Source organism: Amycolatopsis vastitatis (assembly GCF_002234595.1).
Lineage (GTDB): Bacteria > Actinomycetota > Actinomycetes > Mycobacteriales > Pseudonocardiaceae > Amycolatopsis > Amycolatopsis vastitatis.
This window is the reverse complement of sequence record NZ_NMUL01000077.1, coordinates 1-57,671: the sequence shown is the minus strand read 5'-3', so window position 1 is coordinate 57,671 and position 57,671 is coordinate 1. Positions and strand designations below refer to the sequence as shown.

Genomic DNA, 57,671 nt, shown 5'->3' with positions numbered 1-57,671 from the left:
GGGAACTGCCCGCAGAAGCAGGCCCCTGACTGTTCGGGATTCTGCCCCGACCGGCAGCCGATATGCATGCCCCCAGGATGCTGGAACAATGGGTCGGACCTGGCCCCGCAGTGCGTGGGGAACTGCCCGCAGCATGCGCGTGTCGACGTTGTCGACTGCGCCGGCGCCTGCTGCGAAGCACCGCGCCCCACCAGGGCGGTGAGCTCGCATCCGCGGCAAGTGGCGTGCAACCAGCAGTACGTGCCCGGCCGGCTACGCGCCGGCTGAGCCGAAGAGTCAGTCGTGCTCGCGTTCCTCGCTTTGGCCGTGGCACCGATTCCGGCCGGCATTGCTGCCGGTCAGTTGACCGGCGGCCGTCTTTCGGTGCTGGCGGAACAATTCCGTCACTTGTGGTTGCTGTGGTCGGCGGTGTCGATCCAGTTCCTGCAGACCGCGTCCCCGGACATCCGGCACGCCGTCGAGGCGGCGCTGCACGTCCCGATGGTCCTGGTTGTCTCGGCAGTCGGCGTGTGGTGGCTGGTGCTCAACTTGGTCCGGTGGGCGCGGGGTATGCGCCTGGCCGGTTTGCTCGTGCTCGCCGGCGGTCTCGCGAACGCCGTTGCCATGGGTGTGAACGGTCGCATGCCCTACTCAGCTGCGGCCGCGAAGATGATCGGGCTCGCGCCGGGTGCCGCGACACCGAAGAACCAACCGGCGACCGGGGACAGCCGCGTGATGTTCCTGGCCGACGTCATTCCGCTGTCCTGGCTGCACAAGATCGTCAGTATCGGTGACGTGGTCATCTTGACGGGCACGTTCCTGCTTGTTCTCACGGCGATGCGAGTGAAGGAGGTGAACCATGCGACGGATCCGGGCACGCTTGCTCCTGGCGGCGTACGCGACCTTGACCCTGGCAACGCTCCTGTACACGATCGGTGCACCCTGGGAAGCCAGCTGAATCGTGCGGAGTCTGTCGACTGTGGACAGAAGCAGGACCACGACGTTCACTGAAGGAGAACACTGCGATGCCGACCATCGCCCGCCCGCACATCATCCTGCCCGAGGACCGAGTCGCTCTCGAGGACGTGCTCATCGAGACCGAGGTCAGATACCCGGACCATCCACGCCTCGGCGCCGTACTCCGCGCCATGAGGGCGACCGATGTACGGACCCGTGGCCTCGCCATTCCACGCGGCACCCTCGACGACCCGCACCTCCTGCCCGGCGAGCGCGCCCGCCGGCATTTCGAGGCGGCCTGCGATCTTGCCGGCCAGGCGGCGCGTGACGCGCTCGACGAGGTGGGCATTTCCCCGGCCGAAGTCGACGGCCTGGTCTGCGCCAGCACGACCGGCTACATCATGCCGGGGCTCGACGTCGCGCTGATCAACCAGCTCGGCCTCGCACCCGGCGTCATCCGGGTGCCGGCGACCCAGCTCGGGTGCAGCGGTGGCTCCTGGGGGCTGGCACGCGCGGCCGATCTCTGTGCCAGGCCGGAGGTCGGCAACGTCCTCGTGGTCGCGGCCGACCTGTTCCCGGCCTATGTGCACCCGTCAGACCTCGCCATGGACGCGATGATCTCCCGCGCCCTCTTCGGCGACGCGGCGGGCGCCTGCGTCGTGCGTGACACGCGGTCCGAACCGGGTCCGAGCATCGAAGAGACCTGGGACTACACCGTTCCCGGCACCTCGGACATCGTCGGCTACCGTTTCCAGGACGACGGTTTCCACGGCCACAACTCGCCCCGCCTCTTCGATGCCGTCGGTGACGCCGTCCAGCAGCTCCTGCCCTGGCTCGGAAAACTTCCCGGCATCGGCGAGACCGGGGTCGACTTCGTCGTCGTCCACCCGGGCGGTCCCCGCATCATGGACCGGCTCGTCGAGGAGCTCGGCTGTGATCCGGCGCTGCTCGGCCCCTCCCGGCAAAGCCTGCGAGAAGTGGGCAATACCGGTGCCGTCTCGATACTGGACGTCCTCGCGAGGACGTATGCCACGCCACCGCCCCCGGGGGCACACGGCCTGGCCATCGGCATGGGTCCCGGAATAACCGTCACCGCCGCGCATCTCATCTGGAGGTAAGTGAACGGACGCCGACCCCGAGGGCACAGACCCCAAGGCCGTCGCACCACCGAGCCGGTCTCGTCCCCCACCCAATCCCCTCGAAAGACCCGAGATCTTAGACAAGGGCAATGGTCGCAAACTGGGAACGAGTTAATTCCCGAGCCCTCGTCGCCAACGGCCGTGTCGACAGCACGGTTCGACGCCCGCTGCCACAAAGGAGAGTTCGAGATGCGAAAATTGGTGAGGTTACTGCTGGTCGCCGCGACGATCGCACTTGCCGTCACCCCGTCGGCGACGCCCGCCTCGGGTGCGCCCGCGCCTGCTGCGGCAAAGCCGGCAGTTGGCAAAGATACAGGGCTGAAGATCGACTGGGCGTGGATTCACTTTCTGCCGACAGTGCAATCCGACCACCTGACCGCCTACGACACGGACCACCTTTCGACCGTGTGCTACGCGTGGGGAGATGGAAACGAGTACTGGGACGTGGTGTACGACCGCACAGGACTGCGTACGGGCTACACCCCGGAGAGCTACCTGACCGACAACTCGTTCCAGCCCTGCTCCACAGTGGGGCAGACCGCTCACGTCTTCCAGCCGGTTGCCTGGATGCACCTGCACACAGACCCGACCTGGGAATACCAGATCGTGAATCCCGGCGACACGATCGGCGTCATCTGCAGTGTGTATGACAACAACCTGAGGTGGGACCTGGTCGTCAACCACAGCCAACAACAAATGGTGGGTTTCGTGGATAGCAGCGCTGTTGCGGCGAACATCCCGGCGGACTGCTGATTTCAGGGATCAGGGTGACGGCCGAACGGGCCGGACATTTCGGTCGTCGCCGTCCACATGGATGATCAGAGTAAGTCGTCGAGATCACCATGCGGCCGGGGCCGGCGACAGGTCAACCGGCTTTCTCCAGGATGAGCGCGGCCACGAGTTCGCCCTCCTCTTCCCGAGGAAGTCGAGTGGCGACCGCAGGCGAGGGACCCGTTTCGGCGTGCCCGAGTCGAGCAGGTGCAGCAGCGGCGTTGGCCCCGGTGCCCGGGCCGGGAGGGTCGCACAGAATGTGCCCGCTCTATGCCGGTGCAGTGCACGTATTCGATCGTGCGCTATTCGCGTTGACGCTCGCGTGTTCGAACCGTTGTTCCTCGAATGGGTCGCCAACACCTCGGTCGTGCCGCCATCGCTAGGCCGACTGAGTGGTAGCCAGGCGCCACGGCAACGGGTGCAGTGAGACCAGCGATTTCCAGCCGTAGCGCACCCGTAGACTCGTGCGCTCTCGCGGTGGGAGGCGTGATGGCGTGGATTGTGTGCGTGCACGGCATCGGTCAGCAGGTTGCGGGGGAGCAGTCGCTGTTGCGTGACTGGGCCCCAGCTCTGCTGGACGGCCTCACTCGCGCCGGCCATGGCGGCGCGGCCACCGCGGACGATGTGGTGATGGGCTTCTACGGGGACCTGTTCCGGCCAGCCGGGGAGCGACTGGCTGTCGGCGACCCGATGTTCACCGTGGATGACGTCGAGCTTGCCTGCACCCGGCTGACGATCACCGCGCTCACCGAGGCCGGTGAGCAGCGGGTGCGAGTGTGGCGGTGCGCCGAGCCGCTGACCGCCCGCGCCACCGCGGACCGGGTGCGCTGGCAATGCGAGGGCTGGCTCACCGTCCGCGACGGCGATCGTCCCAGCGCCGGGATCGTGCGGTTGACCCTCGATCCCGAGGAGGTCGTCGGCGGGCAGGCGCTGCAGCTGCAGTTCGGCGCGATCGGCCAGGACGCCGACGCCGCCGAGCGCGCCGGCCGGGCGCTGGTGCGGATCCAGGGCCTGCTCGGCCCAGACGCGGTGTACACCCCGCTGCTGGACGGCGGCCGCGGACCGGCCGAGCGCGTCCGGCTCGTCCCCTGGGGCGAACCCCGACGCCCCGTTCTCGAAGACCGCCCGTGGCCGGGACGCCTGCCCGTCCCGTCACCCGCGCTCGTGCCGTCCGGCCCGGTCTCGGCGGCTGTCTTCGACGTGGTGGGCAACGTCGTGCACTGCAACGAACGCAGCGAGCTCAGCTCCCCGCCGGCCACGGTCGCGATCGGCGACGGGCCGCCGCGCCGGGTACTCGGGTGGCAAACCAGCACCACCGTTGTCCGCCGGGAGCGGTACGGGTCCGGGACGCGCAGCCGCGGATGCTGGGGGTGCACGCCGCGATCCAGACCACCCCGCCGCCCGAGTCCACGCAGTCTGAGCCGGGTGATGGCGAGCTACCGCTGTACGTGCCTCGGGACTTCGACGCCGACTTGCGCGCGAAGCTCACTCGGGCACAGCACCAGGGCGGGTTCGTGCTCCTGGTCGGCGACTCGTCGGTCGGGAAGACCCGCGCCCTGTTCGAGGCCGTGGAGGCGGTGATCCCGGACTGGTGGCTGCTGCACCCGCGCGACGCCGAGGCGCTGCGGGCGTTCGCCGCGCAGCCGACCGGGCGGACGGTGGTCTGGCTGGACGAGCTGCAGGACTACCTCGACCATCCCGCGGGTGTGTCGTCGGGACAGGTCCGCGAGCTGATCGCGGCCGGGGTGGTGCTGGTCGCGACGTGCTGGCCGGGCGAGCACAGCAAGCGCGTGGCGCTTCCCGAAGACGGTCGGCCGGACCCGTATGCCAACGACCGGCGCTTGCTTGACCTGGCCGACGTCCTGCACGTCCCCTCGGCGTTCAGCCCGTTCGAGCGGCGCCGCGCCGAGGACCTCGCCGGCACCGATCACCGGATCCGGGTCGCGCTCGACACCCCCGACGCCGGCTTCACACAGGTGATGGCCGCAGGCCCGGACCTGATCCGCCACTGGACAGAAGCACCTGCTTACGCTCAGGCGGTCATCATCGCCGCGCTAGACGCCCGTCGCGTCGGCACACATGCGCCCCTCACCCGCGACTATCTCGCCGACGCCGCTCCTAGCTACCTGAACGAGCGGCAGAAGGCCACCGCGCCCTCGGCCTGGCTCGACGACGCGCTCAACTACGCCACCCAGCTCCTGCACGGCGCTACTGCTGCCCTCACCCCGGTATCGGCCGGCATGGGCACCATCGACGCTTACCAGGTAGCCGACTACCTGCACCAGCACGCCCTGCAGGCCCGGCGTCGCGAGCCCCTTCCTGACGCCGCCTGGAACGTCCTCATCCGCCACCACCACCCCGACGATACCGGCCGTCTCGCTGACAGCGCCGAACGTCGCGGCCGCGACGACGAAGCCTTCACTCTCTTCCAACAACTCGCCGACCGCGGCGACGAGAACGCCGCCCGCCACCTGGCCCAGCTGCTCGTCGAGAACGGGCAGATCGCGCAGCTGCGTGACCGCTCCACCAGCGATAGGCATGCTGCCAACCAACTGGTTCGGCTGCTGGCCAAGCAGGAACAAGTGGACGAACTGCGCCAACGTGCCGACAATGGCCACGCGCACGCCGCCGTCCGACTAGCTGAGCTGCTGGCCGCACAAGAACAGGTCGACGACGCCATTCAGGTACTCCGCCCCCACGCCGGCAACGGTGTCGCCGCCATCGAACTAGCCGATCTGCTGAGCGAGCGAGAACAGATCGAAGACGCCATCGAGGTACTGCGCGCCCACGCCGACAACGGCGACGAGTATGTCGCCGAACGGCTGGTCGACCTGCTGGTCGCGAACGGGCAGGTCGAACGACTGCGGGTCCGCGCCGATGGCGGCGACGAGTACGCGGCCACTGAGTTGGCTGGTCTGCTGGTCGCGCAAGGACAGGTCGAGGACGCCATCCAAGTACTACGCCCCCACGCCGACAACGGCGACGGCTGGGCGGCCGTCGACTTGGCTGCTCTGCTGGTCAAGCAGGAGCAGGTCGAGGACGCCACCGAGGTACTCCGCCCTCACGCCGACAACGCCGACCCGCTCGCCGCCACGAGGCTGGCTGAGGTACTTGCAGCACACGGACAGGTCGGGCAGCTGCGCCAACGTGCGGACGACGGCGACGAGTACGCCGCCGGTGAATTGGCTCGGCTGATGGCGCTACAGGGACAGGTGGAGCAGCTACGCGAACGCGCCGACGGGGGCGACGAGTACGCGGCCACCGAGTTGGCTGCTCTGCTGGTCATGCGGGACCAGGCCGAGGACGCCATCCAGGTACTCCGCCCCCACGCCGACAACGGCGACAGGGTTGTTGCCGCCCGGTTGGCTGCCCTGCTGGTCAACCAGGGACGGGTCGAGGATGCCATCGAGGTACTGCTCGTCAGCGCGATGAAAGGCGATCAGCTCGCCGTCGCCCGGTTGGCCCAGCTGGCCGCGCGCGGGTCAGTCGAGCACGCCATCGCGATACTGCGCGACCTTGCCGACAACGGTCATAGGCAGGCTGCCCTCGAGCTGACTAACCAGCTGGTCGAGCATGGGAAGATCGACGAACTGGAACGGGAAGTGGCAGCAGGAACGGAAGGCGCGGTTGCCGCCCTACGCCGCGTGCGGCCTGTTGTGGCCACCCACGGCGGTTGACGGCTGAATCCTGAACGTCGCCCTGGCTGATCAGGCTGGCAAGGTCACCAGCGCCGTATTGCTGCCGCCGATCACCCTCCGCTGGCAATCCCCGCTACAAGACTCTGCTCTGCCTACCGCGCCCCACCGGCGCCTGCGTCGATGCTCCTGGCGATGATAGACGCGCCATCGGCGCCGAGCCGCCATCGAATCCGACCTTCTGGACAGAGCCGCTGACCACGGTCGTCGTCACCCTCCTAGTACTCCAGCTGTAGATCGTGATCTTGCGGGTGGGGACTCCGCTGATATGGGCGTGGCCACCGTTGACCATCTGGACGAGATCGGCCGCGCCATCGGTGGCGTCCGTCGTTCTTCGCCTACTCAAGTCCACCGAGGCGAAGGGCATCCTCGATCTCGCCGAGCTTCGCGGACGGCAGGACGCCCGCCTGCCCGATCAGGTCTTCCCTGGTCAGGGTGACCAGCCAAGTGCAAGGGATGAGGCCGGGACGTGGAAGTGCGACCCTGAGGACGCCTTCGAGGGGCAGTCCTTCGGGGGCGCCTACTGTCACCTCAACGGCCACGCCGCTGAGATCAGTGCCCGCGGGAGCGACGACCTGCATCGCCAGGAAACCGGCCGCCTCTTCTCCGGACAGCAGTACGACTGCCCTGCGCTCGTCGAAATCTGCCCACCAGACTTCGCCACGTCGCATATGTCCTCCTGACACGGGGCGGCGCGCCTGCATCGCCCCTTCGGTCGCCGCCTGCTCCAGCCACAGATCGTGAGGTTGGCTGGTCAGGGCTGGTGAGGAGACGGCTGCGGCCACCGCTGATCATCGGTGTGTGAAGACAGAAGATCATGCGGTGGCCGCAGGTAACAGCGTAGTCCCTGCTGGCTGGCGGGATGTGTTCGAGAGCCTGATGGGTCGGATCGCGGGCCGGTTCGCCCGGGTCGAACCCCGTTTTCGGGCAAGGCAGTTGGTACTGGGGCTGCTTGCAGACCTGCCGCGCAAGAACTGCTGGACGATCGCCGAGCACGTCGGGGACGCCGCTCCGGACGGGCTGCAGCACCTGCTGGGGCGAGCGAAGTGGGACGCCGATCTGGTCCGTGACGACCTGCGCGAGTTCGTGCTGGAGCACCTGGCCGACGACGAGGCCGTGCTGGTGGTCGACGAGACCGGTGATCTGAAGAAGGGCACGCACACCGTGGGCGTCCAGCGCCAGTACACCGGCACCGCGGGCAGGATCGAGAACTCCCAGGTCGCCGTCTACCTCACCTACACCTCCCGGCACGGTCACGCGGGCATCGACCGCGCCCTGTACCTTCCGAAGTCCTGGACCGGCGACCGGGACCGCTGCGAGCAGGCCGCCGTTCCGGACGAGGTCGGCTTCGCGACCAAGCCGCAGCTGGCCCAGCAGATGATCGAACGTGTCCTAAACCCGGAGCCCCCGCCGCCTGGGCCGCCGGCGACGAGGTCTACGGCGACAACCCGAAACTGCGCGCCGCGGTGGAGAAGCGCGGGCTCGGCTACGTGCTCGCGGTCTCGTGCACCCACCGTGTCCTCACCGCAGCCGGTCCCCAGCGCGCCGACCACCTGGCCAAACGCGTCCCGCGCCGGGCCTGGCAGAAGCTGTCCGCCGGACGCGGCGCGAAGGGACACCGCTGGTACGACTGGGCGCTGGTCGCCATCACCGCAGGTGATCCGACGGGCCATCAGCACCTGATGATCCGCCGCAACCGCACCACCGGTGAACTGGCCTACTACCGCTGCTACTCGCCCCGACCGGTGCCGCTCTCCACGCTGGTCAAGGTCGCGGGAAGCCGCTGGACCGTGGAGGAGACGTTCCAGAGCTCGAAGGGCCTGGCGGGGCTGGACGAGCACCAAGTGCGCCGCTGGGACTCCTGGCACCGGTGGGTCACGCTGGCCCTGCTCGCGCACGCCTTCCTCGCCGTCACCGCCGCCCTCGAACGCCGCGACCAGGTCCCGACAGACGACGGGACCAGCCCAGGCGGACTTATCCCGCTCACCTGCAACGAGATCCAGCGACTGTTCACCGCCCTGGTCGTCCGGCCCGTCCGCGACACCGCCCACCGACTGCGCTGGTCGACCTGGCGCCGACACCATCAAGCCCGCGCCCGCCACAGCCACTACCGCCGCCAGACCACCCTGCAGCCATGAAGATCACGATCTACGGCTGGAGTACTAGGAAGGACCAGGTAGTTTGATGCCACCAATAGGGCGATCGCGTCAAACTATCTGGCCCTTCATGTCGAGACTCGTCGGCGTGACTGCGTCCAGCCAACCGTCGATCGTTGATCAAATCATGGACCGTTCCTTCCCGCCGCCTGTTGGCAGGCTGACGAGTGACCGCCTAGTAAGACATGCCGGCCAGTGGCGGCCGGTCGACGGTAACGGGTTGCAAATGGGAGCCGTTGCGGAGCGAGTTGTTCACCAACTGCAGAGGCCGACAGCCGCGCAATGAGGACTGCTAGACAAGACGTCGCTGCAGCAGCCACGTAATACGCGAGATTCACAGGCACTCCAGAAGACACCCTCCTCGCTCTTTGTTCACCAGTGAGTGACTAAATAAAAAAGCCCCACCGCCACGGTAGCCATTAGGCAAAGTCGAAGGGTGCTACCCCAACTAGGCAAAGCGGCTTGCACGGTTTCTAGCGCATCTTCGAGAAATTTCGACATCAGACCTCCTTGACTGACAGTTACAGCAGGAGCGAGGATGCTGTGCACGAGAGTTGTCCGGCACCCATCCGCGCGGACAACCTGGACATCCGGGACAACTGCCAGTTGTCCCGCGGACAAAGGAGAGAAGCCCATGACAAGGCGGTCCGGGCGCCCCTGGGGATCACTGAAAGGTGATGATCCGAGCCTGCACGAGCTCGCCCGATACCTTAGAGGAATTGTTGACCAGTCCAGCCTGTCACTCAAAGATATCAGTCAGGTATGCGCAAGTAGCGATACGACGATTTCAAAGTATCTCAATGGCATGCATCTACCCCCTTGGGAATTAGTATATTCGATCATATCCGCCTGCACTCCAGCGCAAAGTAATGTCGAAACACTAAAGAAGCACGCCAGGAAACTCTGGAGTCAGGCATCATCATACAAGTCGCCGACTAAGATTTCGCGCGATCTTTCCATGGGTAACGCAGCAAACGATCAAGTTAGATTGATTAACGCACTTTCTGAAACCAATCATGCCCAGCGTCAACTTGTCACACTCAGCACAGATCTCAACGAGGCACGAAAGGCTCTTCTTGATAGCCTCCAGGCCCACCAAAGAACATCTCAAATGGTTTTCGTATTGCAGTTCGCCTTATTTCGACTTGCCGGACTTATTGGAGTTCTTACGCGCCAGCGCGACTACCACCTTAAAGCGTCGACGACCCAAAAGGCTCAACTGGACGAGTCTGCAATCCGAATTGTCGAAGCTAACAATAAGCGTCGACGCGCCGAAATACAGTTAACTCAGGCCAAGGAAGAGCAGAGACGTGCTGCGGCGATTGCCGCGGCAGCGGAAATCAGAGTTCGAAGACTCGAGGGTCGAATTAGCGAAACTCAAGCCGCTAGTCAGACTGTAGCAACCGACAATCAGATTCCAGACTTCAGTACGCCGACCGTGGACGACTTCCTGCTCGACTCAGAACTCGGACTCGACCGCATGCAGAAACTTCTGGACGAGGAAGACCGACAGTTGCGAAGCCTAGCAACAGCAACACTGGATCACAACTCGACCAAGATTCGAATATTGATAGTCGAAAGCCAGGAAACACTCGCAAACTCCGCCGCACGAGGCTTGCGTGACACTCTCGACTGCACAGTCGATATAGCAGAAGATCCAGCTAATGGAATTGCCCTTATAGCGAACACCGATTACAATATTGTGATTGTCTCCACGTTCTTCAGGAAGCACACCTTTACCTTCGAGCAAGAGCTGACAACTAGGCCTCTATCGCACGATAATCCCCATCTACACCTTAGCGGGCTCGCGCTTCTTGAAGCAGCCTGCTCATCTGAGAGCGACTTAGAATTTGTGATGTGGACATCCGGCGAGATAAATCGTCGCCTAATCCTTCAGTTCGCTCTAGAAGAATATGATGTCCAAGCCTTTTGTTCCAAGGACACGGTTGATCAGCTAGCTCAAGCCGTGAAAGCCGCCTTGGATGGCGAGCCATATGTCGATCAATACCTGACTGATCACATCTTCGACAGGCCAAAAGCCACACTCACCGACAACTTCCTCACTCACTCTTTGCAACGACAAATCTGGCGCGCGCTAGCAATGGGAATCCGCAGCCACAAGGGAATAGCGCGACATGTCGGTATGGCACCCAAAAGTGTTCGCAGACATATTGTGGATATGCATAGGAAGTTAGTGAAGTTCGATCCCAGGTTAACTACTTCCTCCCCAACGGCTGACCTGATTCAGTTTGCGACGGTACATCGAGAGTTCTTCCTCGACTCAACCGTGCGTAGCCTCTATCCATAATCGTGATCGACCACTCCCCGCCGCGCAGATGATCGATGAACGCCTCCCCCTCGGCCGGTGTCCACTACCACGGATACTGGCCGGTGAACTCCTCCATCCGCCGGATCATCCGCAGACGCGGCCGGATCGTCGAAGTCGGGCTGGAGAACGCTGCCGACTGCTTGCGACGCCAGCCCTCCAGTATCGCCGCGAACACTGTCAGCTCAGGATCCAGGTGGACTACGTTGTCGGCCAACACGAGGTGAACCGAGCCGTGCACGTCGGAAGCCGGCCGCGCGGCACCTTCAGCTCGTTCGATGTCGACTTGCTCCATGCCGTCTTCTCGAGGTAACTCGCTCTGTCCTCGTGACCCTCTCTAGGACGAGGATTCCGGCGCATGACGCACGCGACAGACCGGGCGGGTAACCAGGTTGCTTACGAGCGCTACGTCGCCGCGGTGGAGCACGAGCGGCATCGCCGCGCCCGGCGTATCGCAGCACGCGAGATCCGGGCCAGTTTTGCAGCTGTTCATCCCCTGTGATCAGCGCGGGTCATGCGGGCGAGAGAAAGGCGACCTGCCCTATGCGATCGACGAACCGGCCACGCTCCCGGCGCGGGCGGCCCACACTGGACTCTGACCCGCGATTTCACTAGCCAGCCGCGTAGGGTGCTCGGCATAGACGACGTGCAGAGCCTCGAACAGAAGCCGACCCCGGCGCCCGAGCAGGGCCTGGCCGAGGAACTCGCTGACCCCCAGCCTGCGCCAGGGTCGTACTGGGCGACCCACGAGATCGTTCGGCGCACCCCGGAGGAGATTCGCCGCGGCGAAGCGCCCGCCTACGTCCGGCGGATCAGCTGAACCTCTCGGAACGGGCGTGATCGTGTCCGATGAAGGTGAAAGCCTGCCGCTCCCGCTGAGGGCGCCCGGGCCGAGGAGTTGTTCGCACTCGCCCAGCGGAACCTGGCCGACGCCGACGCGGAGGACTCGGGCACGCCGGCCGAGCTGAGCGCCTTGGGGTGGGCGCAAGTCCATCTGCTGAAGGCGATCTACGACGAGCTGCGCCACGGGCCACGATCGCGCGAATACGATCGCGGACGCGCTGAACGAGCACGCGGACGCGATGGACAGCCTCGGCAGCGACATGCGCGGACTGGGCGACGCACTGGACCGCCGCCGCTGATCGCGGCGGCTACTCGCGCAGGCGCGGCGGGCCCGCTGTCGGACTCAAGTTCGTCGGCCAGGCGCGGCGCGAACAGCACGTCCGGGCGGATCACCCGGCCCTGCGCTTGCGTCGGCTACGTCACCTAGCGGCCCCGAGATGGTCGAACTATAGTTCGACGCATTCGGAGTAATGGCGCTGACTTCCCCGCGGCGTGCCACGCGGCGGGACGGTGAGCACAGTGAGTCACAAACGGTCAACGGTCAACCTCGGACCGTCTCTCCAATTCAACAGCTCGAGCGTGCCCTGGTCGGAAGTCGAGCGGATCGCCTCCGGGCGCGCGCCCGTCCTCGGCGACGGCAACGACTCTCCAGCCTGGTCACGCAAGCGCGAGGGCTACGCCGACGCCCCGGCCGACCTGCGGAACCGTCGCGGCCGCGACGACGGCGGCGACCGCCTCCGCGCGCCGTACGCGGAGCTGCACGTCCACTCCAACTTCAGCTTCCTCGACGGCGCGTCCCATCCCGAGACCCTCGTCGAGGAAGCCGCCCGCCTGGAGCTGGACGCCCTCGTCCTCACCGACCACGACGGCATGTACGGCGCTGTCCGGTTCAACGACGCCGCCCGTGAACTCGGCGTCCGGGTCGGCTTCGGCGCCGAACTGTCCCTCGACCTGCCCGCCCCGCAGGCCGGCGAGCCCGATCCGGCCGGGTCGCACCTGCTGGTGCTGGCCCGGCAGCAGGAGGGCTACCACCGGCTCTGCCGGGTCATCTCCCACGCCCAGATCGCTGGCGGCGAGAAAGGCCGACCCGTCTACGACCTGGAGGAGCTGGTCGACGAGCTGGCCGGGCACATCGTCGTGCTCACCGGCTGCCGCAAGGGCCCGGTCCGCCAGGCCCTGGCCGAGCAGGGGCCGGCGGCCGCACGGGCCGAGCTCGAGCGGCTGGTCGACTGGTTCGGGCACTCCCACGTCGCCGTCGAGCTGATCAACCACCGCCAGCCCCTCGACGACGCGGCCAACGACCTGCTCGACGAGCTGGCCCGTGCGTTGCGGTTGCCGACGGTCGTGTCGAACAACGTCCACTACGCACGCCCGGAAGACGCGCCCGTCGCCGACGCTGTCGCCGCGGTCCGCGCTCGCCGGTCGGCTGAGGAGCTGGAGGGGTGGCGACCCCCGTCGGGGCAGGCGTTCCTGCGGTCCGGGATGGAGCAGCGACGCCAGTTCGAGCGCCGCTACCCCGGCGCGGTCGGCCGGGCCGCGGTGCTCGGGGTGGAGGTGGCGTTCGACCTGCAGCTCGTGGCGCCGGATCTGCCGCCGTTCGACGTGCCGGCCGGGCATGACGAGATGTCGTTCCTGGCCGAGCTGACCTGGGCCGGTGCCGCCACCCGCTACGGCACCCGCGCCGAGTCGCCGCGGGCGTACGCGCAGCTGGAGCACGAGCTGGACGTGATCAAGCAGCTGAACTTTCCCGGCTACTTCCTCGTCGTGTGGGACATCGTCCGGTTCTGCAAGGAGAACAACATCCTTTGCCAAGGCCGCGGGTCGGCGGCAAACTCGGCGGTCTGCTACGCGCTGGGCATCTGCCACGCGGACCCGGTGCAGTGGAACCTGCTGTTCGAACGGTTCCTTGCGCCGGAGCGGGACGGACCTCCGGACATTGACATCGACATCGAGTCCGGCCGCCGCGAAGAGGCCATCCAGTACGTCTACGAGAAGCACGGCCGGTTCCACGCCGCGCAGGTCGCCAACGTCATCACCTACCGGGCACCGTCGGCGGTGCGGGACGCGGCCAAGGCGCTCGGACACTCCCCAGGCCAGCAGGACGCCTACGGCAAGCTCGTGGACCGCTGGGGCGGCGTCGCCGCGACGAAACAGCAGACATCCGGCGAGATCCCCGCCGACGTGCTCGAGCTGGCCGGCCGAATCGAGGACTTCCCGCGCCACCTCGGCATCCACTCCGGCGGCATGGTCATCTCCAAGCAGCCGGTGTCGGAGATCGTCCCCGTCGAATGGGCGACCATGGCCGACCGGTCGATCCTGCAGTGGGACAAGGACGATTGCGCCACCGTCGGGCTGGTCAAGTTCGACCTGCTCGGCCTCGGCATGCTCTCGGCCTTGCACTACATGATCGACCTCGTCGCCGAGCACCACGACACCGCCGTGGACATCGGCAAGCTCGACCTGGCCGACGCAGCGGTCTACGACATGCTCTGCGAAGCCGACGCGGTCGGCGTGTTCCAGGTCGAGTCGCGCGCGCAGCTGGCGACGTTGCCGCGGCTGCGGCCGCGGAAGTTCTACGACCTGGTCGTCGAAGTCGCCCTGATCCGGCCGGGCCCGATCCAGGGCGGCTCGGTGCACCCCTACATCCGGCGCCGCCGCGGCGACGAGGAGTGGCAGCACGCCCATCCCCTGCTCGCCGACAGCCTGGACCGCACCCTCGGCGTGCCGCTGTTCCAGGAGCAGGTCATGCAGATGGCCGTCGACGTCGCCGGCTTCACCCCGGCCGAAGCCGACCAGCTGCGCCGCGCCATGGGCGCCAAACGCTCTAGCGCCAAGATGAAAGCCCTGATGGCCCGGTTCTTCCGCGGCTGCGAAGTCAACGGCCTCGACCGCGAGCTGGCCACCCGGATCTTCGAGCAGATCCACGCCTTTTCCGGCTACGGCTTCCCAGAAGCGCACTCGATGTCGTTCGCCCTGCTGGTCTACGCGTCCGCGTGGTTCAAGCGCTACTACCCGGCCGCGTTCTGCGCCGGCCTGCTGCGCGCCCAGCCGATGGGCTTCTACAGCCCGCAGTCCCTGGTCGCCGACGCACGCCGCCACGGCGTCCACATCCGGGAACCCGACATCAACGCCAGCTTCGCCGGCGCCACGCTCGAACCCGATCCGCAAAGCACCGGCGGCGTCGCGCTCCGGCTCGGCCTCGCCGGCATCCGCCACCTCGGCGACGCGGTGGCCGAGGCGATCGTCGCCGAACGCGACGCGAACGGCCCCTACACGGGCATCGGGGACCTGACCGGCCGGGTGCAGCTAAAGAAGAACGCCGCCGAAGCCCTGGCCACGGCCGGGGCGTTCGCCGGGTTCGGCGGCGACCGGCGGCAGGACCTGTGGGCGGCCAGCGCAGCCGCGGCCACCCGCGCCGGTCATCTGCCCGGCCTCGCCCCAGGCCTCGACGCGCCGGCCCTGCCGGGCATGACACGGCTCGAGGTCACCGCCGCGGACCTGTGGGCCACCGGCGTCTCCCCAGACAGCCACCCTGTGCAGTACCTGCGCGAGCTGCTCACCGCGCGCGGCGCGATCACCGTCGCCGAACTCATGCGAACCGAGGACGGCACGCGGGTGTGGGTCGGCGGCGCAGTCACCCACCGGCAGCGTCCGGCGACCGCAGGCGGGATCACTTTCCTCAACCTCGAAGACGAGACCGGCATGGCAAACGTCCTCGTCTCACCCGGGCTGTGGCAACGCAACCGGATCGTCGCCCGCACCAGCTCCGCCCTGCTCATCCGAGGCCAGGTGCAGGCCAGTGAGGGTGTGGTCACGCTCGTGGCTGACCGGCTGGAGCGCCTCGACCTGTCGATGGCGACCGCGCCCTCGCGCGACTTCCGATGACGGCCAGCCAGCCCGCCGTCGGTGGCCCACGCTCCGGCGCCCGCGGCGAGTACGGCGATCTTCTGCCGATCCGGCCCGCCGCAGGCGTCCCCGTCCAGTGCCTGCGCGGGGAGTACCTCACCCATTACGGCATGACCCGCACCTACAGCCATCGCTACCGGCTACACGGCACCTTGTGCGAAACGTGCCGTCGCGTCGAAGCTCTCAATCCTGCTGAACGGCGGCTCGCCGAATGGGCCCTCCTCGACATCACCGTCCGCCATCTGCCAGCGGCGGCACCTCAGCAGGGCCTGGTGCTCATCGCCCATCCCGTCGCGACCCGGACGGCGCCCGAGCGGATCGAGCTGCAGCTCGACGGCGCCGCCGTCGCTACCGCAACCGTCAGCCTTTGCCCGGCATGCCGGACAGCGACCCTCGACTACGTCCACGTCGTCGCCGGGTACCGGCGACTGGGCTACGGCCGCACCCTCGTCGCCGCGGCTCGCGTCAGCGCACCCCAGTACCGGTGGACCGCGCCACTGCCGGAAGGGGTCGTCGCGCAGGCCTTCCGTTCCCGCATCGCGTATTCGCACACCGGGGCGCCGTGCGTGCACCGAGAACATCGCGGCGGCACCGGGGCACGGTGAGCAGATCTGCCGTTAGCAGCCCGGTCAAACGGAACGTGAGACCAGGCCAACTGCGTCTCCTTGGTGGTCACCAAGTTGTCAGCAGGGCTTCGCTCGCTCGCACTGCAGCTGTGAGGGCGTCGCGCAGCCGGTTGGGAAGGGCGCCACGGCCGAGGCCGGCTGCGTGCACGGTCGCGGTGAGCGTCGTCAAGTTGTCCTCCGTGGTGTCCGAGCGGCACCGGTCATGCGTGAGTACGTCTCGCGCCAGATAGGCGTCGCCGGATGTGAGCGCTTCGCGTACGAGCTGGGCGGCCAACCGGGGTGCGTCAACGTCTGCGGTGAGATCAAGGATGCACAGGCCGAGGCGGATGCGGAACACGGGATGGCCGGGCGTAGGTGCCGGGTGCAGGAACTTCTCGACCTCCGCAGTCGGCATTGCCCGGTCGGCTGGTGCGATGCTGCGGAGGCACAGTGCCCGCAGGAAGCCGGCCACTGCCCGGTCCCAGGCGTCGGGTGTCTCGCTGTGGTCCAGCAGGTGGAGGGCAGCGTCGTAGTCATCGGCGAAATATCGCTCGAGGATGGCCACTTGGCGGCCGTCGAGCATCCGCCGGGCGATCCCCTTCTGGTTCTGCACGTGCTGAAGGGCGTCATGCCAGCGGCCGGCCCTGGTAAGAGCGCGCGTGCCGTCGGCCAGGAGGACGGTCCACAGGAAACGTACGACTTCCTTGTGGTGTTCGGGCCGAACGACGAAGGGACTGAAATCGATCTTGCGCCCGTCGACCGTAGTCGTTGTCTGGTTCCGCACGGCGTCGAACACATTCACGAAGATCTCGTAGGCGCGGTCGAAGTGCCCGGCGCGGACGAGCAGCCTGCCGAGGTTGACCACGGGCTGGAGGGCGAGTTTCGCCGAGCGCACCGGCAGTGGCCAGTTCGCGTGAAAGAGGTCGAACTGCTGCCAGCATAACTGGTGCGCCGCATCATGCAGACCGCAGTCGCTCAGCACGAGCGCCGCCTTGTTGTGGGCCTCCGCAGCGGTAGCGATCCGATCTTCGGCCGGTTTGCCCGCTGCCGCGCGTGTGAGCTGCCGGATCTCCTCGACCCGGTGGTCGAGGGCGCGGCAGTGTGGCCGGGTGCGGGGTAGGAGCGGGAACCACTCGGTCACTCTGGATTCGAGAAGGTCTTGGCCGGTTCGGTGCACGGCGTCCTCTCCTCATCGGACTCGGCGGGTGCGTTCGGCTTGTCTTACGAGGCGAAGACAGCGGCTCTGGCGACGTTGGCGAGGATGCTTTGCCTGGTGTGGGACAGGCCGAGCCGGTTCCAGGCGAAGATCACGTGCTTGGCCAGCACGGCGCGCACCCCGCGATCCAAGCCGCCGGTCATCGCGAGGTCACCGAGGCGAGCACCTGCCTGAGTGAACGCCGCGGCCCAACTGGCGAAGGTTCCGTTGTCCTGGAGCACCTTTTCGGTGTCGGTGGTCATCAACCGCTGCAGCGAGGGTTCCAGGTCACGCAGCCGGTCTTGGGGGGTGTCGGGTGGAAGTGTGCGGTGTTCGGCGACGCGCGCCCAGATGTCGCCTTGTTCGTGCCAGTCCTGCTGGGCGCTGCGCATCATGGCGCTGCACAGCAGAATCGACAGCTCGCGCCGCTGGTCGTCTGCTCCGCCTGCGGCATCGCGTTCGCTGCCGAGGTAGGTCAGGATGTGGTGGCTGTCCTGGTGGAAGAGCCGGTGGGCGGTCTCCATCGCGGTGGGGCCGCCGAAGGCGTGGGTTTCGGGTTCGTAGATGGTCTTCACCGATCGGGTGATTCGGTGATCGTTCTCCAGCGTGGCGAGCCGCTGGTGAATGCGCTCGGTGGCCTTCGGCGCGGTGTCCTGGTCGTGTGGGAGGAAGCGCACGCGCCAGCAGGGGGCCTTCCGGATGAAGAACCAGGAGCTGATCAGGCCCGTGTCCTCAGCGTCGGTGAGCACCGGAGCGAGGTCTGTGACGGCGATGCCTTCGGCGGCGTCCCAATCGTTGAACTGGACGAACACCTGGCACCACGACGGGGTCATGTTGTGATCCTTCCGCGCGTTCAGGTCAACAGCAGGCAGGCGTCCCACGCGGTGGCAGGCTCGGACTCGGCGCCCACGGTGTGCAGGGCCAGTCCGATTCCGGCGAGGCCGTCGAGGAACTCGACCTCGTCGCGGACCGCGGGGAGTTCGGCAAGCAGCCGTTCTGCCAGGGCAGGCAGTGCGCCGGCGAGGTCTCGTGTTCGCGCGTCCCGGGACATGCGCCAGGCCGCCTGGAGCACGCCGGCGGTGCCGTGGCACAGCCCGCTGTCGACGAGGCGGTCCAGTTGCGTCGGGTCGCGCAGGCAGCACAGCATCGCAGCTTCGGCAACGCTCTGGCGTTCGACGTCACCGATCGCCAGCGCGGCAAGCTGTTGTGCGCGAGCCAGGCCCGGGGAGCCGTAGCACCACGAAGGTCGCTGTCGGGTGTCCGGATCGACGTGCCGGGTCCGGGACTGTTGCAGGGTGATGAAGCCGGGCCACCACGGCCCGGTCGGATCGCGCTGTTGCCAGAGGTCCAGCCAGCGCTGGATGCGGCCGATGGCCTCGGCGTGCCCGTCGACGGCGATGCCGCGGCGCAGTGCGAGGGCGAGCACGCTCAGCGGGCCGGCGATGCCGTGGGACATGCCCAGGTTGCCGTGTCCGCCGGGGAAGTCCGACGAGACGTCGCCGTTGGGAGAGACTTCAGTCCACCAGCCGGGCACGTCATCGTCGGCGCGGCCTGGCAGCGGTTCGGTCAGCCGGACGAGGTACCCGAGCACGCTGCGGGTGATGTCGTGGCCGGGATGGCGCTGAAGGTGGTAGCTGCCGAGTCCGCCCAGACCGCGGATGAGGTCGAATTCGGCCAGCACTGGCCGTTCCTTGCGGTCGATGCGGGCGTGTGCAGCGTCGAGGCGGCGGCGGGTCAGGGCGATGGTGATCGCGTCGAGCTCAGCGAGGGCCCGCGCGTACTTGCCGGGCTCGTCGGCCGCCAGGTGAGTGACGAACGCCAGGGTGGGGGCGCCGAAGTACAGGTTGGCGTTGGGCCCGGCGCTGAGGGTCTCCCGGGCAGCGGCGGCCAGCCAAGACCGTGCGGTGGTCCAGGCGGCGTGGCCGGAGCGGGCTCGTGCGATGTGCAGCAGCGCGATGCCCGCGGCGCCGCCGGCCAGCGATTGCGGCCGGCGGCGGCCGGGCCCGCCGGGGTTGACGGTGTGCGGATCGGCGAGTTGGTCGGCGATCGCACCGGCCGCGGCGAGGAGTTCGGGAAAGGTCCGGGTCATGATGCTCCTCTCGGGCGGCTGGTCCAGCTCAGGGCAGCGGCGCGAGCCAGGCGAAGGCAGGCACGTTCGGCATCGAGGTCGATGCCGGCTAACCGGACGTGGTGCAGGTGCAGCAGGTCCGGCAGAACTGCTTCCGGGGTGGCGCCGCTCTCGACGGTGAGCGCCGCGCGGTAGGCCTCCAGCGCGGTTCGTCGGTGGCCCCATGCCGCGGCGATGGGCTCGCCGCCGGGGATCGCGCGCAGCGCGGCCCAGGTGCGGTGCGGGTTCGCCAGCCTGATCGCGGCCTGGTGTACCGGCCGGGGCGCGGCCGGTGCTGAGGGCGTGGTGGCGTGGTCGATCAGCCACTGCATTCCGGCGTCGATGCCGCCACTCGCCGAGATGGCGAGGTCGACCATGCTCGCGGCGGTGACGGCGTGCGGGCCGGGGCCGTCCCGTCGGCCAGTTGCGGCCAACTGGGTGAGGGCTGCGGTGGAGTCAGCGGCGAAGACCGCTTCGGCGGCGGTCATGGCCAGGCCGGTACCGAATCGCCCGGTTTCCGGGTAGTAGGTGTCGAACTGCAATTGTCCGATGAGTCCGCGGCGGCGCAGCTCGTTCGCCCAGGTCGCCACCCGGGCGGCGGTCGCGGCGAAGTCGTTGCTGTCGCGCAGGCGAAACCGCAAGCGCAGGTGGGGCTCGGGGTCTTGGTAGCGCAGGAACCACCACTCTGGCTCGTCGTCCCAGGTGGACAGTAAGGCTGGGAGGTGTTGGGCGAGGACAGCGGTGTGCCGGTCCGGGTGGCCGTAGAGTTTGGCGAACAGCCAGGGGCTAGCACCTGGCAGGTGGCCGTGGTCGCGGCCGACGATCCGCAAGGGCCAGCGCCGGTGGGGAACCGGGCGGGCGGTGGTTGCCAGGGGGAGGACGACTTCGTGGGCGTGGCCGCCGATCCAGCCGAAGGCACTGTCATCGGGTGCTTCGCGGATTGCGACGCGTCCGGCACGGGTCAATTCGCGGCGCAGCACATGCAGATGGGCGGGCTCGGTCAGATCCAGCCGGATCCTGCGGTCGCTCTCACCGAGGTACACCGTCGGTGGCACGCGTAGCCGCTGCCGCCAGGTTGTGAGGCTGTCCACCCAGGTCGTCCAGGGCGCTCCGGGGGCGGCTAGGTCCGAGGAGGCCAGCAGCCAGCGGGCGGGCGAGAGGACGCTGCGCCGATAGCGCAGCCTCGGCAGGAACGGCAGCCGGCTGGCGGCTCCCCACGAGAAGGGGGCGCAGGCAGCGGCGCGAGCGGTGCTGATCTCGCAGAGGAACCGGAGCAGGGGGTGGGCGTGGTTGAGATATTCCACCGCGCTGAACACGACCGGTTCCACCGGGACCTGCTGGGACAGCGAGATCAGGAAGAGGCGCTGGGCGTCCGCGACGACCGCGAGGTCGTGCAGGGAAAGCAGGCCATCGTAGCTGAGGCGGTGTTCGCCCAGAGCCAGCAGATGCGGCAGCACCGCCGGTGTCCGGGCGACGTTGTCCGATCTTCGGTAGAGGGTGGGGCCGGAGACCTGCACCGCGATCGCCTTCTCGTTGACGGTGGGCAGCCCGGCGTAGGCGGTCGTCATCCTGTCGCGGTCCGGTTGCTTGAACAGGTCGAGGAACCGTCCGGTCGTGGTCCCGGCAGCACGGGACACTCCGGTGACGGCGAGCTCGAAGTCGCCGGCGGTCAGGGCGGCGAGCGTGGTGGCGTGTACCCGCAGGCGCAGCTCGGTGTGCGGCTGGGGTTGGATCTCGCTGAGGTCCGCCGCGGCGAGGTCGGTGATCAGCTTCTCGGTGAGCACGATCTCCTCGTCCTGCCGTAGAGCAGCAGCCTGCACCAGGGCCAGCAAGACGTCGTCACGCTCCTGCGGGCCGGAGCGGGCCGGAGCCTGCAGGCTCGAGTCGCGATACCCGGCCGGAAAGCCCAGGCCGTGGTCGCCGTGCAGGAGTTCCTCGACGGGCACCGCGGCGCCGACGCCGTACCGTTCGATGAATCTGCCGTGGTAGTCCTGCCAGGCCGGTGAGCCGAATGGCCGTGGGGTGAGGTGGACCAGGACTCTGGCAGCGGCGGCTGCTTCGTCCGCGAGCTGCGGTGGCAGGACGACGTCGCCATCGAGGACCAGGTCCACCGACGTCACCCGCTCGGCGGCGTCGGCCGTTCCGAGTTTCACAGCGGCGGCGCGCACGGTGCGGGCCTGTTCAGCGGTGCGGGCGTGATCGTGGCGTGCCAGGGTGGCGTGGACACCCCGCAGGGCACTGGCCAGGCCGGCTACCTCGGCCACCGTGTCGGCGCCGGCCGCGGTCAGGGCCTCGTTGACGTGAGCTAGCGGGTCGGTGGCGGTCATGGGCGGCTGGAGACTGGTGAGCAGGATCCGCTGTGCCACCAGCCCGGCCAGCATCCTGTCGATCAGGGTGTCCGGGGTATCCGGGAAGTCGGCAGCCAGCTTGACCGTCAGATCGCTCACCCGGATCGGCCGCTCGGTCGCGTCCAGGATGGCTTGGATCGGCTTGGTGTACCGGACCGACACCTCGGCGGGCTCGATGTCGTGGCCGCCGCGCTGCTGGCAGCCGACCACCAGCCGCCCGTCGCGGATAAACGCCAGGTTCGTGCGCACGACCAGCAGGCGCTGACGCAGTTCGTGGCAGCTCTCCAGGCGTGTGATCACGTCGGTGAGCCACTCGGTCTCGACCCGCACTAGCGCACGATGATCGGCACCGAGGTGCCCGGCGGACGGAGAGCCGAGGCGCACCGGCGCGATCCCGGCGAACAAGCCGAACGGGGTGGCTCGGCCGGTGGCCCGCAGCAGGTAGCGCACGGTCGAGACCACGGCGCGGCGGACGTGGCGTTCCGGCAGCCGGTGCCCGGCGCACACGTCGTCGACACGACAGGCCAGGGACGGGCTCGCGATATCGAGTGCTGCGGCGAAACCAGGCAACTCCCGGACCTGTTGCAGCCACCCGCGCCACCGCGCGACCGGGTCGCCCGTGAGATCGGTCAAATCCGGCCAGGGCGGCGCCTCAGCGGCAAGCGGCCGGGTGGCCGCTCGGATGACGGCCGCGTCCACGAACTCGTACATCGCCACATCCTCAAACCCCGAACTGCTGCACCCGGAGACACGGCAGCAGCGCCGCCACCGGGTGCAGCAGTTCCTCGGATTCAGTTCAGTCCCGCTGTGACTACGCGCAGGAGTTGCAGGCCGACTCGCACGTGGATCCGCAGCCGTCGTCGGTCAGCCGCATCATCTCCTCGACGACCGGTCCGGACTCGACGATGCTCAGGTCGAGATCCCAGTCCGGGTTGGCTGCCGCCGCATTCGGCGCCGCAGTGGACTCGTTCAGTAGAGCTGTCACAGAACCTCCTTGGTTGACGGTTGTGCCTTGTCCCAGGCGCCTGTCAGGTCAGGACGCCTGTGTCCGGGGCCAGGAGATGACGACGCGCGTGTGCTTCTTGTCCACGACGCATCCCTGCGGCAGTGCAGTGCTCGGGGTGCCGGCCGGATACGCCTCGATGACGGCGCCTCGTCGGCCCCGGTGATCGCGGTCCCACCTACGCAACAGTTCGACGTACTCCTCGGCCACGGCCCGAGCGTCCGGTCCGTGGGCGTACACGCCGGTCTCGAAGGTGTCGGTGCCGTCGATCGGGCGCTTGGTGCGGTACGCAAAGCTGCCGCCGCGCACCAGCGTCGGCACACCCCGTTTCGCCGACGGCGCGACGAGGCCGCACTCGATCGGGCCGTCCTGAGCCGTGAGCAGACCGAAGACGGGCGCGTGCGTGCCGATCCAAAAGTCCAGTTCGTCGACCTGGTCGAACTCGACACCCGACCAGAGCTCCAGCCGCGGCGAGCGCAGGGCCGCGGCCAAGCTGTCGACGTCGAGCGCCTTGTCCTCGTCGACGCGCAGAACAACCTCGTCACCATCCAGGGGGACCCGACGCTCGGTGTGGGCGCCGATGCCCTGCATCGGCACAAAGCCGCACAGGCGGTAGTCCCGGCTGGTCAGGTGGTCGCCGTCGCGCTCGAAGGCCACCGTACGGGTCAGGCCCCGCACCCGGAACGGGACGACGATCTGGCCGCCGCCGTTGAGCTGGTCAGACCACGCCGGGGGGAGGTCCCACGCGCCGGCAGTCACGATCACGCGGTCGTACGGGGCGTGATCGGGCACGCCGTTCTCGGCGTCGGCCAGGACCACGTTGACCTGGTCATAGCCTGCCGCGGCGAGGTGGGCCTTGGCCGAGGCGACGATGTCGGGGTCGATGTCGACCGAGGTGACCTGGCCGGCCGGGCCGACGAGTTTAGTGAGATAGGCCGCGTTGCAACCGCCCGACCCGACCTCCAGCACCCGCATTCCCGGGCGGATCTGCGCCTGCTCCAGCATCACCGCCTGAATGTGGGCCGCGGACAGGGAGCTGATGGCCAGCCCGGCTTCGTCCCTCTTGGTGACCACGGCGCTGTTCGCGGCGTACACCATCTCCAGCGGCGCATCAGGGGCGAAAAGGTGACGCTCGACGGTGCGGAACACGTCGGCCACCGGCTCGGTCTGGATGGCTCCCATCTCGCGCAGTGCGGCGACCATCGCCGTCCGCAGCTCGTCCGCGCGCGGCGCGGCGTTGGTGTCGACGTCTCGGGCTGTAGTCATGCAATCACTCTCTCAGACTCACGAGGTTGGCTTTCCGGCTCTCCCGCACGCGGTTCACGATCCGACGTTCTTTCACATCACCCGCCTTCTCCCCCGGCACAGCACGATCCCGTCGGCGATTTCGACCTGCTCGCATCCCTTGAGCAGGTGTGCGCCGTCAGCAAAGCCCGTCCTGGCGAGCAGACCGGCCTACAGAGCTGCCCAGTGAGCGGAGGTCGGCTCGCAGCAGCGGGCTGTCCGCACGGCGGTGCACCCAGTCGCCGTTGTCAGTGCACACGTACAGCAGACACGCGTAGCGGTCGGCGTACGGCCAGATGCCGATGACCGGGGACAGCTCGCCGCGCCCGGGAAGCACCACGAGGTCGTTGAGCCGGATCTGCTTGGCGGGTACGGGTACCAGCTTCACGGTCAGCAGGCGCGGGGCACGGACCTCGATGATCGGCTCGGCCTCATTCTCGAGTTCTCGTTCGGTCCGCCGTTGCCCGCGGCGGCAGAACACACCCGGCTCCTCACCGGGTCGCCGCGGCAGGGTCGGATGCCACGACCAGAGGCGGCCGGTACGGTCCAGCAGCGTCCTGGTCGGTACGGGGCCGGGCGGGGTCACGACCGCAGGTCCTCCGCACGGGGCACGGACAGGACGCCGACCTGCGCAGGGCGCCGGGCAGGCCGTTCGGTGTGCTCGGCTGCTGCTCCCGGGTGCCGCGGCGTGGGCAGCACGCCCAGGACGGCCACAGCGGCGGCCAGCAGCAGCACGACGGTCGGCAGGACGGCGAAGGCCCGCAATGCGCTGGTCGAGGTGGCGTGTATCGCGCGACGATGGCCGGACTCGGGCATCGAAACGTTCTCCGTTTCTGGTCGTCGCATCCGCAGACCGTCCCGCCACAAGACGAGAGCCGTGTCCGCCCGGCGAGGTTGTGCCCGGCGCGTCGACCTCGGCGCCGTCGATCGCAGCCGTTCTGACGGGCACTGCGGTCACGTCGTCGGTGGAGTTGTCGACGTCGCAGACTGCGGGCACCGCAGGCTGTCCGCTCAACCAGGACATTGGCCGCCAGGGCCGGTCTGTCGGGTGCTGGGACCTGTGCGTGGCCACAGAGGTGCCGGGGAGGGCGGGAACGGCGGGTAGGAAACGGCCATTGCCTGTACGCAGCATTCCGGGCACAGGTGCTCTGGCGTCGGCGGGCGCCGATCCCAGACGTCGTCCACCGGCAGGCCGCACAACCCACCCCCCGGTTGGGCAGGGCGCACGACATGAGCGCGGCCGGCATAGAAGGTGCCACCGGATCGATTCGTGCCCCACCACCAACCGGTAGCGGGTCCCGCCGACTGAGAGGTTGCCCTGCCGTCCACCGCTATCCGCACCCCCATCACGCCTGCCCGCCCGCGTTAACTGCCCCGCTCGACGCCCCGGCAGTGTTGGTGCCTGCGTCCCGGCCGCGCAGCGGAAACCGGAACCGCGGCCGATGCGGTCGCCGGTTCAACCAGCCGAGCGGTTGTCTCCCGCTCACGCTCAGCTGGGCGTCCGGACGGCCGGGCGGGACACGCAGGTAGCCCTGGCGGCGCGCGGTGACAAGCACAGACAGCGCGTGCAGCGCCTCGTCCATGGAGACGATCTGCCGTTGCCCCTGCAGGAGCACGCTGCGCCCCACAGCCGGATTCAATGAATCGTTCATCACCGGCTCCCCGGGAGGACACGGATTTCGACGCGACGGACGTGGCCGTGCACGCACTCGTAGAACCCGCTCTCGATCTGGTACTGGTGGCACTCGTGGCCACCGACGGGGAAGGTCAGCGTCGGGCGGCACCCCGGCGCCGAGGGCGCTGGAAGCCCGGTGGTACGACCCAGGTCGGGATCTGGGCCGGACCACCGGGGGCTTGCGCCGGCCGCCGTGATCGACGTCCCGCCTCCGCCCCCGCAGTGCGCAACGGCGAGGATCTGCTCAGGCGAGCTCTGGTCGGTCGTCAACGGGGTGGCCATGACGTCCACCGTCCTGGTCGGCGGCGGCCTTTCCGATCCCCAGCGGTGCTAGCCCCAGTGGGGCTTGACGGCACCGGGCTCGAACCGACCGACTGGTACCCGACGGCGGTCTACGCTGTGAACCTGCGCGAACACCGTCCGGGAACGGGAAGGCGAACCATGACTGGTCAGAGGCGACACCGCTGTCGGTTCTGCGGAACCACACTGGCCGCCGCCGACCCGATGTGCGGTTCCTGTGCCCGCGCCGCCGGGTTCCGAACCCCGATCCCGGACGGGTTCTACGACGACGCGGATCTCCGTGCCGCGTTGGCCCGCTACGACTTCGGCGCGGTGTTCGCCGCCGTCCGGGCTCACACCGGGCTGTCCCAGCTGCAGCTCGCCGACCTGCTGGACCTGTCCCAGTCCAGGATTTCCGCGGTCGAGCGGGGCGAGCGGCGGCTGACCCACGTCAAGGTGGCCGCCCGGCTGGCCGGTCTCCTGCGCATCCCGCCCCGCTTGCTCGGCTTCCCCGACGAGGCCCCAGGTAGCGTTGTGGCCGCACCGGAGGAGGTGAGCTGGTTGGAACGCAGGGATTTCCTCGCCCTGGTCACGGCCGCCACGTTGGGCTCGAGCTTGCATCCCGAGCTGACCCGGCTCGGGTCGTTGCTGCCCGGCGAGGTCGAGCCGGTGACCCGGCCCCGCATCGGCGCGGCCGACGTCGACGCGATCGAGGCGATCACCGACGGGTTCCGCCGCTCGGACTTCGCCCACGGCGGCGGGCTCTGCCGCGCCGCGGCGATCACCCAGCTACACCAGGTCCGCCGGCTGGAGGACGCCGTCTGCACGCCGGAGGTTCGGACCCGGCTGCTGGTCGCGGTCGCCGAGCTGGCCAGCATGGCCGGATGGATGGCCTACGACGTCGAGGACCACGACGCCGCTCGCCGCCTGTGGACCTACGCCCTGGACACCGCCCGCCGCGCCGAGGACCACCCCCGCTCCCCCGACCTCGCCGTAGACGTACTGCTGGACATGGCCCACCAAGCCCTGCACCTGCACAGCCTCGACCCCCTCGCGCACGCCACCCGCGCCGGCGAGGCGCTGCAGCTGGTGCAACTCGCGTCGGCCACGGCCGCCAACCGCCGCCACCCGGTCTCCACGATCACCCAGGGCTACATCTCCGCGGTGCTCGGCTGGTGCCGGGCCGCCCTTGGCGAAGCCGAACCCACCCGCCGCGCCATCGGCAACGCCCAGGACACCTACACCACCGCCGACCCGGCCACCACCCCGCCGTGGGCATGGTTCGTCAACGACGCCGAGATCACCGCCCAGCAAGGCCACTCGCTGTACCTGCTGTCGCTGACCCACCCGGAGTTCGCCCCTGACGCCATCGAGAAGCTCACCACAGCGGCGTCCGGGTACGGCGCGGAGTACGAACGCAGCCGCGCGGTGATCCTGCCCCCGCTAGCCTCGGTGCAGTTCCAGGCCGGCGACCTCGCCGCCGCAGTGACCACCGGCTACGACGCGGTGAACGCGATCACCGGACTGTCCTCCACCCGCGGCTACGCCCGGCTGCGCACACTCGACACCGTCGCCGCCCCGCACAGCAGCCAGCCCGAAGTCGCCGACCTGCGCGAACACATCCGCAGGACGCTGGCCACCACGGCCGCGTAGCCGCCGATGGCGCTGCCTGTCAGCCAGGACTCCGAGCTACCCGGCCTGCCAGCGCTGCGGAAGGTCTGCCGGATCTTCGGCACCGACCCGACCGATGCCCGGCTGTTGCACCAGCGCTCCAACGCCGTGTTCCTGCTGCCCGGTGACCAGATGGTCGTCCGGCTGGCCCCGGACACCCCGCTGCGCCGCCGCCGCGCACAGACCTGCATCGACGCCACCCGCTGGCTGGCCGACCAGCCCGAACCAGTCGCGTTGGCGCCGGCGTCGGGCGAACAGCCAGTCGTCGCGGCGGGCGCGGTCGCCACTTTCTGGCCCCACCGGCCCACCACGCCGCCGGCCTCGCTGACCGACCTGGCGGCGCCGCTGCGGCGACTACATGCGCTACCCGTTCCGCCGTTCCCGCTGCCGCGGTATCAGCCCATGCAACGCTTGTTCGAGGCGCTCACCCTCGACGTCGAACGCCCGTACCCGGCCGTCGCCGAGGGTGACCGGGCCTGGCTGCTCGACCGCGCCCGCGCTCTGGCCGCCACCTTTGCCGCCACCGTGTTCCCGCTCGGCGAGGGGCTCGTGCACACCGACGCACACACCGAGAACCTGGTCCGCGATCCCGGTCACGGTGGGTGGCTACTGATCGACTGGGACGGCACCTGTCTCGGCCCGCACGAACTGGACCTGCTCACCGGCATCCCCGACCACTTCCACGAACCAGAGGCCGACCGCAGGCGATTCCTGGCCGCCTACGGCTACGACATCCTCGACTGGCCGGGCTGGATCCTGCTAAGGGACATCACCGAACTGCACGCCCTCGGCGCCTACATCCGCCTGGCCCCCGGCAAGCCCGCGGCCGCCGCCGAACTGCAGCACCGCATCCAGTCTCTGCGCACCGGCGACCGATCAGTCCGCTGGCACGCGATCCCCTGACCGACGATTACCCCGCAAGCAAGCAGCAATCACCGAACAGCTTAAGGCGAGGAAAGGCCAGCTATCGGGACGTGGATCAAGGAATCTTCATCGGGCAGCATCGACCCGGACAAGATTCTTTGCGTTTTTTGTAGACACGACACCGTGGTCCTCCGAGTCTTTTGCAGACGAGGCCAAGAGGGGATCATGAGCATGAGCGCCACTCCGCTACTTACCATCGCTGCCGTCTCGGCGTTCAGCGCGCTCATGCGACAGGTCGTTGCCCTCTTGCGCTACCGCGTACGCCGAGCCAGCATCGAACGGGTCATCTCCCGTGTGACACCTGGTAGCCGAATCCTCGACCGTGACTCGGATGGCGCGGTGTTTGAGATCACGGTTTGTGACACCGCTGCGGAAGCTGGTCTCGTGTACCCCGTTGACGGACGTGACCAGGCAACGTGAAGCGCATGGGATCGCCGGTGCCGCCTCCGGAGAGCTTCGAGACGTTCTACTGCTCGACCGCTCCCCGCGTTCGCCGCGCGGTTCAGCGGATAGCTGCCGGCGATCACCATATCGCTGAGGACGCGACGCAGGAGGCCTATTGCCAGTTGTGGGAACTCTGGTCGTGCCGGGAATCCGAGCCTCCCGAGGACAACCGCAAGTACGTGGTAGGGATCGCGGCACACAAAGTCATGGACGCGTATCGTCGCCAGCGCAGGCTCACGGAACTCGACGCCGAACTTGCTGAGGCCGTCGAGGACAGCAGGGTTGACGACGTTCTCGACGAACTCGTAGTGCTCAAGACTGTGCGAGAGCTCATCGCCAGGCAACCTCCCCAACGGCGCGCGGTGGCTGTGCTGTTCTTCCTCGAAGAACTGAACCATGACGAGGTCGCAGCTATCCTCGACATCAGCAAGTCCACTGTCCGAACCCATGTGCAACGTCTACGTGCTGTCCTGAGACCCCAGCTTGTCCGGCTCAACCAGATCGACCAGGGAGGCGAGGGGCGATGACCGAGCCACACGACCCCATTCGCGATCTGGTGCAGCGCGCCCATGAGCAAGACCCTGATCGCGTCGAGTTCGACCCCCACGCTGGCCTGGCCGATCTTCGCCGTCGGCAACGTTTCGAGGACAACCCCACCCCACGGCGGGAGTACCACCACGGAGGCATGCATTCCTATCCGGCCGCGCTGCACCGGACGATCATGGCCGTGGACATCGCCGGGTACAACAACCCGAGCAGAACCATGGCCCACTTGCGCGAGGTGCACGACGGACTTTGGCAGGTTCTGCGCACGAGCTTCGCCGAAACGGGCATCCCGTGGGACGCGTGCTTCATCGAGAACACCGGCGACGGCGCCATGTTCCTGCTGCCCCCAGAGATCGCGAAGGCGAACCTGGTCGCCGAGTTCCCCGACCGGACGCGGGACGAGCTGCGACGCTACAACCATGTCCACGCGGCGGAAACCCGGATTCAGCTCCGGCTGGCCCTGCACGCCGGCGAAGTGGCCAAGGGAAGCCACGGCTCTGTCAGCGAGGCGGTCAGCGCGACGTTCCGCATGCTCGACGCACCAGAGGCCAAGGCGGCGCAAAAGGAGTCGAAGGCGGACCTCGTGCTGATCACCTCGGATCTGATCTACCAAGACGTCGTCTCCCAGGCCCCGGCCGCCGATCCGGGGGCGTTCCGCCGGATCCCGGTGAAGGTCAAAGCCGGGGAGCGCGCCGTGTGGGCGTGGCTGCGCCTCGTGGGCGCGCCGATCGCCGGGACCACCATGTCGGCCACGGCTCTTGCCGTCGAACGAGTGGACCGGCCGCTCCCGTTCACGGAACTGGTCGAGGCGCTGCTGGCGATCACGTGCGTGCGGAACACGGAAAGCCGCCGGATCCTGCTGGAAATGTTCTCCCGGCGCGACATCGCGGACGCGGTACCGTACCAGGAGGAAGACCGGCTGCACGTGATCGAATTGGCGCGTACATGCGAACGCTACGACGGCGGCCTGGAGGAATTGCTCGCCACCGTGCGCAAGCTCGATCCGGCGTCGCCGCCGGTCGAGAAGCTTGGCGCGGTGATCGCGAGCCGAACGGCGTACAGAGTTCTTTAGCAGTTGTCCGCATTTGTCCCTTTTCGCGGTGCACCAGATAGTCCGACCTCGCGATTCATCGATCTCAGTCCACACGGTCTGGTACGACGCCGCGACGACATCGCTGCCCACCGGGATGTTTTCTGTCATCACCGCACCCCTGATCCTGCCGTCGCCACCCCTGGCACAGGAAGACTTTCCAGTCCGCCGCTACGCATTCCCGAGTTCCCGGGCGATGGAGAGGTGGTCGTTGAAGCTCAGCACGGAGCCGAAGAGCCCGTAGACGTAGACGTCGGGCCGGGCGGCGCAGACGACGAGTACGTGGGTCCGGGAGGCCGTAGTGCTGCTTCCGTGTCTGCCTCAGAGCGGGCGAAGGCGCGCAGGACGCGCGGCCGGCGGATGAGGATCCGGCGACGGCCGGTCTCGACGATCCCCCGCTGCCGCAGCATGGCCAGTGCCCGCGCGACGGTACGCCGGGCGGCACCGATCTGCGCGGCGATGTCGGCCTGCGACAGCGCGGCCTCGATGACCACACCCTCTCGGACGCGCCGGCCGTGCTCCTCGGCCAGCCGGACAAGGTGCACAGCCACGCGGCGGCTGACATCGAACGCTGCAGAATCAATACGTGCCAACTCCGCAGCACGCAGCCGCACGGCGACAGTCTTGATCGTTGCGATGGCGATGGCGGGCCGGGCGTGCAGAGCGTCGACGAACTCAGCACCGGTCAGCTGGAAGACCGTACAGGGCTCGATCGCACGCACCGATGCCGTCCGCGGCAGCCCGGTGACCGCCGCGAGGTCGCCCAGCACCTCGCCGGGGCCGCGCAGGCCGAAGAGCACCTCCCGGCCGTCCTCGACGATCGAAGAGACGCGCACCCAGCCGGAAACCAGCACGTGCACGTGGTCGGATGGATCACCCTGCATGACCACAGCGTCGTTCGCCCGAAACTGGCGCCGCGTGCCCCGCGCGAACAGGTACTCACGATCGGCGTCGGCGAGGTAGGCCAGGAACGCCCCCTGGTCTGGGTTGGCGGCAGTCGACACAGCGCTTGTCTCCCGAGCCGAATGTCCGTAATGCACGTGCTCGGACGCCGTGCGTCGAGGAATGGCCGCCGATACCTGCGAAAGCTCCACCGCTGGCTCGCCAGCTCTTGATGCTCCTGCACGACCCTTCACCCGGTTGAGCATGGCCTCAACGTCCGTGTGAGCGCTCAGCTCGCGGCCTAGCTCGGCGTCGGCCTGCCGCAGGACTGCCTCCACCTCGGCATGCTCGTTGTCAGTCACGACAGACCTCCTTCCGACCTCAACTTGTTGGCAACGTCGGCAAGGCCGTAACGTCTGTGCGAGCGGACGGTCGCCTCGCTAATCCCCAACTCCTCGGCGATCTCCGGGTCTTCAAGGCCCTCCAGCCACGCAGACAGCACCGCCCGCCGTCTGGGTGACAACCCGGACAAAAGCTGAGTAATCCTCGCTTTCGACTCCTGCTGGATGATCGGATCTTCATCGTAGTGCCGGAACGCCGGATTCTGGCGCTCGATGTCGTCAGGCAAGGCGGCGAGCTGCCGCTTGGTGATGGTCAAGGCGTGACCCCGTGCCGTTGCCCGGATCCAACCTCTCGGATTCCCGATCTCTGCCCAGCGTACGTACAGGGTCAGCATGGCTTCCTCCACTGCTTCTGTCGCGCAGTCCGAACTGAAGCCACGTCGGACGAGGTGCTGGATCTCTGCAAGCACGCGCGCGCGGAAGAACGCGTCGAACGCCTCGTCATGTGACACCGCAGGTCCCACCTCCCCGGCCTCGTCCACTACTCATTCCACCATCGAGAGTCGCCTCGTTACGGAATCTCCGATCGCAGTCTGAACTCACCGTCGCCGGGTGTAGGCAACGACCAGCGCCAAGACGACGACCAGGCCGGCGGCGATGGCGACCACCGCAACCGACTGGGTCGTGACATAGAGGCTGGTCAGCCCCGCGATGACCGGGTCGCAGACGATGACGAGATCGCTGTTGTTGTCCCCGAGGCCCGGGTCCTGCGGAGCGCGGTCTCCGCCGTTCAAATCGATGCTCATGAAGTGCCAGATGAGAAATCGCAAGTTCTGTGCAATCGCGCGGCTGTCCAGGCGTCCGTGTCCAGCTCAGCGGCAACGAAACAGTCCTGGCTTGTCCGGGCGATGAGCAACTAGGGCATCCTAGTGTCCGTCGAGTCACGCCGGCGACGGTTCTGGCCCTTCCATCCTATTACCGGTTCGTGGGCCAGACGGCGCCGACACCGACGAAGGGCTGGTGACCAGCGCCTTCGCGGATTCGGTGGATGATCTCGGTGTAGACGGTGTTCGATTAACACGGCGTGAGCTTCGGGACGCCGAGCGACACCCGGGTCACACCTAGTCGGAGGCGGTACAGCCGTCGCCATACCTGCCCGTGGCCCACCGCGTCACGGACCGCCAACGTTCGACCGGCTCGCCGCGGCGTGGCAGCGGAAGTGGGACGGCACCTGGGTTACGAGGCGACCGGCAACGGATTCCGCCCGGCCGACCACGACGTCGCGGCGGCCCGATTCGGAGGCTCGCCAGCATCCAGCCGCCGATCAGCACGCTGAACCACGCGCTGCGGACCAACTGCAGCCGCGCGTTGCCCGTCAGCAGAGTAGGTCGTCGGCGAGGCCCGCCGCGACGATTAGCAACAGGAACACGCCCATGCCGTCGACCCGCTGGTGCCGCGTCGGCAGGTACAGCGCCCGCAGCGCCGGCGGCAGGCCACTGAGGGTCAGCGCCCAGACCTGCGCTACATCGAACGCGCGGTGCAGTCCCACCCCCAGACACCGCTGGGCGCTGCCGGACACGCGCCAGCATCAACGGATGCCACATCCCCCACCCACCTCCGCCCGCCGGCACGCACAGCTCGCCGGAATGGACGCTGCCGCCACCCCGCCGACGACCGCCCGGGCCGCCGGACGAAGCAGGACAGGACCGGGCGCCACCCACCACACTCATCGCAGGACGGCGCGGCCGGACTCCGGGTTGGCTCGCCCAGCAGTGCCGAGCCACCGCCTGAGCCAGTGTTTACAAAACCGGTAAACAATGGTCACCACCGGACTCAGCAGATAAAATGAAGGACACACGACACCCGGACGAGTGGAGCTGAAATGAGGATTGTTGCGCGAATTCGCCAGTTTTTTCGGCAGCACCCAGCGGCGAAGGAAGCCACTGGCGAGGTCGCCGGGTTCGTGATCACCACGGCTGTGATCCGCCTGGTCACAGGGCTGCTGCGAGGTGTCGCCGACTCTGGCGACTAGCAGTGAGCTGAACCTGCCGACCAGCGCGGACGGGCCCGGAACGCGATTCGGCATCCCGGGCCCGCTTTGTGCACTCTAAAAATAGACGATGTGACACCAATTCCACCACGTCGCTCTCGGAGTTGCCGGCGTCGCCGCGCCGGCTGCAGCGTCGTCTTCGCCGTTCCGGCGATCGCCGCGTGGTACGGCAGGCTGCTCTCGACCATCACCAGCTGGTTCTGAGCCGAATGTGGCCGAGTGGCCACGTTGAGGCTGTGGACCTCGTCGACCAGGACCAGGTCGCAGCGGACGTCACACCCAGGGCGGCTTTGCCCGGCGACCAGCGGATACAGCCAGCCGACCTCGCGGCACACGCAATCTGTCGCGGGGAAGGCCGCAACGTCCCTGTGCACGACCAGCAGTCGCCGGTCGCGGACCTCGATGATCGGTTCGGCCTCGTTCGCGAGTTACCGTTCGGTGCGCCGATGCCCGCGGTCGCAAAACACGCCCGGGTCGCCGCGGCAAAGTTGGGTTCCACGACCACAGGCGACCCGTACGGTCCAGCAGCGTCCTAAGCGACGCCCGGCCGCCTGGATGGCCGGTCGGCCGCCGCCAACTCTCAGTCGCCAACCCGAGACAAGCCGCGCTAGACGGAGTCGCGCGCTACCTGGCCAGCAGGCGTCTGCGATCAGAGATCACCCCACGGATACTCGGCGCTGAACCGGTCAAACTCACGGTTCAAATCCTCGTCGCGAGCTACATCGTCCACGACAATCGACGATCTGGCGATCAGGTCGGCGGCATCGAGGACTCCTGCGACCGCATGGACGATCGCCGCGTACCGGGCTGGCGGCACGTCGAACGGCAGTCGCACCTGAAACTCACGAGATTCCACACGGTCAACGATGCCTGTAGCGAACCAGGGACACCAAGGCCCCAATCGAGCGGCCGCGAACCGGAGGCCGCCCAGTCCGACAAAGGTGCGAGCGTGTCGCTCCACCTCCCGACCCCTCCGGTTACAGCAGGGCCGCCGGACATCGTGCGCGCAGCCACCTCCGGGCCTTCGATCCGGCCGGCGGTTCGCTGGGATGCGGTGCCCCTTCCGCAAAGCCCGGCACCAAGCCCGCCGCCACCCCGGTCATCGCGGTCGGCCGCCGAGGCGCTCAGCGTCTCGGCGGGCAACGTCCGCGTCGCCCAGCACTTCGCCCTGACGCAGCACGAGGAATGCTGCGCGAGAGGAGAGGTGCTTGATCTGCGCAGCGACGCGCGGGCCGCGCCGCCGCGAACGGCCGCAACGGGCTCACGGCTTCGCGCATGCCGGTAGCTGGCCAGCCAGCGCAGATTCGCCAGCCAGAGCGGGTCATACCCGTGACCAGCCGGTACTGCCAGCCAACCGCGCGGCAAGCCCGTTCGGTCGCGGCGAAGGCCTCGGCATCTCGAACCCGCCCAATCCTCTCGCACTGCGGCCACCGTCCACCGCGCGCAGTCCTCCACCGGCCACCCAGCTTCTCCCTGCGTCCTCGACTCAGTGAAGTGGGACTGTTCCAAGATCGGTGTTTCCGGCCCGACACGCCGGGCTGAGGTCCGGCGAGATGGGCACTGTGAGTGATGACATCGGAGCTTGTGAGTCCACGCAAGAGTGAGTCGAAGCCGGCGCGGGAGCTGTCGCCGGAGCAGGCCGCCGCAGCGGCGATGGTGGCCGAAGCCAAGGCCCGCGGGTTGGCGCTGACCGGCCCGGATGGGTTGCTGAAGCTGTTCACCAAGAACGTGCTGGAAACCGCGCTGAACGAGGAGATGACCGAGCACCTCGGGCATGAGAAGAACCGGGCCGACCTGGGCCGTGAGTCGACGAATGTGCGCAACGGCACGCGGCCGAAGACGGTGATATCGGACGCTGCGGGCGAGGTCGATATCGAGGTGCCACGGGACCGGGAGAGCACGTTCGAGCCGCAGATCGTGAAGAAGCGGCAGCGTCGGCTCACCGAGGTCGACGAGATTGTCCTGTCGTTGTATGCGAAGGGAATGACGACCGGGGAGATTTCGGCGCATTTCGCCGAGATTTATGGTGCCGCGGTGTCGAAGGAGACGATTTCGCGGATCACCGACAAGGTCGTCGCGGAGATGCAGGAGTGGGCCAGCCGCCCACTCGACGGGATCTACGTGGCTGTGTTCATCGACGCGATCCACGTCAAGGTCCGTGACGGGCAGGTCGCCAACCGGCCCGTCTACGCCGCAATCGGGGTCACCGTGGACGGTCACAAGGACGTCCTGGGTCTGTGGATGGGTAGCGGCGGTGAGGGCGCGAAGTTCTGGATGAGCGTGCTGATCGACTTGAAGAACCGCGGAGTCCGGGACGTGTTCTTCCTCGTCTGCGACGGGCTCAAAGGCCTGCCCGACGTCGTGGCGAACGTGTGGCCGCAAACTATTGTTCAGACTTGCATCGTGCACTTGATCCGCAACACCTTCCGGCTGGTGTCTCGGCGGGACTGGGAGGCGGTGAAACGCGACATCAAACCCATCTACACCGCAGCCAGCCCGGACGCCGCGTTGGCCGCTCTAGACGAGTTTGAAGAAAAATGGGGTGCGAAGCATTCAGCGGTGATTCGTCTATGGCGCAATGCTTGGGATGAGTTCACGCCGTTCCTCGGCTACGACGTCGAGATACGGACGATGATCTGCTCCACGAACGCGATCGAATCGCTGAACGCCCGCTACCGGCGGGCGGTTCGCGCACGTGGGCATTTCCCGACCGAGCAGGCCGCGATGAAGCGCCTGTACCTTGTGACCCGCAGTCTGGACCCGACCGGGACAGGCCGCGCCCGATGGACGATGCGCTGGAAGCCAGTGATCAACGCCTTCGCCATCACCTTCGGTGACCGCTGGCCGGGAGCTGAAACCTACTGATCAACAACGCCGGAAACACCGATCATGGGACAGGCCCAGTGAAGTCGCTGATGTCCGGTGACAAAAGATCTTCCTGGCATGGTGTCGTTGACCAGCGGAGAGGATTTTTGAATGGCGAGGCTGAGAAGGCGGATCTGCGCTTCGGAATCTATGAAACCTGGGAGGGAGCGTCTTGTGTCAACTGATCTCGCTCGGAAGCTGGGTGCGTCGGAGAGCTTGGAGAATTGCGGGTACGGCAGCGTGATCGTGTCGAATCCGCGGTTGTCCGCACGTCGGCTGAGTAGTTCCACGGATGCCTGAGCTGTGGCGGCAGGCCAGGATGCCCTTATGCCCACCAGCTCCGACGCGCAGGTCCGTCATTCGGGTGAGAAGAACGCGCCCCGTCACCTCTTGCTGGCCGCGGCCGTGGGCGGTGGCCTCGGGGTGGCCTGTCTGGCGTTGCTGTATCTGGCGTCGTCGGGAGCGGTCTGCTCGGAGCTGGGCTGCCTCGTCTGGGTGGTGGGCGGTCCCATGGTGCTGATTGTCCTGTGGGTGCCGCTGGCCTGGGCGCTGTTCGCGGCGGCCGGGCTGGCGAGGCCTGGGGTGGTCGCGCTTCTGGGGCCTGTGACAACACTGGGGCTGGGCGTGGTGCTCAATCTCGGCTGGATCCTGGCCTTCGGGGCCGCGCGCAGTGTGGCGGCCGGCACAGCAGAGGCGGTCGTGGTGGTACTGGGCGCGACGGTGGGCGGCTACGCGGCGGTGGCCGCGGCGGTCAGAGCCTGACGGGACTTGTCGGCCGCGAAGGGCTCAAGGTCCCCGCCAGCATCAGCTTCTCAGTCGGCGGACCACATGCAGCCTGTTCAGGCACGCGGCATCAGGACCTGCCGACATCAGCGAGCGCACTTGCTGTCAGAGCACCGACGTTGAGCAAGATTCACTGGCGAAAAGGAACATCAACTGTCGTCGGACAGCTGATGTTGGCAGACCGGATTCAGGTTCACTGAGCCGGGAGTCAGGTAGCTGAGCCGCGGCGTCACCTAGAGCGAGTCGGCGTCACCTTCGCTGAGCTAGGACAGCCCTTGTCCTGTCTCGCTGAAGTTGATGCGGGACCGCGTCCTCTGACCTGCACGGCATCAGTCTCATTGAGTTCACCGCTCCTGGTTTGTCTCAGTGAAGGTGATCCCAGCAGAAGCGGAGGGACTGATCGCCTCGGCCCGCGGTGCGTCGCCGATGTACGCGGTAGTGCCGGCGCGGTGAAGAGACGGCGTTACCGACTGGATCAGGATCACGCCGAGGATCATGCCGATTCCGCCTGCCCAGATCGCAAGCAGGAACAAGGTGCGTACCGAGCACAGGACCTTCATCCGTCCGCTCCTCCCGACCGAGGTGCTCTGCTCCTGGCTTCGGCCTGTTCGGCAGTGCTTCCAGCGCAGAGCGACACTTTTGGTGATGTTGACAATTCTTTGCTGTCCCTCGAACGGTAGCGCTGAGACCTCTTCTGGTCAATGGGACAAGAAGGTAGGGTGTTGGCCATGAGGATCCAGGAGCTGCCCCAGTGCGCGGTCGCGGTCGACCTGGCGATTCTCACGGTCCGCGAACAGGCACTGCAGGCCCTGGTCATCGAGCGCGCCACCCCGCCTCACCAGGGAGTAGCCGCCCTTCCGGGCGGTTTCCTGCTGGCCGGGGAGACGCTGGAGGATGCCGCGCACCGCAAGCTGACCCAGGAGACCGGCCTGGATGTCACGCACCTGCACGTCCGCCAGCTGCACGCCTACAGCGACCCCGGCCGCGATCCTCGCGGCCGGATCGTGTCCGTCCTCTACGTCGCGCTGCTGCCCGACCTGCCCCTGCCCGCCGCCGGCGGCGGAGCCGCGACCGCGACGTGGCGGTCCGCCGAGGAGTTGCTGGCCCAGCCGGACGAGCTGGCGTTCGATCACCACCGGATGCTCACTGACGCCGTCGAGCATGCCCGCGACAGCCTCTCGTACACGACCGTGGCCACGACGTTCTGCCGGCCGGAGTTCACCATCGCCGAGCTCCGCTCGGTCTACGAGGTCATCTGGGGCGCCAGGCTGGATCCCTCGAACTTCCACCGCAAGGTCACCCGCGCCGAGGACTTCCTCATCCCGACCGGCAAAAAGACCGCCACCGACGGCGGCCGCCCGGCCGCGCTGTTCCGCGCCGGACCCGCCACCCGGCTGCACCCCGCCCTGCTCCACGAACGCCACCCGAGAACCCCATAACCCGACACCAGCACTGCGCACTCGCTCAACCACCGGCACGAGCACGCGGAGGATGCCATGACCACCAGCAACGACACCGTGCTGGGCACCGCGGTGATCTGCACCGCCCTCGACGTCGAGTACCGCGCAGTCCGCGAGCACCTGGACGGCCCCTTCGACGAACGCGAGAAGAACGGCACCCTCTACCAGGTCGGCACCTTCGCAACCGGCCACGGACGCTGGGTGGTCGCACTAGCGCAGACCGGCGCCGGAAACACCCAGGCCGGGATCGAACTCGAACGCGCGATCTCGGTGTTCCATCCCCAGATCGTGCTGTTCGTCGGCGTGGCCGGCGGACGCAAAGACGTCGAACCCGGAGACGTCGTGGTCGCCGACGAGATCTACGACTACGAGTCCGGAAAGGACACCGCCAGCGAATTCCTGCCCCGCATCAAGACCAAAGCCCCGGCCCACCGGCTGATCGAACGCGCGAAAGCCGTGGCCCGGGACGACGCCTGGCAGCACCGCATCCTGCCCACCACCCCACACCCGGCGCCGAAGGCGGTGATCAAGCCGATCGCCGCGGGCAGCAAAGTGATCGCCGACCAGAACGCCGCCACCGCCCGCTACCTGGCCACCTACTGCGGGGACGCCGCCGCGGTCGAAATGGAGGGCTACGGGTTCCTGCACGGCACCTACGTCAACGACACCGTCCAGGCCCTGGTCGTGCGCGGCATCTCCGACCTGCTCTCGGGCAAAACCGAAACCGCCGACGCGCACTGGCAGCCCACCGCATCCAGCCACGCCGCGGCGTTCGCCTTCGAACTTCTCGCCCGCCACACCACACCGCCGAACCCCGCGGCCGGCTCGGTACCGCAGCAGCTGGTCGCGGCGCCGGCGAGTTTTGTCGGCCGCGCCGATCAGCTGGCAGAGCTCGACCGCGCCCTCAACGCGGCTGAGGGCTCCTCGCCCGGAGTCAGCCTGGGTGGCGGCGGGACAGCGGTGATCTCGGCGATCGGCGGCACCGGCGGCATCGGCAAGACCTGGCTCGCCCTGACCTGGGCACACCGAAACTTGCACCACTTCCCCGATGGGCAGCTCTCGGCGGACCTGCGCGGCTTCAGCTCTGGCGAGCCTCGCCACGCTGTCGACGTGCTGGCAGACTTCCTCGCTGCCCTCGGCGTCGACCGCGACCACCAGCCCACCGAGCTCGACGCCCGAATCGCGCTCTACCGTACCCGGACCACCGGCAAGCGGATGCTGATCCTGCTGGACAACGCCGCCACGCCCGAACATGTGGAGCCGCTGCTTGCCGGAGGCAGCACCTGCACAGTCTTGATCACCAGCCGCGACCGGCTCCGCGGCCTCGTCACCCGCCATAGTGCCCGCCCCGTGCGCATCGACGTACTCAGCGAGACCGAAGCCCGCACCCTGTTCACCACCGCGCTCGAGGACGCCCACGGTTGCGTCACCGCCGACGCGGAGCAGGCCTTCACCGAGCTAATCGGCTTATGTGGCGGATTCCCGCTTGCGCTCGGCCTGATCGCAGCCCGTATCCGCACTGCCCCGGAACTGCTGGACGACCTCGTCACCGACTTGCGCGACCTCGGCCTGGACGCTCTGGATTCCGGCCAGCCCGCCGCAAGCCTGCCCACCGTGCTGTCCTGGTCCCTACGCCACCTCAACGACCAACAGCGCACCCTCTTCGGGCTCCTAGGCATCGCCCCTGGTCCTGACACCGCCCTGCCCGCCGTAGCTTCCCTTATCGACCTCCCGTCAGCAAGCGCACACAAGGCGCTGTCGGCGCTGGAAGAGGCATCGCTGATCGCACGGCGGCCGCATACCAGGTACGCGATGCACGACCTCGTCCGCGAGTATGCCATCAGCGTCGCCGCCAACATCTCTGCTGAAACACGAGCGGGTGCACTGCGGCGGATCATTGACTTCTACACCCACACCGCCCATGCCGCGGAACAGTCGCTTGACTCCGACCGCGATCCTCCACGACTCAATGCACTCGCCGCCGGCGTCCACCCCTGCCTGTTGCCTAATACCGCAGCAGCGTTAGCTTGGTTCGAAACCGAGTATGCATGCCTACTCGCCGCCCAGCACACCGCCACAACCTACGAGTGGTACCCCACCGTCTGGTTGCTCGCCTGGAGCCTTAGCACATTCCAGAGAATGCGGGGATACACCCACGACCAGCTCGCCGTGTGGCAGGCAGCAGCCAACGCTGCTGCTCACTTACCTGACCTCACCACCCGCATCCGCATCTACCGCACCCTCGGCTATATACACGCCGACCTGCGGCAGCACGGGGAGGCCTTCGCGCACCTACATCGGGCTCTGACCCTCGCCGAGCAACAACACGACCTCGCTCAACAAGCCCACACCCACCGGGCCTTGACGCGGGCATGGGAACATCAGGGGGACGACCAACAGGCACTCGAACACGCACGTTGCGCTCTGAATCTCTACCGCCACTTCAACCGGCCCGGATGGGAAGCCGTCGCACTCAACGCGGTCGGCTGGTACTCCGCCCGCTTAGAAGATTACGACACCGCCCGTGAGCACTGCCAACTCGCGCTCGCTCTGCACCGGTACAACAAAAATCCCCACAACAAAGCGAATTCCTTCGACGTCTTGGGTTACATAGATCAGCGCACCGGCCAGTACGCCCAGGCTATCAATCGCTACACGTGCGCTCTAATCCTTTTCCGAGACTTCGGCGACAATTACGCGGCCGCAGATGTTCTCGACCGCCTCGGGCACCCACACGCTGCACTAGGCCAGTTCGACGAAGCACTAGCTTCTTGGCAGGAAGCGCTGCAGCTGTACCGGAAACAGGACCGCACTGCGGACGCCGAACGCGTCCAACGGCAACTCAACGAACTCGACAATCCAGGCGATTCCGTCGCACTGGACCTTCCGTGAGCATCTCGGAGACCCGCGGAGGCACCGGTTTGCCGTCGACGCAACGTCGGCGCCGAGCGTGTGCTTCGCCGCTCCCGTTATAGCTGGTCGCGTTCGTGAGCCTGCCCAAAGTTCGACGAGACGTCATAGGCCGACGCCGATTCCAGCGTGAGCGGCTGGCGTCCGTGACCAGCGCGGTGGAACTTCGGCGGCGCGCTGGCGTCGCTGTTTGTCCAGCCGCAACCCGTCGGCCCAGTAGGTCGGGGATGGCGCTTGGTCGGGGATGGCGCTTGGTCGGCCAGATGTTGCCGAACCGCTCGCCGCACTCCCGCAGGCGGCGGTCGATCTCGGTGAAGGCCGAGCGGTCGGCGAACGGTTCAGCGGCGACTGCCTGCCAGTAGGGCGAGGCCAGCACGCCGGCCATCATGATGATCTCGGGATAGCAGACGGCGAAGGCCACTGGATCGTGGTGGGAGATGCTGGTGGCGCCGGGACGGAGGCCTGGATCTCCGGAAGCGCGCTGACGTCGACCGGGCCGGGGTGCTGGATCCAGCTGGAGGAGTCGGGGCCGAGCGTGCCGAGCCAGATGTTGTGCCGGACGCAGACGTGCTGATGCCGGGCGGGGTGGATCAGCACGGTGCCGCCGCGGTGCCGGCGGCTGCAGCGCGTGCAGGCCTGGATCTCCCGATGCGCGGAGAACCGGCGCTGCGACTGGACCAGCTCGGGCAGCGTCTGGGTGAGCATCCTGGTACGAGGCCAACTTGAGTAAGACAGGGGTCAGGTCCGCGGGGCGCCGGGCCACCGACCCGGGCGTGGGTCACCTACGATGAGACAGGACAAGCGCTGACCAGCACGGCGTACCACCGCACGGCCTCCGTGCCCCGATAAAAGGTATTACCAGGGACGCGTGGGGACGCCAGGGCAGCCGCGAGACCGTTGGAAAGGGCCGGACGACCGGCGATACGGGTCACCATGACCACCACCCACCGGCTGCCAACTGGCGGCTCACGCGCCGGCTAGGGCCAAGAGCTGGTGAGCGTGGATTCCAGCAAGTCGGTATGCCCCTCACCGACAGGCGACAGCACGTGCGGTCGGCGCAACGCTGCTGGGCCCAGGCGGCGCCATGGCCCCGCCTGGGCCCCGACCAGTCACACGCCAGCGCCGCAGCACCCGACGGCCGTAGTTGTTCGTGCCCGCGACACGATCAAGATCCGCTCCCGTCGGAGTCCGTCCCGCAGCTTGCTCCTCAAGGTAGAAGGCCCACATCTGCTGCTCAGCCGACTCGACGACCGGCGGCGAGAACTCCCGATCCGAAACGCTGGAGCAAGCAACTTCCTGCGTTTGGACGACGAGCTCGTCCGAGGTAGCCATGCTGTCAGACGACGGTCCATGGCGATCGCCTCGATGGCGCTCCAGCGCCCGGTTCAGCAACTCCACCGCCAGGAGCAGAGCAAGCGGCGGGCAAGCGGCCACCACGATCGAGAACACCGTCAGCCGCGGCGCCGAGCCGATGTTCGCGCACAACGAGAGCGAGATACCGAAGCCGAACGCCGTCCACGCAGCCCACCGCCGCCCATCGCTCGGCTTCCACAGCTCAACCGTCGCCATCGTCAGCAAGCCATCCACGATCAACGGCCAGATCGCGGCTGTCGCCGCATCAGCGCCGAAACGCAGCGCGAAGTCGCGACCGTGCCGATACGACGCGTACGCCGCGCCCACCGCCACCAGGGTCGTATACGCGCACTGAACCCAGAGTGACGCCTCCTCACTCTCCGGCTTCAACGATGTCACGAGGAACCACCTCGTCGGCACCGCTTAACATCAACTACGCCGAAAAACTGCAGTTCACAGGCTTTTTCGAGCCGTTGGGTTCTGGACGGAACCGCGCCTAAGATTCGAACTCACACAATCGGCAGCACGACCGTTCCGCTCGACCGCGCGCCTGATCTCGGCGGCCAGATATCCGCGGACCTGCTGAGGTCGGCCATCCGACCCCGGCAGGCGGTGCCGCGTGGGAGGGCATCCCAGCTCCGACATCTGCTCCGCGAACGTCCTCGCATCGATGCCCAAGGCACCGACCAGCTCCGCTGTTGGGACGAATTTCCGATCATTCACAGCCAGATACTCGACGACCGCGAGCAGCGATTCAGGCAACTTCTGCACCGAGGTGATCACCCGGTCCGCTACTTCGCCGACCGCCTGACCGCTCAACGTACCTGCCGCCCACCGCAGATCCCGACCACGGCTACAGATCGTCTGCCAATCCTCGTTCGGCATGTAGTCCGTCCGGACTGTCAACGCGACCTCGTCCGCGTCGCCGTCCGGACGCAGGATTCCCACGCCCTTGTGCGACGCCAGCAAACGACTGCTGTCGAACCCACGCGTGTTCATCTGATCGCCCAGCACGATATTGCTGTCACGCCAATCCATCACCCGCAACGCAAACCGCGAACCCAGCACCGCCCGCAACCCCGGCGGAATCGTCTGGGAATCCGGTCGCTGCGTCGCCAGGACCAGAACGATCCCCGCCGCCGGTCCCTTCCTCGCCAGCCACGTCAACGCCTCCCCGACGCACTCCCCCGCCGGCAACCGGCGGTCGCCGTCCTTCACCGGGGATCGGTCGTCCAACGGCACCTGCACCTCGTCGATGAACACCGCCGTGATCGGCATTCCCAGATCCGGATCCCGCGAGATCACCGGCGTCACCTTCGACTCCGGGCACACGACGTCGTCCAGATCGCGCATTCGCCGATACCTGCCCTGCACCTCGGCGATCAGCTCCCGCAACCACTCCAGCAGCGCGAGCACATGCTCGGGCTCGTCACCGGCCACGAAGCGGTGCGCGACCTGTGCGGCAGCCGCCCAGTCCTTGCCCGCTTTGAAGTCGGCGACGTACAACCGCACATGCGGGTCGAGGATCAACCCCGCCGCGGCCAGCCGCGCCGCAAACGTCTTGCCTTGTCTCGGGATCGCTGCCACCAGTAGCGACGTCCCCACCATGGGCAGGTCAACCCGGCGGCCACGCGCGTCCCGGCCGAACGGCAACGGCTTCCAAGCGTCCCACCGGGAAACGTCCAACAACGGCGTCCGGACTGCGGGCGTGGAATACGGATCACGATCCGAAACCCAAAGCGAAACCCGCCCAGCGTGCCCGCCCGCGCCGCGGACCCGGTCCACGATCAACTGGACCTCGTCGACGGCCAGCGCCGAAGCCAGCGCGTCCCGGTTCTTGATCACGTCCGAGGCTTTGCGCGTCGCCGGCAGGTCGACCGTCACCGCCCAACCGCCGCTCACCCGCGTCGCCCGCTCGACCAGGCGCAACGTCTCGTCCTTGCCGATCAGCTTCGCGCCGCGGAACGCCTCCACCAGCACGTCCGGATCCATCGTCCACGTCGCCGTCCGCGAGCCAGACAACACGGCTTTGCGGCCCGGGCTTCCTTCCTTGCGCCGTCCGAACACCGCCAAGGCCACAGCAACAACGCCGCCGGCCACCCACAGGACCAGGACGCCGTACAGCAGGTCGAGGACCGCGAGCCCGATCGAGACCCCAGCCAGCACCGCACCGGTCACCTTCCAGCGGAAGAGCGTCAGGGCACGGATGTCGGCGAACTTGTCCGCGAGCTTCTCGGCCTGCTCGGCTGCCTCACGGTAATCGCGCACACTCACCCAACGACGCCACAACCGTCCAGCCGCCAGAACTCCTCGGAACACGGCTCCGAGGAACCGAAGCGGCGAGCGCACCACCGCAGCGACGAAGTCCTTGGCCACCTGCCGCCGTCGGGATTCCGTTCGCTCGCGACGCTGTGGCTGTGGCAGCGTGTCGTCGATCAGTTGCCCTTCCAGCACCGGCCCCACATGCTCGATGGCGCGCCCGCTCGCGCGGGTTGTCATCGCGGGATCTTCGACGTCCCAGTTCGGTTCAGCGGACATCGCCCACCTCCCTGGTGATCTCCGCGGAAAGCGCGGCCGCGAGCCGGGACGACAGACCGCGTGAACAGCCGGTGGCCTCCCGCACCCAAGCCGGCGTCACCACGACTTCAGGGGTCCAGGCATGCCGGGCGGCGGCGAGGTAGTCGGCGAACCAACGCCGCTTGGCCGGCGGTTCCCGTCGCGGCACCTTCGGCTCACGAACGTCCGTCGAGGTCATGGCGGTGCTGTACGCGACGTTAACGGCCTCGGTCAGCTTGTCGCGCAATTCGGTGACCGCCTCGGCGGCGACGAACACGACCAGCGGCGGCACCGAGTGCAGGACCACTCCGGCTGGCGAACCGACCGACCACGACGACCACGTGTTCATGACATACGTGGCGGACAGCGTGAGCCACTTCGCCGCACGCACCCACCGGCCGGTCCGCACCTGGTACCGCGCGATCACCTGCTCCGCCCGCAGGATTGCGAGCAGGAGCAGGCACACCGTCGGGTCGAGCAGCCATGCCGTCAGCCACGGCAGCGACCCGGGCTCGGCCCCGGAGGCCGCGAACCACTGGACGTTGGCTGTCGTGAACGCCAGGCCGAGGATGATCCCCGCCCAGCACAGCCGGTCGACCTGTGCACGTACTCGCTCGACTTGCAGAGCAACCACGTCGGGATGGGTCTGCCACTGCCGGACGTCAGCCGCCTCGGCTGCGTCGTCGGCCAGCCGGCTTGCTCGGCTCGGCGTGGATGTGGTCGCCGGAAGCGAGTCCTGGTCCCTCGTCCTCATCGGCGACCACCCCGGTGGATCGAATCGACGGAGGTCACCGTGAGCGCGCGCGTCAGCACGTACGAAGCGATCAAGTCCGGGACCCCGAGGACCACGAGCAGCAATGTCGTGTTTCCGGGATGGGTGATCACCAGCCACTGAACGCTGATGAGCGCCGCGCCCGTGAACACCACCCGGCCGGCGAGTGACACCATGTGTGCCGACGCTCGTGCCACTTCGGCCGCACGTCGCGCTTTCCGGGCGCTGAAGCGCCACACCACGAACAGAACGAGCAGGGCTCCTGTGCCGACCAGGCTCTGGGGAGAGGTGAACGAGAAAGTCATCGCGGATCACCTCCTCGGTGCCGCAACCAGACCGGGTGAAGCGCACGCCGGTCGTTCTCCGGCAGCGCTCCCCACACTCCGATCGTGGCGGGCCCGGCGGTACGCAGATCGAGTTCCAGACACTGGTCAGTGACCGGGCAGCCGGCGCACATGCCGACTGCCAGCTCCCGGTCCGGCAGGTCTTGCCCAGGCGTGGCGCTCATGTCGGCCCGGTCGAAAGCCCAGAAGCACAGGCCGTCGCGCGAGACGATTTCGGCCAGCACGTCGACAGGCACAGGGGCGTACCGGCGGAGCCGGGCGAGGGCGTCGGAGCGACTCGTCCTGGTCGGATCGCTGTCGTGAATCTTCATTCTGGAGAGACCCTTCGACATTCGCTGATATAAGCTGTGAAAGCAAGCTGATTTAGTCGCCGCCTGCGATAGAAATCGACCAAATGCGCGACGCGTTGTCAATCTCGGCACCGTGGAATCCGTCAAGCGCTAATGTCGGCGCTGAGGCGGACCACGGAGGAATGGGTGTCGGAAGACTGGGCAGCGGTCGCGAAGGTGATCAACCAGCGCGTGCACGAACTCGGCTGGAAGCAGCGCGAGCTCGCCGAGCGCTCGCAGGTCTCGCAGGCCATCGTCCGGGAGATCCAGAACCACACCGTGGAGCGCAAGCGCAGCGAGCGCACGCTCGAAGCGCTGGCCAGTGCGCTCGGTCTGCACCCACAGCACCTGGTCGCCGTGCTGCACGGCCGCATCCCGCCGGGCCTCGGGCAGCCGCGCGAAGACATGGAAGACGCGGTGTCCGCGCGACTGGCCCTCATCGAACAACGCCTGTCCCAGATCACCAGGCAGTTGGCCGATCTCACCGAGCTGCTTCGCCGTGACGGGACATCCCACGGCTAGCGCGAACCTCTTCCGGTGGTCGGCCGACTCGGCTGCTCGCCGGTTTTCGGTGCCGTCTGTCATGCCACCAAGAAACGGCATTTCATTGCCTGACGGCAGCTGGCAGCGGATGACACGGCCGGTGTTATCCCGTGTTATTTTCCGAGGTCGGCGACGCTATAGCGCAGATGCGACATGACGTCGGCGAGCCCTTTGCAGGCGGCTCGAAACGCGCTCGGCTGGAGCCAGGAGAAGCTGGCGCGCGCGATCAACGCGCGAGCCGCGGCGCACGGCTTGCCGGAACGCTCAGTCCCGAGCCGAAAGACCGACATCTCTCGCTGGGAGAACGGGCACGTGATGCCCGAACCGCCGATGCGTGCTGTCTTGCGCGAGATCTACGGCCGAACTGACGACGACCTGGGTTTTCCCTCCGGCGATTTCACCGGCCCCTCCGGCGACGAACTGGCCGAGCGGTTGGTGATCGCCCGTCGGGTGGACCAGCAGACGATTTCACTCTTCCGCGAAGAGGTCATCAGCGTCCGCCACGCCGACCGCCGGTTCGGTTCGGCCGCCCGCTTGGAACGCCTACGCGGGCAGATAACCGAGGTCGAAGGCCTGCTCAGGCACACGATCCTGCGCCGCGACCGGGCTCCGCTGGCCGGCGTGCTCGTCGAGGCGTCCACGCTGGCCGGCTGGAACTCGCTCGACATCGGCGCGCTCGACCGGGCGTGGACGCACTACGAACGCGCGAAGTACGCGGCGATGGAGTCCGGCTCGACCTCGTTGCTCGCGCACGCGACCGCCGAGCAGGCTTACGTGTTGATCGACGCCGGCCACGTCGACGACGCGCTCGCCCTGTTCGCCGAGTCACGGTCGATCGGAGAACAAGCGCCGGAGCTTCTGCGTGCTTGGCTCGCCGCAGCCCAAGGGGAAGGTCACGCGATCGCCGGCCACCGGGATGACGCACTCCGGGCCTTCGACGAAGCCGACACGCTCCTGCCGAACGAGGTGGTTCACCCCGAGCTGCCGTTCGTCTTCCTCGGCGGTAGTCACCTCGACCGCTGGCGCGGCAACGCCCTGGTCCACCTCGGCGCTCCCGAGGCGATCGACCACCTCGAGCGCGTGGCCGAGCAAGCGCGGTCGACGTCATTCGTCCGCGCCGGCGCAGCCGTCTACGTGGATCTCGCCCTCGCCTACAGCGCGGCCGGCGACCGGGAAGCCGCCCGGGCCTACGCTCAGCAGGCCCGGCGGATCATCTCCCAGGTCGGGTCCGTGCGGCTTCGTCGCCGGCTGGAACGGCTCGTTCTGCCAGGAGGATCACACCCGACGTGAGTTCAGGTAGTACAGCAGGGACACAAGGGTGCCCGCCCCGAGCAGTTCCTGTCGCTGGGCCAGTTCGTTCACGCGGGAAAGCGGCACCCACTCGATGCGGCCGACTTCTTCGGTGTCGGTCGGGTCGCCGATGTGCTTGGCCGAACGCCACAGGTATACGTCGACCGGCGCGGTGACTTGTCCGGGTAGCGGCTCGAAGCTGACGAGGTGCTCCGGTTCGCCTATCGGCTGCCAGCCGCTCTCCTCGGCGGCTTCCCTTGCCGCCGTGCCGGCCGAGTCGTCACCTTCGTCGACCATCCCACCGAGTAGTTCGTATCCCCACTGCTCGGTGGCGAAGCGGTAGCGCCAGAGCATAAGCGCTTCCTCTTGCTCGTTCACGATCATCGCGATGGCGATCCGCGCGAGGTGAACGACGTGGTAGTCCCACCGTTCGCCGTTCGGTGCCTCCACGTCGGTGAGCCCGACCTTGACCCATCGGTTGTCGTAGACGAGCCGTTCGCCGAACGTCTTCCACGCCCCATGTTCGTCAGCCACGAACGGCAGCCTACGGGCCGACCAGCGTGCTCGACGGTAGCGGGCGACCGGAGCTATCGCGACGCGAGAGCGGAATCGAGGCGCGCGATGCGGCGTTGTTGCCGAGCCGACCCGATGTCTGCAGCCAGTGCACGTGCGCGTGTCGCGTGAGCGCGGGCGTGTTCACGCTCGCCCATGGTCGAGAACGCTGTGGCAAGGTCGACTCGCAACGCGGTCTCGGCACGGGCGAAGGACGGATCAAGCCGGCTGAGCGCGGAGGAGAGAACGTCGACTGCTTCCGGTTCGCCGATCCGGGCGAGCGCGTGCCCGCGCCACCGAGCGAGGTGCACGGGGTCGAGCACGACGTAGGGGCCGTCCGCCGTCGACGCGTCGGCCGGCAGCAACCCGGCGGCGCGATCGAAGGCGCGCAAGCTGTCCGAGCGCCTGCCGTCGGCTGCGAGCGCCTCTCCGTTGGCGGCCGCGAGCCAAGCGCGGAGCAACCGGCCGGTGGTGCGCTGCGCGCGGCGCTCGGTTGCTGCAAGAAGTTCGACGGCCGAGGCGGTCTCATGCACCTCTATCAGCACGAATGCCTGCTCAGCCGCGCAATGCACCTCGAACGCGACGTCGTCAGACTCGGATGCCGCCGCCTTCGCCTGCTCATAGCGCTGCCACGAGTCAGCCACCGACCCCATGTCCAACGCTTGCCAGCCGGCCAAGGTCCCGAACTCGGCGAGCAACGCCGCGAGCTGACCGCGGACGGATGGGGTCAGACTGTGCGACCGCAGCCGGGTCAGCTGCCTGATTTTGGTCGACACTTCGTCCTGCGCCATGGCCGCCCCTAACTGCCGGTCAAGCCTGCGAACCGTCGCGAGCTGCGTGTGAAGCAGGACGAGCACATCGGCGTTCACCCGGCGGGCCGCACTGAGCCGTTGGCGCAGGTCGTCTTGAGTCGACGCCTCCGGCTGGACGGTATCCGGCGGCCCGAGCAGTTCATCGATCGTCAGACCGAACATGCGCTCGAGCAACCGCGCGGTGGCCGGGCGTGGCCGGCCGACCGGCTCACCATCCGGCCTGCGACCTGCGATCAGCCGTTTCAGGTGCCGTTCACTGAGAGTGCCTGGCTCACCGAAGCTTCGCGCGAACTCTTCCGCAGCGTTCACGAACTCGGCGAGAGTTTGCCGCCGCTCGCGAATTCTCACCTCGAGCACGGTGCGCGGCGGAGCCTTGCCGAGATCCTCAGCCATCGTTCCGCCTTTCGCTCACACAGCTCGGCATGTCCCTGCCATGTCCCTTTCCTGACCTGTCGCTGATATGAGCTTATAAGTCAGGCTGATTTCAGATCTTACTCCTGTTGTTGTTGGTCAGGCAGCGGGCGCTCGGCGGCCTTCCCGTCGTGTCCGACGAGGCCGGCACGTAACGCGGCGAAGGGTTTGCAAGTGAGCTACGAGCGGCCGGGAAAAGTGGCGGAGCTCTACGGGAGCTGGCATCGATGTGCGCACGACCGGCGCGACTATGCGGTGACCGACGAGCAGTTTCTGACCGGGATGAAGGCGGGGTGCGGTCGGTATCCAGCAGTGTGCGGGCACGTCGTCGAGGTCGCATCGACGTTGACGTCGCCCGCGCGGCCGTGCGGGCGGTGCCATGGTTACCTGGCCGCGCTGGAGCTGCCTACTCGTCGCCCCGCCCCGCCTCGACGGCACGGCCGCGGGCTGTGGCGTCGGCTGATCCGCCGCCCGCCGGGCTGGGACAACACCGGTCGACACGCGCTCCGGGGGCGGCGATGACCGTTCACCTGGTGATCGCGCGCCCACGGCGTGGCGTCGTCGGGGAAACACGCCGGCTGGCGCACTTGTTCGAGATTCGGGCCGAGCACGTCGTGCCGGAAAGTTTGACGGCGCTGTGCGGCATCGAGTTCACCCAGGGGCAACTGGAACTCCTGGACGGTCTCAGCGGGATGCCCTGCGAATCGTGCCTGCGACTTTCCCCGCCGCCCGCGTTCCCGCAGGCTGCCCGCATTCGGCCGGAAAGCGGCGGCGAAGCGATGACCGCATCAATCTCCGGAGCGCCGCGGAGCGATCTCGACCCGGTGCTCCTGCAGCCGGTTCGCCTGTTCGTCGCCTGCCTCCTGGCGGACACGGACTGGCACCGATTGCGCGAGATCCAGACCTCGCTCGGGCTCCCCGGCCCGGATCTCGACCTCCATCTCCAGTTCCTCCGCGCGTCGGGCTACCTGCACTCACGCGGCCAGGACGAGCTTCGGCTCACGACGCTGGGCCTGGCCCGGCTCATGGCGCACATCATCGCGCTGCAAGGGATCGCGGCCGCTGCTGCCGAACTGGTCGCGGGACAGCGTGACAGGGCGCGGCGCGACTCACCGCCCGCTTCCCCAGGCCCGCCGACAGGGCCCGCAGAGACTCGCCCGTAACGGCGTCACACCCGTCACACGACGCATTTCCGCAGGTCGAAGGACCGATCGCCCGTCTCAGGCACGTGACGGCGTGACGGGTCCCGACCCCCTCTTGTGACAGCGAGGAAAGGACGGCTGTATGGCTAGGAAGGCGAGGAACCGCCGACGCGGCCGGGTGCTCCTTTTGGTATTGACGGCCCTGGCCTTGCGTGCCGTCGGCCTGTGGGTCGCTGGCCATCCCGCAACCTCGGCGGTCGCGGGTTCGTTGCTGGCCTGCACCGTCCTCTCCGGACTCCTGGTGCGGTGGAAGCTCAGGCGGCGGACACGCCACAGACAGCTGATGCAAGCCGCAGAGGCCGGCCGCTACCGCACGATGGATCCGGCCGAGTTCGAGAACGCGCTGGCCTTCCTGTGCGTCCGCGACGGCTGCCGCGCCGTCTACGTCACCGGCCGGTCCGGCGACCTCGGTGCCGACGTCATCGGTTACTCCCCCGACGGAGCCAAGGTCGTTCTCCAGGCAAAGCGGTACGCAACCACAAACAAAGTCACCAGCCCGGACCTGCAGCGCTTCGGCGGCACGTGCTTCACCGTTCACCGCGCCGACATCGCCGCCGTGGTGACCACGTCGACGTTCACGAAAGCAGCCCGCGACTACGCGCTCCTCGCCGGCATCCGGCTCGTCGACGCGACAGCCTTCACCGCCTGGGCCACCCGAACCGGCCCACCTCCATGGCACCGCGCCACCCGGGCTCGGTGCCGCACCAGCGAACGACCCAGATTCACCCCGCGCAACGTCGGCCGACGCGCGCGACACCTACCACCTGCCCACCGCGGCCGGCGGCCACCACGCCGCTTGAGCCAACTCACCCCACGAGGCCCCGGTGAACGCTAACAACCAACTTCCCCAACGCCAGCCCGTCGCTGCCCCAACGGGATCCACTACCGAGGTACCGAGCCGCGCCGACACTCGAAGGGACTGGCGGCTAGGCCAGGGCACAAAGCGACCGGAACACAAAACAAGGCCCTCACCTGCAGACCTCGCGCTGGCCGAAGCCATCACCGAAGTACTTCCGATACCTGCGGTGCCCGATCAACGGTCCCGGCGGCAGCTCCCCCATCCGGTCGCGTCTCCAGCACGACAGGCAACAGCGTCATGGCAACCGCCGGTGCCACTTGCACCCATTCCTCAGGCAGCGTCGTCCCACCGCGCCGCCAACACGTCGGCGCAGCCGCAGACCAATCGAGGCACCTGCCCGTCACCGCCGAGACGCACCGTGACGCGGTACCGCGGCTCCGACAAGCTGGCCGACCTCGTGCTGACGGCGATGTTCTGCCGGGATATGCATCGGCCCCTGGTCCACGACGAAGACCGCGTCGCCTACATCGTCGGCTGCATGCTGCTCGCCGAGCTGCACCAGCAGCAGCAGATCGACATTGGCCGAGACGGGCGAATCTACCCCGCCCGAAGGGCGACCAACTGCGACGGCGCGCTCGCGGCCGTGCTCAGCGACCTCCAGGCAGAGCGATACGCCCAGCCAGCCGGGAAATGGCTCGACTTCCTCGCGCGGGACCACCGCGCTACCGAGCGGGCCTGGCAGCGTCTGGTGATCGCCGGCGTCGCCGAGCCGGAACAGAAGCAGTGGCTACGACGTCGCCCGCGACGTGCCCTAACCGCATTCCTCGCAACCGCCTGGGCACGCCAGCACTTCGAGGAACATGTCACCGAAGATGCTGAAGTCCCCGACGCCGCCGTGGTCCTGTGGCGCGGCCTACGGGAACTGCGCATCGACGACCGGGCGCTCGAGATGAAGCCCGCGCTCAGGCCCCGGCTGGAAGCGGCGCCGTTTCCGCCTGACCTGACACCGCTGTTCGACGCGCTCAGCCACGCCTTGGCACGCCTGGCCACCCCGCTGTAATCCAGCCCGTTCCTCATCCCCACGAGGAGTCGATTCATGCCCCTGCGCTTAAGTCGTCGCAGTTCAATCCAGCCCACGACAGGTCTCGATGCTGCGCTCGCAGCCGGCAACCTGGCGGCGCGATCCATCACCGGCCGGGTCGTCGGCGACGCCCACGTCCTCGGGTGCATGCTGCTGGCCGAACTGCACCTCCAAGGTCAGATTCGCCTCAGCCACGACCGGATCTATCCGGCAAACTCAGCATCGACCGACGACAGCGCGCTGGTCGACATCCTCGGCAACCTGCACTCCGTGCCCTACGCCGAACCAGCGGTGAAGTGGCTCGACTTTCTCGCCCTCAACAGCCTATCGACCACGCTGGTCTGGCAGCGCCTGACCCAAGACGGAGCCGCCCAGGCGGAACGGAAACGGCGGCGAACCCGGTACGTCCTGAACGATCCCCGGGCTATCCGGTGGACCCGCCGGTACCTGGAAGTGCACGGCACTGCGGACGAACCGCCCACTGCCGCCGTCGTCCTGTGGCGCGGGTTGAAAGAACTTCGCCTCGACGCCCGTGATCTCGAATTAGACGTGAGATCGAGCTGCGGCTGGACATCGCGGAGTTCCCGACGGAGCTGGATCCGCTGTTCGACGCGCTTGCCTATGTCCTCGCCCGCGTGGCCACTCCGCTGTAGCTGCCCACGTTCCCTTCGCGGCCCATCTGGTCCGCCTCTGTTGCGTGCAAGGAGTCTTCTCATGCCTGATCTGCGTCGCCGCGCTTCCGCGCCCGCGAGACGCCTCGACCGCGCGCTCGCGGCCGGCCAGCTGTCTACCGGTTCGATCACCGGTCGGACGGTGGCCGCTGCGACCCCTACCACCGTGGTCGCTGGAGTGGTGACGGTCGCCGTCGCGAAGACTGGCTCGAACTTCCCGCTCCTGTTCGTCGTGATCGCGTTGGTGTATCGGCTGTTCTGCGTCGGTTACCTGGCCGCATCCCGGCTGGTCCCGGCCGACACCGCCAGTGGCGCGTTCTACCATTTGGCCCGCCGTGGCCTGGGCCGGCCGATGGGCGTCGGTGCTGGCTGGGTCGCCGTGGCCGCCTACACGGCCCTCACTGTCGGGCTCTACGGGTTTATCGGCGCCATCCTCGGGCCGCCGCTGTCGAGCCTGCTCGGGGTCACGGTGCCCTGGCAGGCCGTTGCCCTCCCGGCCGTCCTGCTGGTGGGGTGGCTCGGCCTGCTCAAGATCGAGGTCGGCACCAAGTTCCTCCTGGTCTTGGTGACCTGCGAGGTGCTCATGATCATCGTGGTCACCGTTGCCAACTTGCTCCACCCGGCCGCCGGTACCAGCCCGCTGGATGCGCTGGATCTGCATCAGCTGACCAGGGGCACCTCGGTGGTCGGCGCGCAGCTCGCGCTGGCTGTCCTGGGCTACATCGGCACGGAATTGACCGTCGTGCACACCCGCGACGCCCGCGACGGCCACCGCGGGGTGTCCCGCGCGACCGTCGCCACCATCGCGGTCCTCACCGTGCTCTATGTCGCCGCCCCGGCCGGGTTGAGCGTGACTCTCGGCGTCGATGGTGTCGTCACCGCTGCCCAGGCGGACCCAGGCGCTCTCTTTGTCAACACTGCGCGGTCGCACCTGGGCGACTTGGCGGCCACGATCGTGCAGGTCTTGTTTGCGGGCAGCCTGGTGGCCGGCGCGATCAGCTTCCACGGCGCGACGTCGCTGTACTCGGTGTACCTCGGCCGCGACCACGCCGCGCCGAAGTTTCTCGGCCGGGTCGGTCGGCGCCATGGCAGCGCCATCGTCGCCTCGCTCAGCCAGACCGTCCTCGCGATCGCCGCGATCATCCTGGTCTCTATTCTTGGCGCCGACCCGGTCACCGTTCTGTTCTATGTCGGGGGCACTGCCGGAGCCGTCGGCATCCTGGCCCTGCTCGCCCTGACCGCGCTGGCCACCGCCGTCATCCTGCTGCGCCACCGCCCGGGGGCGTCCGAGATCACCGATGTGGGCGCCCCTGCCGCCAGGCTGGACGACCGCAATGGGGCGGCTGGCCACCTCAGTCCGGTGCATCGGCGCTGGGCCGTGACCGCCGCGATCCCCGCGACGATCGTGCTCGTCGCCATCTCGGCCGTCGTGATGGTCCATCTCGACACGTTGCTCGGCGTCGGCCCGGACTCGCCGCTGCCACTGGCCGTGCAGCTGACCTATTCGGTCGTGTTCGCCGTCGGAGTCGGCTGGTCGCTGTGGCACCGGCGACGCCCGGACTGCTCCAGCGCGCCGGCCGGTAGGGACCGTTGATGACCATGCCCAGCCGTGTCGAGCCCCTGCGGCCGATCGATACCGTCGAGGCCGGCGCCGTCAAAGCGGGCGCGTTCGTCGACCTGGCGATCGCCCGGTGGTTGGTGCCCCACGACGCCGCCGAGCGGGAGCGGTGCCTGCGCGAGCAGTTCGCCTTCGTGATCCGGGCCGCGCTCGCCGGCGCCGGGCGGCTGTACGGCATCCGGGAGACCGGCCGCCTGGTCGCCACCGCGTTGTGGACGGTCCACCCTGGCGGTGAGCCGGTCGACCCGCCGGGCTACGACGCCGCGCTGCGCTCGATCACCGGCCCGTACTACCCACGATTCCGCGCGCTGGACGAGGTCTTCGCGGCCACGACCCCCATCATGCCGCATCACCACCTCGACCTGCTGGCCTCCGCCGAGCGGGGCCGCGGACTCGGGAGCTGTCTGCTGAGTTCCTACCTCTCCTGGGCCGACCGCCGGCGGCCGGTGCGGCCGATGGTGGCCCTGCAGGCTCCGCGCGCGGCGCAGCTCTACGTCCGGCATGGCTTCGAGGCCGACGAGCCCGTCGAGATCCCCGGCAGCGATGGCCTCCACGTATTCCCGATGCGCCGCCATCCCCCGGCCGCCCTCCCCGCCGCCCCGGCCAGCCCCGCCTCGTCGAACTGTGAGGACTGTCCACTGTGCCCACCCACCGTCACTTCGCCACATGCGCCCAGCGGTGCCCGCTGCCGCTGCTGCTCGCCGCCATGCTCACCGGCACAACCGCGTGCGGGAGCAGCCACGAGGAGCCGTTCGCCCCCGCGCCGGAGACCGGTGCCCACGACGCGCGGGCACATCCTGCGGCTGCTGGTCCTCGGGGCCGCGTTCCTCACGATCGCCGCCGGCAGCGTCACTCTCCTGCTGTTGCTGGCCATCAACCTGTTCAACGAGATCACCGTTTGAGGCACCCGTGAGCACCATCAACGACCACCAACTCCCCCGGCGCATCCCCGGTCTGGCGCTCGCCACCGAGGAAGCAATCGGCAGGGCCGTAGCGGCCGCTACGGCACGCACCAGTGACGACATTCCTCGGCTGCCAGTCGGTGTCGGCACCCTTGACGACGGCACCGTGCTGGGTCCGCTTCTGCGGGGCCTGCGAGCTCTT

51 protein-coding genes and 1 pseudogene are annotated in these 57,671 nt (G+C 67.9%); 27 read left to right on the top strand and 25 right to left on the bottom strand.

What is annotated here, in order from left to right; all coding sequences use genetic code 11:
* Positions 1 to 282: 282 nt before the first annotated feature.
* The 5 genes from CF165_RS46645 (at position 283) to CF165_RS46625 (ending at position 6,523) form a co-directional block, all read left to right on the top strand.
* Complete coding sequence (locus tag CF165_RS46645; RefSeq protein WP_093954033.1) at positions 283 to 990, top strand: DUF5317 family protein; 708 nt, start codon at positions 283 to 285, stop codon at positions 988 to 990.
* A gap of 14 nt (positions 991 to 1,004) precedes the next feature.
* Positions 1,005 to 2,054: a type III polyketide synthase gene (locus CF165_RS46640; RefSeq protein WP_093954032.1), complete on the top strand. Its 1,050-nt coding sequence runs from the start codon at positions 1,005 to 1,007 to the stop codon at positions 2,052 to 2,054.
* A gap of 210 nt (positions 2,055 to 2,264) precedes the next feature.
* On the top strand, positions 2,265 to 2,828 hold the full coding sequence (locus tag CF165_RS46635; RefSeq protein WP_143268864.1) for a hypothetical protein: 564 nt from the start codon (positions 2,265 to 2,267) through the stop codon (positions 2,826 to 2,828).
* 507 nt (positions 2,829 to 3,335) lie between these two features.
* The gene (locus CF165_RS52300; protein ID WP_205661196.1) at positions 3,336 to 4,427 is read left to right on the top strand and encodes a hypothetical protein; all 1,092 of its coding nucleotides are present in this window, start codon (positions 3,336 to 3,338) and stop codon (positions 4,425 to 4,427) included.
* Entirely contained in the window at positions 4,361 to 6,523 is a 2,163-nt protein-coding gene (locus CF165_RS46625; protein ID WP_093954030.1) for a hypothetical protein, read from the top strand. The genes CF165_RS52300 and CF165_RS46625 overlap by 67 nt, the downstream gene beginning before the upstream one ends.
* A 356-nt stretch (positions 6,524 to 6,879) precedes the next feature.
* Here CF165_RS46625 and CF165_RS46620 read toward each other — a convergent pair whose 3' ends face one another.
* Positions 6,880 to 7,326, bottom strand: a complete 447-nt coding sequence (locus tag CF165_RS46620; protein ID WP_240522151.1) for a type II toxin-antitoxin system PemK/MazF family toxin — start codon at positions 7,324 to 7,326, stop codon at positions 6,880 to 6,882.
* 94 nt (positions 7,327 to 7,420) lie between these two features.
* On the opposite strand from CF165_RS46620, the pseudogene CF165_RS46615 reads away from it, so the two are divergent.
* Both CF165_RS46615 and CF165_RS50835 read left to right on the top strand, forming a co-directional pair.
* Positions 7,421 to 8,679 (top strand): annotated as a pseudogene (locus tag CF165_RS46615) (IS701 family transposase).
* Positions 8,680 to 9,331: 652 nt separating this feature from the next.
* The gene (locus tag CF165_RS50835; RefSeq protein WP_143268863.1) at positions 9,332 to 11,005 is read left to right on the top strand and encodes a helix-turn-helix domain-containing protein; all 1,674 of its coding nucleotides are present in this window, start codon (positions 9,332 to 9,334) and stop codon (positions 11,003 to 11,005) included.
* Positions 11,006 to 11,069: 64 nt separating this feature from the next.
* On the opposite strand, the gene CF165_RS46610 is transcribed toward CF165_RS50835, so the two are convergent.
* On the bottom strand, positions 11,070 to 11,318 hold the full coding sequence (locus tag CF165_RS46610) for a hypothetical protein (protein ID WP_093954028.1): 249 nt from the start codon (positions 11,316 to 11,318) through the stop codon (positions 11,070 to 11,072).
* 63 nt (positions 11,319 to 11,381) lie between these two features.
* On the opposite strand from CF165_RS46610, the gene CF165_RS51550 reads away from it, so the two are divergent.
* The 4 genes from CF165_RS51550 (at position 11,382) to CF165_RS46595 (ending at position 16,377) form a co-directional block, all read left to right on the top strand.
* On the top strand, positions 11,382 to 11,525 hold the full coding sequence (locus CF165_RS51550) for a hypothetical protein (RefSeq protein ID WP_158226943.1): 144 nt from the start codon (positions 11,382 to 11,384) through the stop codon (positions 11,523 to 11,525).
* 144 nt (positions 11,526 to 11,669) lie between these two features.
* Positions 11,670 to 11,843, top strand: a complete 174-nt coding sequence (locus CF165_RS51545; protein ID WP_158226942.1) for a hypothetical protein — start codon at positions 11,670 to 11,672, stop codon at positions 11,841 to 11,843.
* A gap of 602 nt (positions 11,844 to 12,445) precedes the next feature.
* A complete protein-coding gene (locus CF165_RS46600) occupies positions 12,446 to 15,751 on the top strand; it encodes an error-prone DNA polymerase (protein ID WP_167441775.1) in 3,306 nt (1,101 codons plus the stop codon).
* Positions 15,748 to 16,377 carry a GNAT family N-acetyltransferase gene (locus CF165_RS46595; RefSeq protein WP_205661195.1) on the top strand — a complete coding sequence of 210 codons (630 nt, stop codon included), beginning with the start codon at positions 15,748 to 15,750 and terminating at the stop codon, positions 16,375 to 16,377. Before CF165_RS46600 ends, CF165_RS46595 begins: the two co-directional genes overlap by 4 nt.
* A gap of 67 nt (positions 16,378 to 16,444) precedes the next feature.
* Here CF165_RS46595 and CF165_RS46590 read toward each other — a convergent pair whose 3' ends face one another.
* The 9 genes from CF165_RS46590 to CF165_RS46550 all read right to left on the bottom strand — a co-directional run bounded on the left by CF165_RS46590 (position 16,445) and on the right by CF165_RS46550 (position 25,966).
* Positions 16,445 to 17,518: a hypothetical protein gene (locus CF165_RS46590; RefSeq protein ID WP_143268862.1), complete on the bottom strand. Its 1,074-nt coding sequence runs from the start codon at positions 17,516 to 17,518 to the stop codon at positions 16,445 to 16,447.
* Positions 17,519 to 17,598: 80 nt separating this feature from the next.
* Positions 17,599 to 18,405 carry a thiopeptide-type bacteriocin biosynthesis protein gene (locus CF165_RS46585; RefSeq protein ID WP_093954024.1) on the bottom strand — a complete coding sequence of 269 codons (807 nt, stop codon included), beginning with the start codon at positions 18,403 to 18,405 and terminating at the stop codon, positions 17,599 to 17,601.
* 20 nt (positions 18,406 to 18,425) lie between these two features.
* The gene (locus CF165_RS46580) at positions 18,426 to 19,661 is read right to left on the bottom strand and encodes a lanthionine synthetase C family protein (protein WP_093954023.1); all 1,236 of its coding nucleotides are present in this window, start codon (positions 19,659 to 19,661) and stop codon (positions 18,426 to 18,428) included.
* Complete coding sequence (locus CF165_RS46575; protein WP_093954022.1) at positions 19,658 to 22,738, bottom strand: lantibiotic dehydratase; 3,081 nt, start codon at positions 22,736 to 22,738, stop codon at positions 19,658 to 19,660. The genes CF165_RS46580 and CF165_RS46575 overlap by 4 nt, the downstream gene beginning before the upstream one ends.
* 100 nt (positions 22,739 to 22,838) lie before the next feature.
* The gene (locus CF165_RS46570) at positions 22,839 to 23,012 is read right to left on the bottom strand and encodes an FxLD family lanthipeptide (protein ID WP_093954021.1); all 174 of its coding nucleotides are present in this window, start codon (positions 23,010 to 23,012) and stop codon (positions 22,839 to 22,841) included.
* 48 nt (positions 23,013 to 23,060) lie between these two features.
* Entirely contained in the window at positions 23,061 to 24,296 is a 1,236-nt protein-coding gene (gene fxlM, locus CF165_RS46565; RefSeq protein WP_093954020.1) for a methyltransferase, FxLD system, read from the bottom strand.
* A 157-nt stretch (positions 24,297 to 24,453) separates the two neighbouring features.
* Entirely contained in the window at positions 24,454 to 24,900 is a 447-nt protein-coding gene (locus CF165_RS46560) for a hypothetical protein (RefSeq protein WP_143268861.1), read from the bottom strand.
* Positions 24,897 to 25,160 (bottom strand): hypothetical protein, encoded by a 264-nt coding sequence (locus tag CF165_RS46555; RefSeq protein WP_143268860.1) that lies wholly within the window; start codon positions 25,158 to 25,160, stop codon positions 24,897 to 24,899. The genes CF165_RS46560 and CF165_RS46555 overlap by 4 nt, the downstream gene beginning before the upstream one ends.
* Positions 25,161 to 25,660: 500 nt before the next feature.
* Positions 25,661 to 25,966, bottom strand: coding sequence for a hypothetical protein (locus tag CF165_RS46550; protein WP_143268858.1), 306 nt, complete (start codon positions 25,964 to 25,966; stop codon positions 25,661 to 25,663).
* 464 nt (positions 25,967 to 26,430) lie between these two features.
* Between CF165_RS46550 and CF165_RS46540 the strand changes: the two genes are divergently transcribed.
* The 4 genes from CF165_RS46540 to CF165_RS46520 all read left to right on the top strand — a co-directional run bounded on the left by CF165_RS46540 (position 26,431) and on the right by CF165_RS46520 (position 30,925).
* Positions 26,431 to 27,921 (top strand): helix-turn-helix domain-containing protein, encoded by a 1,491-nt coding sequence (locus tag CF165_RS46540; RefSeq protein ID WP_167441774.1) that lies wholly within the window; start codon positions 26,431 to 26,433, stop codon positions 27,919 to 27,921.
* Between the two features lie 6 nt (positions 27,922 to 27,927).
* Positions 27,928 to 28,842: an aminoglycoside phosphotransferase family protein gene (locus CF165_RS46535; protein WP_093954014.1), complete on the top strand. Its 915-nt coding sequence runs from the start codon at positions 27,928 to 27,930 to the stop codon at positions 28,840 to 28,842.
* A gap of 446 nt (positions 28,843 to 29,288) precedes the next feature.
* Entirely contained in the window at positions 29,289 to 29,834 is a 546-nt protein-coding gene (locus CF165_RS46525) for an RNA polymerase sigma factor (RefSeq protein ID WP_143268857.1), read from the top strand.
* Positions 29,831 to 30,925: an effector-associated domain 2-containing protein gene (locus CF165_RS46520; RefSeq protein ID WP_240522149.1), complete on the top strand. Its 1,095-nt coding sequence runs from the start codon at positions 29,831 to 29,833 to the stop codon at positions 30,923 to 30,925. Before CF165_RS46525 ends, CF165_RS46520 begins: the two co-directional genes overlap by 4 nt.
* A gap of 236 nt (positions 30,926 to 31,161) precedes the next feature.
* On the opposite strand, the gene CF165_RS46515 is transcribed toward CF165_RS46520, so the two are convergent.
* The 5 genes from CF165_RS46515 to CF165_RS46490 all read right to left on the bottom strand — a co-directional run bounded on the left by CF165_RS46515 (position 31,162) and on the right by CF165_RS46490 (position 35,072).
* A complete protein-coding gene (locus CF165_RS46515; protein WP_240522148.1) occupies positions 31,162 to 32,187 on the bottom strand; it encodes a Crp/Fnr family transcriptional regulator in 1,026 nt (341 codons plus the stop codon).
* Positions 32,184 to 32,708: an RNA polymerase sigma factor gene (locus CF165_RS46510; protein WP_093954010.1), complete on the bottom strand. Its 525-nt coding sequence runs from the start codon at positions 32,706 to 32,708 to the stop codon at positions 32,184 to 32,186. Before CF165_RS46510 ends, CF165_RS46515 begins: the two co-directional genes overlap by 4 nt.
* A 57-nt stretch (positions 32,709 to 32,765) precedes the next feature.
* A complete protein-coding gene (locus CF165_RS46505) occupies positions 32,766 to 32,972 on the bottom strand; it encodes a hypothetical protein (RefSeq protein ID WP_143268856.1) in 207 nt (68 codons plus the stop codon).
* 569 nt (positions 32,973 to 33,541) lie between these two features.
* On the bottom strand, positions 33,542 to 33,715 hold the full coding sequence (locus CF165_RS51540) for a DUF3159 domain-containing protein (protein ID WP_158226941.1): 174 nt from the start codon (positions 33,713 to 33,715) through the stop codon (positions 33,542 to 33,544).
* A 1,150-nt stretch (positions 33,716 to 34,865) separates the two neighbouring features.
* Positions 34,866 to 35,072, bottom strand: a complete 207-nt coding sequence (locus tag CF165_RS46490; RefSeq protein ID WP_143268855.1) for a hypothetical protein — start codon at positions 35,070 to 35,072, stop codon at positions 34,866 to 34,868.
* A 713-nt stretch (positions 35,073 to 35,785) separates the two neighbouring features.
* On the opposite strand from CF165_RS46490, the gene CF165_RS46485 reads away from it, so the two are divergent.
* Positions 35,786 to 37,081: an IS256 family transposase gene (locus CF165_RS46485; protein ID WP_093954005.1), complete on the top strand. Its 1,296-nt coding sequence runs from the start codon at positions 35,786 to 35,788 to the stop codon at positions 37,079 to 37,081.
* A 327-nt stretch (positions 37,082 to 37,408) separates the two neighbouring features.
* Positions 37,409 to 37,843: a hypothetical protein gene (locus tag CF165_RS46480; protein WP_093954004.1), complete on the top strand. Its 435-nt coding sequence runs from the start codon at positions 37,409 to 37,411 to the stop codon at positions 37,841 to 37,843.
* Positions 37,844 to 38,208: 365 nt separating this feature from the next.
* Here CF165_RS46480 and CF165_RS46475 read toward each other — a convergent pair whose 3' ends face one another.
* A complete protein-coding gene (locus tag CF165_RS46475; RefSeq protein ID WP_093954003.1) occupies positions 38,209 to 38,424 on the bottom strand; it encodes a hypothetical protein in 216 nt (71 codons plus the stop codon).
* 168 nt (positions 38,425 to 38,592) lie between these two features.
* Between CF165_RS46475 and CF165_RS46470 the strand changes: the two genes are divergently transcribed.
* Both CF165_RS46470 and CF165_RS46465 read left to right on the top strand, forming a co-directional pair.
* On the top strand, positions 38,593 to 39,303 hold the full coding sequence (locus CF165_RS46470) for an NUDIX hydrolase (RefSeq protein ID WP_093954002.1): 711 nt from the start codon (positions 38,593 to 38,595) through the stop codon (positions 39,301 to 39,303).
* A gap of 57 nt (positions 39,304 to 39,360) precedes the next feature.
* Positions 39,361 to 42,216, top strand: coding sequence for a phosphorylase family protein (locus CF165_RS46465; RefSeq protein WP_093954001.1), 2,856 nt, complete (start codon positions 39,361 to 39,363; stop codon positions 42,214 to 42,216).
* A 402-nt stretch (positions 42,217 to 42,618) separates the two neighbouring features.
* Here the strand turns inward: CF165_RS46465 and CF165_RS46460 are convergent, their stop codons facing one another.
* From CF165_RS46460 to CF165_RS46435, 6 genes are all read right to left on the bottom strand, one after another.
* A complete protein-coding gene (locus CF165_RS46460) occupies positions 42,619 to 42,939 on the bottom strand; it encodes a hypothetical protein (RefSeq protein WP_093954000.1) in 321 nt (106 codons plus the stop codon).
* A 321-nt stretch (positions 42,940 to 43,260) separates the two neighbouring features.
* A complete protein-coding gene (locus CF165_RS46455; RefSeq protein WP_093954043.1) occupies positions 43,261 to 43,986 on the bottom strand; it encodes a DUF2637 domain-containing protein in 726 nt (241 codons plus the stop codon).
* A gap of 54 nt (positions 43,987 to 44,040) precedes the next feature.
* Entirely contained in the window at positions 44,041 to 46,125 is a 2,085-nt protein-coding gene (locus tag CF165_RS46450) for an FtsK/SpoIIIE domain-containing protein (protein ID WP_093953999.1), read from the bottom strand.
* Positions 46,115 to 46,897, bottom strand: a complete 783-nt coding sequence (locus tag CF165_RS46445; RefSeq protein WP_093953998.1) for a hypothetical protein — start codon at positions 46,895 to 46,897, stop codon at positions 46,115 to 46,117. The genes CF165_RS46450 and CF165_RS46445 overlap by 11 nt, the downstream gene beginning before the upstream one ends.
* Positions 46,894 to 47,220 (bottom strand): hypothetical protein, encoded by a 327-nt coding sequence (locus tag CF165_RS46440; RefSeq protein ID WP_093953997.1) that lies wholly within the window; start codon positions 47,218 to 47,220, stop codon positions 46,894 to 46,896. The genes CF165_RS46445 and CF165_RS46440 overlap by 4 nt, the downstream gene beginning before the upstream one ends.
* A complete protein-coding gene (locus tag CF165_RS46435; RefSeq protein WP_093953996.1) occupies positions 47,217 to 47,570 on the bottom strand; it encodes a WhiB family transcriptional regulator in 354 nt (117 codons plus the stop codon). Before CF165_RS46435 ends, CF165_RS46440 begins: the two co-directional genes overlap by 4 nt.
* Positions 47,571 to 47,735: 165 nt before the next feature.
* Here CF165_RS46435 and CF165_RS46430 point away from each other — a divergent pair, with 165 nt between their 5' ends.
* On the top strand, positions 47,736 to 48,110 hold the full coding sequence (locus CF165_RS46430) for a helix-turn-helix domain-containing protein (RefSeq protein WP_093954042.1): 375 nt from the start codon (positions 47,736 to 47,738) through the stop codon (positions 48,108 to 48,110).
* 174 nt (positions 48,111 to 48,284) lie between these two features.
* Positions 48,285 to 49,421 (top strand): NsdA family TPR-like regulatory protein, encoded by a 1,137-nt coding sequence (locus CF165_RS46425; RefSeq protein ID WP_240522146.1) that lies wholly within the window; start codon positions 48,285 to 48,287, stop codon positions 49,419 to 49,421.
* Here the strand turns inward: CF165_RS46425 and CF165_RS46420 are convergent.
* Positions 49,407 to 49,955 (bottom strand): NUDIX hydrolase, encoded by a 549-nt coding sequence (locus CF165_RS46420; protein ID WP_093953995.1) that lies wholly within the window; start codon positions 49,953 to 49,955, stop codon positions 49,407 to 49,409. The two genes, CF165_RS46425 and CF165_RS46420, sit on opposite strands and share 15 nt — an antisense overlap.
* 53 nt (positions 49,956 to 50,008) lie before the next feature.
* Positions 50,009 to 51,178, bottom strand: coding sequence for an NsdA family TPR-like regulatory protein (locus tag CF165_RS46415; RefSeq protein ID WP_093953994.1), 1,170 nt, complete (start codon positions 51,176 to 51,178; stop codon positions 50,009 to 50,011).
* A 536-nt stretch (positions 51,179 to 51,714) separates the two neighbouring features.
* Between CF165_RS46415 and CF165_RS53745 the strand changes: the two genes are divergently transcribed.
* The 6 genes from CF165_RS53745 to CF165_RS52295 all read left to right on the top strand — a co-directional run.
* Positions 51,715 to 52,359: a hypothetical protein gene (locus CF165_RS53745; protein ID WP_338023716.1), complete on the top strand. Its 645-nt coding sequence runs from the start codon at positions 51,715 to 51,717 to the stop codon at positions 52,357 to 52,359.
* A 322-nt stretch (positions 52,360 to 52,681) separates the two neighbouring features.
* Positions 52,682 to 53,233 (top strand): restriction endonuclease, encoded by a 552-nt coding sequence (locus tag CF165_RS46400; protein WP_240522145.1) that lies wholly within the window; start codon positions 52,682 to 52,684, stop codon positions 53,231 to 53,233.
* Positions 53,234 to 53,615: 382 nt separating this feature from the next.
* A complete protein-coding gene (locus tag CF165_RS46395; RefSeq protein ID WP_093953992.1) occupies positions 53,616 to 54,257 on the top strand; it encodes a GPP34 family phosphoprotein in 642 nt (213 codons plus the stop codon).
* Between the two features lie 36 nt (positions 54,258 to 54,293).
* Positions 54,294 to 56,543, top strand: a complete 2,250-nt coding sequence (locus CF165_RS50830; protein WP_143268854.1) for a hypothetical protein — start codon at positions 54,294 to 54,296, stop codon at positions 56,541 to 56,543.
* The gene (locus tag CF165_RS46385; protein WP_093953990.1) at positions 56,543 to 57,469 is read left to right on the top strand and encodes a GNAT family N-acetyltransferase; all 927 of its coding nucleotides are present in this window, start codon (positions 56,543 to 56,545) and stop codon (positions 57,467 to 57,469) included. The genes CF165_RS50830 and CF165_RS46385 overlap by 1 nt, the downstream gene beginning before the upstream one ends.
* Before the next feature lie 7 nt (positions 57,470 to 57,476).
* Positions 57,477 to 57,671: hypothetical protein (locus tag CF165_RS52295; RefSeq protein WP_205661194.1), on the top strand; the 195-nt coding region annotated here is incomplete at its 3' end.

Bases quoted from the DNA above. Each gene is read 5' to 3' on its own strand.
- CF165_RS46385 (WP_093953990.1), top strand. From the start codon at position 56,543: ATGACCATGCCCAGCCGTGTCGAGCCCCTGCGGCCGATCGATACCGTC.
- CF165_RS46440 (WP_093953997.1), bottom strand. From the start codon at position 47,220: ATGACTTTCTCGTTCACCTCTCCCCAGAGCCTGGTCGGCACAGGAGCC.
- CF165_RS46525 (WP_143268857.1), top strand. From the start codon at position 29,289: ATGGGATCGCCGGTGCCGCCTCCGGAGAGCTTCGAGACGTTCTACTGC.
- fxlM (WP_093954020.1), bottom strand. From the start codon at position 24,296: ATGACTACAGCCCGAGACGTCGACACCAACGCCGCGCCGCGCGCGGAC.
- CF165_RS46445 (WP_093953998.1), bottom strand. From the start codon at position 46,897: ATGAGGACGAGGGACCAGGACTCGCTTCCGGCGACCACATCCACGCCG.
- CF165_RS46595 (WP_205661195.1), top strand. From the start codon at position 15,748: ATGACGGCCAGCCAGCCCGCCGTCGGTGGCCCACGCTCCGGCGCCCGC.
- CF165_RS51550 (WP_158226943.1), top strand. From the start codon at position 11,382: ATGACGCACGCGACAGACCGGGCGGGTAACCAGGTTGCTTACGAGCGC.
- CF165_RS46640 (WP_093954032.1), top strand. From the start codon at position 1,005: ATGCCGACCATCGCCCGCCCGCACATCATCCTGCCCGAGGACCGAGTC.
- CF165_RS46425 (WP_240522146.1), top strand. From the start codon at position 48,285: ATGACGTCGGCGAGCCCTTTGCAGGCGGCTCGAAACGCGCTCGGCTGG.
- CF165_RS46485 (WP_093954005.1), top strand. From the start codon at position 35,786: ATGACATCGGAGCTTGTGAGTCCACGCAAGAGTGAGTCGAAGCCGGCG.
- CF165_RS46435 (WP_093953996.1), bottom strand. From the start codon at position 47,570: ATGAAGATTCACGACAGCGATCCGACCAGGACGAGTCGCTCCGACGCC.
- CF165_RS50835 (WP_143268863.1), top strand. From the start codon at position 9,332: ATGACAAGGCGGTCCGGGCGCCCCTGGGGATCACTGAAAGGTGATGAT.
- CF165_RS46580 (WP_093954023.1), bottom strand. From the start codon at position 19,661: ATGACCCGGACCTTTCCCGAACTCCTCGCCGCGGCCGGTGCGATCGCC.
- CF165_RS46585 (WP_093954024.1), bottom strand. From the start codon at position 18,405: ATGACCCCGTCGTGGTGCCAGGTGTTCGTCCAGTTCAACGATTGGGAC.
- CF165_RS46415 (WP_093953994.1), bottom strand. From the start codon at position 51,178: ATGGCTGAGGATCTCGGCAAGGCTCCGCCGCGCACCGTGCTCGAGGTG.
- CF165_RS46505 (WP_143268856.1), bottom strand. From the start codon at position 32,972: ATGAGCATCGATTTGAACGGCGGAGACCGCGCTCCGCAGGACCCGGGC.
- CF165_RS46635 (WP_143268864.1), top strand. From the start codon at position 2,265: ATGCGAAAATTGGTGAGGTTACTGCTGGTCGCCGCGACGATCGCACTT.
- CF165_RS46400 (WP_240522145.1), top strand. From the start codon at position 52,682: ATGCAAGCCGCAGAGGCCGGCCGCTACCGCACGATGGATCCGGCCGAG.
- CF165_RS52300 (WP_205661196.1), top strand. From the start codon at position 3,336: ATGGCGTGGATTGTGTGCGTGCACGGCATCGGTCAGCAGGTTGCGGGG.
- CF165_RS46535 (WP_093954014.1), top strand. From the start codon at position 27,928: ATGGCGCTGCCTGTCAGCCAGGACTCCGAGCTACCCGGCCTGCCAGCG.
- CF165_RS46550 (WP_143268858.1), bottom strand. From the start codon at position 25,966: ATGAACGATTCATTGAATCCGGCTGTGGGGCGCAGCGTGCTCCTGCAG.
- CF165_RS50830 (WP_143268854.1), top strand. From the start codon at position 54,294: ATGCCCCTGCGCTTAAGTCGTCGCAGTTCAATCCAGCCCACGACAGGT.
- CF165_RS46520 (WP_240522149.1), top strand. From the start codon at position 29,831: ATGACCGAGCCACACGACCCCATTCGCGATCTGGTGCAGCGCGCCCAT.
- CF165_RS53745 (WP_338023716.1), top strand. From the start codon at position 51,715: ATGACCGTTCACCTGGTGATCGCGCGCCCACGGCGTGGCGTCGTCGGG.
- CF165_RS46540 (WP_167441774.1), top strand. From the start codon at position 26,431: ATGACTGGTCAGAGGCGACACCGCTGTCGGTTCTGCGGAACCACACTG.
- CF165_RS46575 (WP_093954022.1), bottom strand. From the start codon at position 22,738: ATGTACGAGTTCGTGGACGCGGCCGTCATCCGAGCGGCCACCCGGCCG.
- CF165_RS46470 (WP_093954002.1), top strand. From the start codon at position 38,593: ATGAGGATCCAGGAGCTGCCCCAGTGCGCGGTCGCGGTCGACCTGGCG.
- CF165_RS46450 (WP_093953999.1), bottom strand. From the start codon at position 46,125: ATGTCCGCTGAACCGAACTGGGACGTCGAAGATCCCGCGATGACAACC.
- CF165_RS46480 (WP_093954004.1), top strand. From the start codon at position 37,409: ATGCCCACCAGCTCCGACGCGCAGGTCCGTCATTCGGGTGAGAAGAAC.
- CF165_RS46460 (WP_093954000.1), bottom strand. From the start codon at position 42,939: ATGCTCACCCAGACGCTGCCCGAGCTGGTCCAGTCGCAGCGCCGGTTC.
- CF165_RS46610 (WP_093954028.1), bottom strand. From the start codon at position 11,318: ATGGAGCAAGTCGACATCGAACGAGCTGAAGGTGCCGCGCGGCCGGCT.
- CF165_RS46555 (WP_143268860.1), bottom strand. From the start codon at position 25,160: ATGCGACGACCAGAAACGGAGAACGTTTCGATGCCCGAGTCCGGCCAT.
- CF165_RS46475 (WP_093954003.1), bottom strand. From the start codon at position 38,424: ATGAAGGTCCTGTGCTCGGTACGCACCTTGTTCCTGCTTGCGATCTGG.
- CF165_RS46465 (WP_093954001.1), top strand. From the start codon at position 39,361: ATGACCACCAGCAACGACACCGTGCTGGGCACCGCGGTGATCTGCACC.